52 protein-coding genes and 1 CRISPR repeat array (2 of these 53 running past the window's edge) are annotated in these 57,671 nt (G+C 48.7%); of the genes, 23 read left to right on the top strand and 29 right to left on the bottom strand.

From position 1 onward, the window contains the following. The 3 genes from yfkAB to ASF12_RS22500 form a co-directional block, all read right to left on the bottom strand. Positions 1–749, bottom strand: the 5' portion of a protein-coding gene (yfkAB, locus tag ASF12_RS22510; protein WP_081418966.1) for a radical SAM/CxCxxxxC motif protein YfkAB. It extends 415 nt beyond the left edge of the window; only the first 749 of its 1,164 coding nucleotides appear in the window; its start codon is at positions 747–749; the stop codon falls past the left edge of the window. A gap of 132 nt (positions 750–881) precedes the next feature. Continuing rightward, entirely contained in the window at positions 882–2,006 is a 1,125-nt protein-coding gene (locus tag ASF12_RS22505) for an HD-GYP domain-containing protein (protein ID WP_056039766.1), read from the bottom strand. 68 nt (positions 2,007–2,074) lie between these two features. Continuing rightward, entirely contained in the window at positions 2,075–3,529 is a 1,455-nt protein-coding gene (locus ASF12_RS22500) for a bifunctional metallophosphatase/5'-nucleotidase (protein WP_056039764.1), read from the bottom strand. 134 nt (positions 3,530–3,663) lie between these two features. Here ASF12_RS22500 and ASF12_RS22495 point away from each other — a divergent pair, with 134 nt between their 5' ends. After that, complete coding sequence (locus tag ASF12_RS22495; protein ID WP_056039762.1) at positions 3,664–4,422, top strand: molybdenum cofactor biosynthesis protein; 759 nt, start codon at positions 3,664–3,666, stop codon at positions 4,420–4,422. 206 nt (positions 4,423–4,628) lie between these two features. Next, positions 4,629–5,684 (top strand): HD-GYP domain-containing protein, encoded by a 1,056-nt coding sequence (locus ASF12_RS22490; RefSeq protein ID WP_056039761.1) that lies wholly within the window; start codon positions 4,629–4,631, stop codon positions 5,682–5,684. Between the two features lie 92 nt (positions 5,685–5,776). Here ASF12_RS22490 and sufB read toward each other — a convergent pair whose 3' ends face one another. The 6 genes from sufB to ASF12_RS22460 all read right to left on the bottom strand — a co-directional run bounded on the left by sufB (position 5,777) and on the right by ASF12_RS22460 (position 11,721). Further along, positions 5,777–7,174, bottom strand: a complete 1,398-nt coding sequence (gene sufB / locus ASF12_RS22485) for a Fe-S cluster assembly protein SufB (protein ID WP_056039758.1) — start codon at positions 7,172–7,174, stop codon at positions 5,777–5,779. 29 nt (positions 7,175–7,203) lie between these two features. Continuing rightward, positions 7,204–7,629 (bottom strand): Fe-S cluster assembly sulfur transfer protein SufU, encoded by a 426-nt coding sequence (gene sufU / locus ASF12_RS22480; RefSeq protein WP_056039756.1) that lies wholly within the window; start codon positions 7,627–7,629, stop codon positions 7,204–7,206. Then, on the bottom strand, positions 7,616–8,842 hold the full coding sequence (locus ASF12_RS22475; RefSeq protein ID WP_056039755.1) for a cysteine desulfurase: 1,227 nt from the start codon (positions 8,840–8,842) through the stop codon (positions 7,616–7,618). The genes sufU and ASF12_RS22475 overlap by 14 nt, the downstream gene beginning before the upstream one ends. Beyond that, on the bottom strand, positions 8,839–10,146 hold the full coding sequence (sufD, locus tag ASF12_RS22470) for a Fe-S cluster assembly protein SufD (protein WP_056039753.1): 1,308 nt from the start codon (positions 10,144–10,146) through the stop codon (positions 8,839–8,841). Before sufD ends, ASF12_RS22475 begins: the two co-directional genes overlap by 4 nt. A gap of 21 nt (positions 10,147–10,167) precedes the next feature. Continuing rightward, the gene (gene sufC / locus ASF12_RS22465) at positions 10,168–10,947 is read right to left on the bottom strand and encodes a Fe-S cluster assembly ATPase SufC (RefSeq protein WP_056039751.1); all 780 of its coding nucleotides are present in this window, start codon (positions 10,945–10,947) and stop codon (positions 10,168–10,170) included. 186 nt (positions 10,948–11,133) lie between these two features. Continuing rightward, positions 11,134–11,721, bottom strand: a complete 588-nt coding sequence (locus tag ASF12_RS22460) for a DUF1802 family protein (RefSeq protein ID WP_063892627.1) — start codon at positions 11,719–11,721, stop codon at positions 11,134–11,136. 239 nt (positions 11,722–11,960) lie between these two features. Here ASF12_RS22460 and mtnK point away from each other — a divergent pair, with 239 nt between their 5' ends. After that, positions 11,961–13,178 carry an S-methyl-5-thioribose kinase gene (gene mtnK / locus ASF12_RS22455; protein WP_056040122.1) on the top strand — a complete coding sequence of 406 codons (1,218 nt, stop codon included), beginning with the start codon at positions 11,961–11,963 and terminating at the stop codon, positions 13,176–13,178. Between the two features lie 39 nt (positions 13,179–13,217). Next, positions 13,218–14,273 (top strand): S-methyl-5-thioribose-1-phosphate isomerase, encoded by a 1,056-nt coding sequence (mtnA, locus tag ASF12_RS22450; RefSeq protein WP_056039749.1) that lies wholly within the window; start codon positions 13,218–13,220, stop codon positions 14,271–14,273. Positions 14,274–14,333: 60 nt separating this feature from the next. Here mtnA and ASF12_RS22445 read toward each other — a convergent pair whose 3' ends face one another. After that, a complete protein-coding gene (locus tag ASF12_RS22445) occupies positions 14,334–14,639 on the bottom strand; it encodes a YunC family protein (RefSeq protein ID WP_056039747.1) in 306 nt (101 codons plus the stop codon). A gap of 165 nt (positions 14,640–14,804) precedes the next feature. On the opposite strand from ASF12_RS22445, the gene ASF12_RS22440 reads away from it, so the two are divergent. Continuing rightward, positions 14,805–15,359, top strand: a complete 555-nt coding sequence (locus tag ASF12_RS22440) for a hypothetical protein (protein ID WP_056039745.1) — start codon at positions 14,805–14,807, stop codon at positions 15,357–15,359. A 77-nt stretch (positions 15,360–15,436) separates the two neighbouring features. Here ASF12_RS22440 and ASF12_RS22435 read toward each other — a convergent pair whose 3' ends face one another. After that, the gene (locus ASF12_RS22435) at positions 15,437–17,350 is read right to left on the bottom strand and encodes a putative bifunctional diguanylate cyclase/phosphodiesterase (protein ID WP_056039742.1); all 1,914 of its coding nucleotides are present in this window, start codon (positions 17,348–17,350) and stop codon (positions 15,437–15,439) included. A gap of 89 nt (positions 17,351–17,439) precedes the next feature. Beyond that, the gene (locus tag ASF12_RS22430; protein WP_056039740.1) at positions 17,440–17,826 is read right to left on the bottom strand and encodes a DUF423 domain-containing protein; all 387 of its coding nucleotides are present in this window, start codon (positions 17,824–17,826) and stop codon (positions 17,440–17,442) included. Between the two features lie 85 nt (positions 17,827–17,911). Here ASF12_RS22430 and ASF12_RS22425 point away from each other — a divergent pair, with 85 nt between their 5' ends. Continuing rightward, complete coding sequence (locus ASF12_RS22425; RefSeq protein WP_056039738.1) at positions 17,912–18,451, top strand: hypothetical protein; 540 nt, start codon at positions 17,912–17,914, stop codon at positions 18,449–18,451. Positions 18,452–18,505: 54 nt separating this feature from the next. Here ASF12_RS22425 and ASF12_RS22420 read toward each other — a convergent pair whose 3' ends face one another. Together ASF12_RS22420 and ASF12_RS22415 are read right to left on the bottom strand one after the other, a co-directional pair. Then, positions 18,506–21,598: an AAA family ATPase gene (locus tag ASF12_RS22420; protein ID WP_056039737.1), complete on the bottom strand. Its 3,093-nt coding sequence runs from the start codon at positions 21,596–21,598 to the stop codon at positions 18,506–18,508. Then, the gene (locus ASF12_RS22415) at positions 21,595–22,770 is read right to left on the bottom strand and encodes an exonuclease SbcCD subunit D (RefSeq protein WP_056040120.1); all 1,176 of its coding nucleotides are present in this window, start codon (positions 22,768–22,770) and stop codon (positions 21,595–21,597) included. Before ASF12_RS22415 ends, ASF12_RS22420 begins: the two co-directional genes overlap by 4 nt. Before the next feature lie 83 nt (positions 22,771–22,853). Here ASF12_RS22415 and ASF12_RS22410 point away from each other — a divergent pair, with 83 nt between their 5' ends. After that, positions 22,854–24,152 (top strand): amidohydrolase, encoded by a 1,299-nt coding sequence (locus ASF12_RS22410; protein WP_056039735.1) that lies wholly within the window; start codon positions 22,854–22,856, stop codon positions 24,150–24,152. Between the two features lie 369 nt (positions 24,153–24,521). Here the strand turns inward: ASF12_RS22410 and ASF12_RS22405 are convergent, their stop codons facing one another. Continuing rightward, a complete protein-coding gene (locus ASF12_RS22405; protein ID WP_162241925.1) occupies positions 24,522–26,684 on the bottom strand; it encodes a rhamnogalacturonan lyase in 2,163 nt (720 codons plus the stop codon). A gap of 516 nt (positions 26,685–27,200) precedes the next feature. On the opposite strand from ASF12_RS22405, the gene yhbH reads away from it, so the two are divergent. Further along, positions 27,201–28,352: a sporulation protein YhbH gene (yhbH, locus tag ASF12_RS22400; protein ID WP_056039733.1), complete on the top strand. Its 1,152-nt coding sequence runs from the start codon at positions 27,201–27,203 to the stop codon at positions 28,350–28,352. Between the two features lie 123 nt (positions 28,353–28,475). Here the strand turns inward: yhbH and cysC are convergent, their stop codons facing one another. The 3 genes from cysC to ASF12_RS22385 form a co-directional block, all read right to left on the bottom strand. Further along, the gene (gene cysC / locus ASF12_RS22395) at positions 28,476–29,090 is read right to left on the bottom strand and encodes an adenylyl-sulfate kinase (RefSeq protein WP_056039732.1); all 615 of its coding nucleotides are present in this window, start codon (positions 29,088–29,090) and stop codon (positions 28,476–28,478) included. Positions 29,091–29,100: 10 nt separating this feature from the next. Continuing rightward, a complete protein-coding gene (locus tag ASF12_RS22390) occupies positions 29,101–29,940 on the bottom strand; it encodes an alpha/beta hydrolase family protein (RefSeq protein ID WP_056039730.1) in 840 nt (279 codons plus the stop codon). Between the two features lie 99 nt (positions 29,941–30,039). Next, positions 30,040–31,077: a glycoside hydrolase family 53 protein gene (locus tag ASF12_RS22385; protein ID WP_056039728.1), complete on the bottom strand. Its 1,038-nt coding sequence runs from the start codon at positions 31,075–31,077 to the stop codon at positions 30,040–30,042. Between the two features lie 422 nt (positions 31,078–31,499). Between ASF12_RS22385 and glsA the strand changes: the two genes are divergently transcribed. From glsA to ASF12_RS22330, 11 genes are all read left to right on the top strand, one after another. Then, positions 31,500–32,417: a glutaminase A gene (glsA, locus tag ASF12_RS22380; RefSeq protein WP_235533258.1), complete on the top strand. Its 918-nt coding sequence runs from the start codon at positions 31,500–31,502 to the stop codon at positions 32,415–32,417. Between the two features lie 17 nt (positions 32,418–32,434). Beyond that, entirely contained in the window at positions 32,435–32,836 is a 402-nt protein-coding gene (locus ASF12_RS22375; RefSeq protein ID WP_056039724.1) for a DUF4265 domain-containing protein, read from the top strand. 275 nt (positions 32,837–33,111) lie between these two features. Continuing rightward, positions 33,112–33,777 carry an RraA family protein gene (locus ASF12_RS22370; RefSeq protein WP_056039722.1) on the top strand — a complete coding sequence of 222 codons (666 nt, stop codon included), beginning with the start codon at positions 33,112–33,114 and terminating at the stop codon, positions 33,775–33,777. After that, positions 33,778–35,382 carry an ABC transporter substrate-binding protein gene (locus ASF12_RS22365; RefSeq protein ID WP_056039720.1) on the top strand — a complete coding sequence of 535 codons (1,605 nt, stop codon included), beginning with the start codon at positions 33,778–33,780 and terminating at the stop codon, positions 35,380–35,382. 82 nt (positions 35,383–35,464) lie between these two features. After that, positions 35,465–36,274, top strand: coding sequence for a carbon-nitrogen hydrolase family protein (locus ASF12_RS22360; protein WP_056039718.1), 810 nt, complete (start codon positions 35,465–35,467; stop codon positions 36,272–36,274). Between the two features lie 44 nt (positions 36,275–36,318). Next, on the top strand, positions 36,319–37,251 hold the full coding sequence (locus ASF12_RS22355) for an ABC transporter permease (RefSeq protein WP_155973384.1): 933 nt from the start codon (positions 36,319–36,321) through the stop codon (positions 37,249–37,251). Between the two features lie 2 nt (positions 37,252–37,253). Then, complete coding sequence (gene nikC, locus ASF12_RS22350; protein ID WP_081418965.1) at positions 37,254–38,168, top strand: nickel transporter permease; 915 nt, start codon at positions 37,254–37,256, stop codon at positions 38,166–38,168. 16 nt (positions 38,169–38,184) lie between these two features. Then, the gene (locus ASF12_RS22345) at positions 38,185–39,168 is read left to right on the top strand and encodes an ABC transporter ATP-binding protein (RefSeq protein ID WP_056039717.1); all 984 of its coding nucleotides are present in this window, start codon (positions 38,185–38,187) and stop codon (positions 39,166–39,168) included. Then, positions 39,165–40,136 (top strand): ABC transporter ATP-binding protein, encoded by a 972-nt coding sequence (locus ASF12_RS22340; RefSeq protein WP_056039715.1) that lies wholly within the window; start codon positions 39,165–39,167, stop codon positions 40,134–40,136. Before ASF12_RS22345 ends, ASF12_RS22340 begins: the two co-directional genes overlap by 4 nt. A 71-nt stretch (positions 40,137–40,207) precedes the next feature. Beyond that, complete coding sequence (locus tag ASF12_RS22335) at positions 40,208–40,957, top strand: creatininase family protein (RefSeq protein ID WP_056039714.1); 750 nt, start codon at positions 40,208–40,210, stop codon at positions 40,955–40,957. Between the two features lie 22 nt (positions 40,958–40,979). Then, positions 40,980–41,915 (top strand): dipeptidase, encoded by a 936-nt coding sequence (locus tag ASF12_RS22330; protein WP_056039712.1) that lies wholly within the window; start codon positions 40,980–40,982, stop codon positions 41,913–41,915. A 467-nt stretch (positions 41,916–42,382) separates the two neighbouring features. Here the strand turns inward: ASF12_RS22330 and ASF12_RS22325 are convergent, their stop codons facing one another. From ASF12_RS22325 to ASF12_RS22305, 5 genes are all read right to left on the bottom strand, one after another. After that, positions 42,383–43,552: a stalk domain-containing protein gene (locus tag ASF12_RS22325; protein WP_056039710.1), complete on the bottom strand. Its 1,170-nt coding sequence runs from the start codon at positions 43,550–43,552 to the stop codon at positions 42,383–42,385. Between the two features lie 38 nt (positions 43,553–43,590). Then, positions 43,591–44,256, bottom strand: a complete 666-nt coding sequence (locus tag ASF12_RS22320) for a hypothetical protein (protein WP_235533251.1) — start codon at positions 44,254–44,256, stop codon at positions 43,591–43,593. Positions 44,257–44,540: 284 nt separating this feature from the next. Beyond that, positions 44,541–45,806, bottom strand: a complete 1,266-nt coding sequence (locus ASF12_RS35275; protein ID WP_056039708.1) for an MFS transporter — start codon at positions 45,804–45,806, stop codon at positions 44,541–44,543. Between the two features lie 57 nt (positions 45,807–45,863). Next, positions 45,864–46,421 carry a DUF1273 domain-containing protein gene (locus ASF12_RS22310; protein ID WP_056039706.1) on the bottom strand — a complete coding sequence of 186 codons (558 nt, stop codon included), beginning with the start codon at positions 46,419–46,421 and terminating at the stop codon, positions 45,864–45,866. Beyond that, positions 46,418–47,200: an RNA ligase family protein gene (locus ASF12_RS22305; RefSeq protein WP_056039704.1), complete on the bottom strand. Its 783-nt coding sequence runs from the start codon at positions 47,198–47,200 to the stop codon at positions 46,418–46,420. The genes ASF12_RS22310 and ASF12_RS22305 overlap by 4 nt, the downstream gene beginning before the upstream one ends. 116 nt (positions 47,201–47,316) lie before the next feature. On the opposite strand from ASF12_RS22305, the gene ASF12_RS22300 reads away from it, so the two are divergent. Then, positions 47,317–47,529 carry a hypothetical protein gene (locus ASF12_RS22300; protein ID WP_155973382.1) on the top strand — a complete coding sequence of 71 codons (213 nt, stop codon included), beginning with the start codon at positions 47,317–47,319 and terminating at the stop codon, positions 47,527–47,529. A gap of 76 nt (positions 47,530–47,605) precedes the next feature. Here the strand turns inward: ASF12_RS22300 and ASF12_RS34685 are convergent, their stop codons facing one another. The 4 genes from ASF12_RS34685 to ASF12_RS22285 all read right to left on the bottom strand — a co-directional run bounded on the left by ASF12_RS34685 (position 47,606) and on the right by ASF12_RS22285 (position 50,117). After that, the gene (locus ASF12_RS34685) at positions 47,606–47,755 is read right to left on the bottom strand and encodes a hypothetical protein (RefSeq protein ID WP_155973380.1); all 150 of its coding nucleotides are present in this window, start codon (positions 47,753–47,755) and stop codon (positions 47,606–47,608) included. Further along, the gene (locus ASF12_RS22295) at positions 47,756–47,944 is read right to left on the bottom strand and encodes a CsbD family protein (protein ID WP_056039699.1); all 189 of its coding nucleotides are present in this window, start codon (positions 47,942–47,944) and stop codon (positions 47,756–47,758) included. 88 nt (positions 47,945–48,032) lie between these two features. Next, positions 48,033–48,617 carry a GerMN domain-containing protein gene (locus ASF12_RS22290; RefSeq protein WP_056039697.1) on the bottom strand — a complete coding sequence of 195 codons (585 nt, stop codon included), beginning with the start codon at positions 48,615–48,617 and terminating at the stop codon, positions 48,033–48,035. Between the two features lie 42 nt (positions 48,618–48,659). Continuing rightward, positions 48,660–50,117 (bottom strand): N-acetylmuramoyl-L-alanine amidase family protein, encoded by a 1,458-nt coding sequence (locus ASF12_RS22285; protein ID WP_235533250.1) that lies wholly within the window; start codon positions 50,115–50,117, stop codon positions 48,660–48,662. Positions 50,118–50,395: 278 nt separating this feature from the next. On the opposite strand from ASF12_RS22285, the gene ASF12_RS22280 reads away from it, so the two are divergent. The 3 genes from ASF12_RS22280 to ASF12_RS22275 all read left to right on the top strand — a co-directional run bounded on the left by ASF12_RS22280 (position 50,396) and on the right by ASF12_RS22275 (position 55,352). Beyond that, on the top strand, positions 50,396–52,921 hold the full coding sequence (locus ASF12_RS22280; protein ID WP_056039692.1) for an RCC1 domain-containing protein: 2,526 nt from the start codon (positions 50,396–50,398) through the stop codon (positions 52,919–52,921). A gap of 228 nt (positions 52,922–53,149) precedes the next feature. Then, a complete protein-coding gene (locus ASF12_RS34680) occupies positions 53,150–53,431 on the top strand; it encodes a hypothetical protein (RefSeq protein WP_155973378.1) in 282 nt (93 codons plus the stop codon). Positions 53,432–53,639: 208 nt separating this feature from the next. Continuing rightward, the gene (locus ASF12_RS22275; RefSeq protein WP_056039688.1) at positions 53,640–55,352 is read left to right on the top strand and encodes a sulfatase-like hydrolase/transferase; all 1,713 of its coding nucleotides are present in this window, start codon (positions 53,640–53,642) and stop codon (positions 55,350–55,352) included. Positions 55,353–55,512: 160 nt separating this feature from the next. Continuing rightward, a CRISPR array of direct repeats spans positions 55,513–56,146; the repeat unit is 33 nt; unit sequence GTTTCAATCCACGCACTCCATACGGAGTGCGAC. A 227-nt stretch (positions 56,147–56,373) separates the two neighbouring features. Here the strand turns inward: ASF12_RS22275 and ASF12_RS22270 are convergent. After that, positions 56,374–56,949 (bottom strand): RNA 2'-phosphotransferase, encoded by a 576-nt coding sequence (locus ASF12_RS22270; protein ID WP_056039686.1) that lies wholly within the window; start codon positions 56,947–56,949, stop codon positions 56,374–56,376. A gap of 3 nt (positions 56,950–56,952) precedes the next feature. Further along, positions 56,953–57,671: the 3' portion of an RtcB family protein gene (locus tag ASF12_RS22265; protein ID WP_056039685.1), read on the bottom strand. Its footprint extends 700 nt past the window's final position; 719 of the gene's 1,419 nt are visible here — the last part of the coding sequence; the start codon falls outside the window, past its right edge; it ends in the stop codon at positions 56,953–56,955.

Here is a 57,671-nt window from a genome sequence, read left to right as displayed (position 1 = left end):
TGCAAACGAGTGATGACCGGCAAATCTTTAGCAAATGAACTTGGATACATAGGATGCACTTCATGACGCTCGCAGCCCATTTCTACAATGAGTCGGTGAATTTCATCGATTTTATCATGTGTGCGGAAATTAATCATGGACTCCGCAGATACTAATACGCCTGCTTTGCTTAAAAGACGTGCATTCTCAATCATTCGTTCATACAGCTTAACCGAAGCTTCGTAGGAAACATGATGACCAGCTTTAGCAAAGCCTACTTGGTGAAAATCATCCGCATTCGTATAGTTAAATGAAATGTGCATGACATCCAAATAAGGAATAATCGCCTCGTAGCGACTGAATGGTAAAGTTACATTAGAGTTGATTTGGGAACGAACACCACGATCTCTGGCATATTGAAGCAGCGGCAGCATATATTCCTTGACCGTTTTAGCCGAATAGGAGGGCTCTCCGCCAGTAATGCTTATCGTCTGCAAATGTTCAACTTCATCCAATCGTTTGAGCATATCCTTTAAAGGCAATTTGGCTGGCTCCGACATAACTAGCGTATCGCCAACCGCGCAATGCTCGCAGCGCATATTGCATAAGTTTGAAATCGTCATTTCCACGCTCGTCAATTGGTGCTTGCCGAACTTCTGGATTGAACGAATAGGATCCCATGGGTCGTTAACTGGGGTTAGCTGCGGCAAAGCCTTGAGGCTGCCACTCATAGCTAATGGATTTGTTACTATAGCATTCAATGTATTCATTTTATCAACACCTGATTTCTGCATCTTTCGATTGTATAATTTCTAGTACCATTGTAATGTTCGAATCCGAAAGAAGCAATAAATAGACATGAAAAAGAATAAAGAGCCCCAAGTAGCAGGCTCCTCATGCTATTACCCATTTTTAGCTGATAGTACAGGCAAATCATTTTGTTCATCATTTACGCTTATAATCATAATGCTTAGCTGCTTCGACATGTCGATTTCATAGGGCACAGCGAGATCTTCCCCAACCTCGTTGCTTAATATACGAATAATCGGTCGATGTGGATAGGCATGATTAAAATCCACTACTACACCTGATTCGCCTGTATTGATTTTCACTGTAATACCAATAGGATAAATGGCTACCTTATCTCGAAATAATTGTACCATATGCTGTTCGTATAAGGTTCCAGTTCCTGCATACAGAAGCTCAATAGCATGATGCGGTAGCATCGGGGCGCGGTAAATCCGATTAGTCGTCATAGCGTCATATGAATCAACTAACCCGATCCACTTTGCATACTCATGGATTTCATTGCCTTTGATTCCTCTTGGATATCCGCTGCCATCCAGCCGTTCATGATGCTGATAGGCACAATGAGCCACAATTAGCGGCAGATTGGGCTCATCCTTTAATAGCTCAAAGCCAAAACGAGCGTGATTTTTCATCATGATGAATTCATCTGGAGTTAAAGCTCCTGGCTTTTGAAGGACATCAATTGGAATTTGTGTTTTTCCAATATCATGAAGCAGCGCCCCCATCCCGAGAGTCATTAGTTCTTCATGTGAATAATTGTAGGCTATGCCAAGAATGGTCGTGTAGACGCACACATTTAAAGAATGCTGATATAAATAATGATCTACCGTTCCCATATTCATCAGCATAATCATCGCATCCTTATGGGCGGACAAATCATCAATAATCAAATTCATCATTTGTTTGAAGGTTTGGCCAATATACGGATACGTAACGCCTTTTTTACGCTTTGGTCGATCCATCATATCACGAAAATTTGTACGGATTTCCTTTAAGGCAACTAGCAGCGTTTCCTCGCGAATGATCTCTGGCATCATAATATCATCGGTTTTCGGATCAAGAATATATATATACTGTATTCCACATTGTTTGAGCCGGGTAATAAGCCGACTGGTCAGCTCAACATTTTCCCCTAACAGCACTAAACCATCATGTGAGAAAATCTTTTTGGCCAATCGCATGCCGGGCTGAGTCTTTGTTATAGGCATCAAACGCATTTTCTCGATCCTTCCTTGACTGAGTGGTTTCTTCTTAATTAATACATCGGATAAAATTAATAAAAATGTTATATCGTTGATGCTATATTATTCCACCTAAGCAGCTTGCAATCCACAATATTTGCCTGTTCTTTCAATGCTTCAGCCAATACGTCTCGAATAAATTCCGGCAAAAAATAATCTATATTGACTCCTTGTCCTAATGACAAATAGCCGATATGGAACGTGAACATGTCAATGGAAGCTACATTATACCATTTATCTTCCATTAGAGTTTTTCCATTGACCAATATCTTAACGATTCGGTCCAGCGGCGGCCGCTCGGAATCAAAAATAATTTGGAGACCGTCTACTGCAAGTGTTCCTAATACTTCGCCGCGAAACCCATAACCTTTAATTCGCTTATCCATATACTCCGGCAGAAGGGATTGCTCAAGAGCCTCCTTGATATGCCTGCCAGTAAGCTGCATTTTGCAAGGGTTTATTGGAGACGGGCATAACGCATGCAACTGTCCAGCTGTCACTTCTCCCTGCTGCAAGCCGCCTAGCAATTGTCCGGTATTTACAATCGCGATTTCTGCTGCAGTATGTCTCTTTAGACCTGCTGCAAGCAAATTGGCGAGCGGCGATTCTCGCGCAATAGCCGTCGAAAGAGGCTCATCAATACATGCGACTGTACGATTGAGTCGTGCGTGCCCTTCTTCTTTATATTTTGCAATAATAGCTTCAGCTTCCGGTTGTTCCTCAAAAGCAGCAGTCGGTACACAAGCCGCCTTTACTTGCGGTTTGGCAGCAGCAGTCCCCAGTGTAATTTCGATACGCCCAATATGCTCGCCAAATTTCCCAGCTGCACAAATCGAAGTATGTTTTACTTGCAGTGCTTCCTCAAGCAAATGATGGGTATGAGCACCTAGTACCAGGTCAACACCTGTCAATTCTTGCGCTATCCGCTCATCATTCGCCAGCCCTAGATGGGACAACACGATGATCAAATCCACTTCTTCACGCAATTGCTCTACTTGTTTTTGAATTGCCTCGAAAGGGTCCGTCGCATTCCAACCGAGCAAAACATAAAAATCCGTAAAATTTGCCGTAACACCAATTAAACCAATTTTTATATGGCCTTTATTTACAATAATATGAGGCAGTAGCCACGGCGGTTGCTTGTTCGTTGCCGCATCCAACATATTCGCCCCTAAAACGGCAAATTTGGCATGTTGGCCATATAATTCGGCCAGTCTTTCCTTGGAATACGTTAGCCCTTCATTATTTCCAATAGTTACCGCATCATAACCTGCTTCATTAAGCAGTGCAACATTCACCATGCCGTCACTGCCTTCTGTTTCACTTCTCATTCTGTCCATATGGTCGCCGATATCGAGGACTAACAAGTTGTCCTTACCGTGAACGCGACGTTGATCAGCTATATAGGAAGCAATTCGTGCAGCATTTTCCAAGCGACTATGAATATCATTGGTGTGTAAAATAACAATATTTTGCTCTAATCGTGGTTTGGAATCCATGCCTGCCTCCTCTAAATTTAAAAGTTATAAACGTCCGCCTAACTGTCTTAGGCTGTCTCTTTAGCATAACATTTTTCTATAGATTATGGTATGCTGTTATAGTACATCTATATCATTACGTGAGGTTAAATAACATGATTAAGCAATGGAAAATTGATTTATTTGCAGGTTTGTCAGAGCGCTTTGGTGTGCGTTCTCTTATTATAGAGACTGCTGAGCAAAATATGACGGTGGCAGAACTGAAGAAGCACTTGATTGCTTCGTATCCCGAGCAAGTGGATATTTTAAGCATCTCTTTTCTTGCCTGCAACCACGCTTACGCTCAAGCAGACAGCATCGTAAACGCCACTGATGAGCTTGCGCTTCTCCCCCCCGTTTCGGGAGGACAAGCTGAACACTCTAATGAAGATGAACAAAAATCTCCTCTAGAACAATTGTACATGCTAACTAATGAGAAAATTACGACAGAGGAGGTTTTAGCCAAAGTTATTGTTCCGGGGCATGGTGCTTCCATTGCTTTTGTCGGAACGACGCGAGAGTGGACGCAAGGGCAGCGTACCATTCGCTTGGAATATGAAGCTTATGAACCGATGGCTGTTAAAATGATGAAGCAAATCGGTGATGAACTTGAACAGCAATGGCCAGGAACATTGTGTGCCATTACACATCGGCTTGGCATTGTCGACATCGCAGAGACTAGTGTAGTCATTGCTATTTCTTCGCCGCATCGCGCTAGCTGTTATGACGCCAGCCGGTACGCGATCGAACGATTGAAGCAAATTGTTCCGATCTGGAAAAAAGAAATTTGGGAGGATGGTTCAGAATGGAAAGGCCATCAGCGTGGCCCTTGGAATCCTGATACACCGTTAGCAAACTCTCCAGATGAAGCCTAAAATAAAACGCTTATCAAATATTTCCATTCAAAAGCGTGAAAAATAGGTCTTAAGACTACTTAAAACATTATCAAGATAAAAAAAGAGCGTTTTTTGTCGAAATTGGTGGGTATTTAGACTCAAATTAAAGTTCCTCATATTGCCATACCCTCAAATCATTGCTACTATACTACTTAAGTGATCAACTATTCAATAGAGGTGCAGCGATGAAGGTTCACGTAACTGATTTAAAAACGGGAGACCGTTTATTAAAAGATACCTTTAATGGATACGGTCTGCATGTGCTTTCTAAAGGCACCTTGCTGGAAAATAAAGAAATATCAAAGCTGCTTCAACATCAAATCGATTATGTTGAAGTCGAATCTGTCCCTATTGTTAATTTACCGGATCGCACATTGGAGCAAACCGTTAGTCCCAAGTGGCTTCCTTCTGTACAACCGGATTATGATAATGCGATTCAAGGCTTTCATAATCTTTTTGCCAAAGCAAGCGAGGACCAGACCATTGATGAGCAAGAAGTCGAGGATGCCTTCCAGCCACTGATTAAGCATCTTAACATGGAGCGAGACGTCGTATCTATGCTGCTGCTGCTTAACACGAAAGACGACTACACGTACCAACACTCCGTACAAGTGGGCATGCTGGCCTATTATCTGGCTACCTGGCTCGGCTACTCCGTAAAAAAATCGGTGCAAATAGGTAAAGCCGGATTCCTTCATGATATCGGAAAAAGTCAAATTCCTGAATCCATTCTTAACAAGCCCGGCAAGCTTACAAAGGAAGAGTTCGATGAAATCAAAAACCATACGACATATGGCTATGACATTATAAAAAAATCCTTTGATGAACGCTACATAGCCTTAAGTGCGTTGGAGCATCATGAGCGTAATGACGGCAGCGGTTATCCGAAAGGTCTTAATGGCGACCAAATTGAGCCTGTTTCTAAGCTTATTTCAGTTGTCGATATTTACAGCGCTATGATTTCCGAACGGGTTTATCAGAAAAAACGCGATTTATTTTATGTATTGAAGGAACTTTACAAGCTGAGCTTCAGAGAGCTGGATCCACATATTGCACATACATTCATAAAGCATATGATCCCCAACTTCATTGGAAAAAAAGCTTATTTGGAAACTGGTGAGACAGGTATTATTGTCATGACTCATCCAACCGAATTTTTCAGGCCGTTGCTGCAAATTAATCATGAATTTATAGATTTGACTGTTGAACGCCATCTCAAAATCAAAGAAATTTTCGTATAACAAAATGCCTGTTCCCTTAGCTGATTGAAAGCAACCAGTGAGGGAACAGGCATTTTTGCCGTTTATCCGTCTAAATCGTCAAGCTTGTATGCTTAACCGATAGAACCTTCCATCTCAAACTTGATAAGACGGTTCATTTCTACCGCATATTCCATCGGCAGCTCTTTCGTGAATGGCTCGATAAAGCCCATAACGATCATTTGTGTTGCTTCCGCTTCCGACAAGCCACGGCTCATCAGATAGAACAATTGATCCTCGGAAACTTTGGATACTGTAGCTTCATGCTCCAAAGTGATGTTATCGTTCATGATCTCATTGTATGGAATTGTATCCGAAGTGGATTCATTATCCAAAATCAATGTATCACATTTAATGTTAGATTTCGCGCCATCCGAATTACGACCGAATGAAGCAAGACCGCGGTACGTTACTTTACCGCCATGCTTACTGATCGACTTGGAAACAATCGTCGACGTCGTATCTGGAGCAAGGTGAATCATTTTCGCGCCTGCATCCTGGTGTTGGTTTTTACCGGCTACTGCGATTGATAATACCATACCTTTCGCACCGCGGCCACGAAGCACAACAGCCGGATATTTCATCGTCAATTTGGAGCCGATGTTGCCATCTACCCATTCCATTGTCGCGTTTTCATCAGCAACTGCACGTTTTGTAACGAGGTTGAAAATGTTTGGAGCCCAGTTTTGAATCGTCGTATAACGAACGCGGGCATTTTTCTTAACCAAGATTTCAACGACCGCACTGTGCAGCGAGTTTGTGCTGTAAACTGGAGCTGTACAGCCTTCAACGTAGTGAACGAAGCTATCTTCGTCAGCAACGATAAGCGTACGCTCAAATTGTCCCATGTTTTCGGAGTTAATCCGGAAATAGGCTTGCAGCGGAATTTCGCATTTTACGCCTTTTGGTACGTAAATAAAGCTGCCACCAGACCAAACCGCACTATTCAAAGCGGCGAATTTATTATCATTCGGTGGGATGATTGTGCTGAAATACTCACGCACGATTTCAGGATGTTCACGAAGCGCCGTATCCATATCAGTGAACAATACGCCTTGCTTTTCCAGATCCTCTTGCATGCTGTGATAAACAACCTCGGATTCATATTGTGCAGATACACCAGCAAGAAACTTTTGTTCCGCTTCAGGAATACCGAGCTTGTCGAACGTTTCTTTAATTTCAGCAGGAACCTCTTCCCACGTCTTGCCTTGCTTCTCAGAAGGTTTTACATAATACTGAATATCATTGAAATCCAGATCATCCATATTGCCGCCCCAATTAGGCATTGGCATTTTGTTGAACTGCTCCAGTGATTTCAGACGAAAATCGAGCATCCATTCCGGCTCGCCCTTCATTTCCGAAATAGTGCGAACGATTTCAGGCGTCAAGCCTTTTCCTGATTGGAAAATCGACTTATGCTCATCGCGGAAACCATACTTATACTCTTCCATTTCCGGCATTGTTTTAGCCATCGTATTCACTCTCCTCTTTCATAATGATGTTACTCGTGCTGTTGTTCGATACCTTTACGCAAAGCGTTCCACGAAAGGGTGGCACATTTGATGCGGGCTGGAAACTTGTTGACACCAGATAGCGCCTCAATGTCCTCATAATCTTCAAATTCGACTGGTTCGCCTTTCATTAGCGCAGAAAATTTATCCGCTAGCTCCAGCGCCTGATCGAATGTTTTGCCTTTAACGACTTCCGTCATCATGGAGGCGGAGCTCAAGCTGATGGAGCAGCCTTCTCCACTAAACTTCGCGTCCGTGACTAGACCGTTCTCCACTTGAAGCTGGAGCGCAATGCTGTCGCCGCAGGTCGGATTGTTCAGTTTAATCGTGACGGCATCGGCTTCCAATGTTCCATGGTTGCGTGGATTTTTATAGTGATCCATGATGACTCTACGGTATAAATCATCCAATTGCATGACCGAAGAACTCCTTTGTTTTGAGCAGTCCAGCAATAAGCTGATCAACGTCCTGCTCGGTATTATATAAATAAAAGCTTGCTCTTGCTGTCGAAGAAACGTTCAAAAAACGCATAAGCGGCTGGCAGCAATGATGTCCGGCCCGAACAGCAATGCCCTCTGAATCAAGAACTGTCGCCACATCATGTGGATGCACATCGCCCAGATTGAACGTAACGAGGCCCGCACGATCTGCCTTAGGGCCATAAATTGTGACCCCTTCAAGCTCTGACAAGCGGTCATAAGCATATGCCGCCAGTTGACGCTGGTGCTTGTCAATCTCATCCATGCCAACCTCTTGCAGAAAATCGATTGCTGCGCCCAGCCCTACGGCGTTCGCAATAATCGGCGTCCCGCCTTCGAAGCGGTACGGAATGTCCTTCCATGTTGACTCATATAAGTCAACATAGTCGATCATTTCTCCGCCGAACTCAATCGGCTCCATCTTCGAGAGCAGCGCCTTCTTGCCATACAAGGCGCCAATTCCCGTCGGGCCGCACATTTTATGGCCCGAGAATGCATAAAAGTCACAATCCAAATCACGAACGTCAACACGCATATGCGGCGTGCTTTGCGCGCCATCGACGACCATTACGGCGCCATTGCGATGTGCAATAGCCGCAACTTCCTTAATGGGGTTGACGATGCCCAGCACATTCGATACATAAGTCATCGCAACGACCTTCGTATTCGCTGTAATCGTCAGCTCAGCATCGGCTAGCGTGAATGAACCATCTGGCTGAAGCGGAATATATTTCAGCGTCGCGCCAGTTGCTTTCGCAACCTGCTGCCACGGGATGAGATTGCTGTGATGCTCCATTTGCGTAATAACGATTTCATCGCCAGGTTTACATGTATTTCTTGCATAGCTTGAAGCAACCAAATTCAGCGCGGTTGTCGTACCCCGCGTAAAAATAATTTCTTCCGGCAGTGCCGCATTCAGAAAAGAAGCCACTTTCTCCCTTGCGCCCTCATAAGCGTCAGTCGCCCGCGAACCAAGCGTATGAACACCTCTATGCACATTGGAGTGGTCCTTCTCGTAATAGCGATTAATCGCATCAATGACGGAGCGCGGCTTCTGGGAAGATGCCGCGCTGTCCAGATAAACGAGCGGATGCCCGTTTATCTCTTGATGCAGAATCGGGAACTGCTCCCGAATTGCTGCTATATTCATCCTTCGAGCTTCCGCACGAGCAATTTCTCAAGCTGTTCGCGTACCGCATCAATCGGAATTTCAGAAACAACAGGAGCAAGGAAGCCGTAGATTACAAGGCGTTCCGCATTCTGCTTGCTAATACCGCGGGACATTAGATAGTAAACCTGCTCAGGGTTAACTTGCCCAACACTCGCTGCATGGCCTGCAGTAACATCATCTTCATCAATTAGCAAAATCGGATTCGCGTCACCGCGTGCTTTCGGGCTCAGCATCAACACTTTTTCGGTTTGAACACCATTAGCTTTCGTAGCGCCCTTCTCGATTTTAGTGATACCGTTAATAATCGCCGAAGCAGAATCCTTCATAACTGCACGCGTAACCATGTTGCTGTCTGAGCGAAGGCCGAAATGTACAGCCTGCGTCGTCAAGCTCATTTGCTGAGCGTTTTTGCCAATGCTGATTACTTTAGCATCCGATTGCGAACCGTTGCCTTTCAGCACGGACTTCGTGTCCGACAGCGTAGAGCCATCGCTCAAATCGCCAAGTACCCACTCCATTACACCATCGTTATCAATGATAGCACGGCGAACTGTGAGGTCCACTCCGCTGCCACCAAGATGATGGATGGAGCCGAAACGAACGTGAGCGCCTGCTTTTACATAAACTTCGACTACCGAGTGGTAAACGAAAGGCTCCGTAACAGCGCCTGGTTCAGTAACGACATAATCGACATACGTAACGCGGCTGTTGCTTTCCGCTACGATCACGATATGCGGTGCAAAGGAGGCCTCTGCTTTTGTATTAAATAGAATAGCCTGCAGTGGAATTTCCACCTCTACATTGCGAGGAACGTATACGAATACGCCACCATTCCATAATGCAGCATGCAAAGCTGTTAATTTGTCTTCATCCTTGGCAACAGCTTGGAACAGGTACGGCTTAACAAGATCGCCATGCTCCTTGCAAGCTGTCTCCAAATCGGTAAAAATAACGCCCTTTGCTGCCAGTTCAGCAGATAGCTGCGTCCATACCGGGCTCGAATTTTGCTGAATAACGAGGTTTTCAGTACCTTCAGCAACCAATTCACGTACAACTTCTGGCAAATCGGTTAATGCATTTGCTGGAGCTGCCTGATCGTAGCTGCCTACAGCTGTCAGGTTCCAGCGTTCAATTTTGACTTTCTCCGGCTTTGGCCATTCTAATGTACCAGCAAGCTCAGCCGCTTCGCCGCGCAAATCTACCAGCCAATTAGGCTCGTTTTTGCTACGGGACAAAGCTTCTGCAGATTGGCGGTCCGTCGGAGTCGATAGTTGTGTACTCATCCGTTATCCCCCTTTCTCCGCTTAGGCCTGGCCAACCGTTTCGTCCACGATGCCCAGTTCTTCTTTAACCCAGTCATAACCTTCATTTTCCAAACGCTCAGCAAGTTCCGGACCACCGGATTTCACAATGCGACCTTGCATCATAACGTGTACAAAATCAGGTGTAATATAGTTCAGCAAACGCTGATAGTGAGTAATGATAAGGAAACCGCGATCTTCGGAGCGCATTTCGTTAACGCCTTTGGATACGATTTTCAGGGCATCGATGTCAAGACCCGAGTCAATCTCGTCAAGTACGACGATTTTCGGATCAAGCAGCGTCATTTGCAAAATCTCGTTACGCTTCTTCTCGCCGCCGGAGAAGCCTTCGTTCAGATAACGATGTGCGAACTCAGGGTTCATTTCCAAAGCTTTCATTTTGCCTTCCATTTGGCGAATAAATTTAATGAGGGAAATCTCGCTGCCTTCCTCACGACGAGCGTTAATCGCACTGCGCAAGAAATCGGAGTTCGTTACGCCAGGAATTTCGCTCGGATATTGCATAGCAAGGAACAGGCCAGCGCGTGCTCTCTCATCTACATCCATTTCAAGCAGGTCTTCTCCATCCAAAAATGCGCTGCCTTCTGTCACTTCATATTTCGGGTGGCCCATTAGAGCGGAAGCAAGCGTACTTTTACCAGTACCGTTTGGTCCCATAATCGCGTGGATTTCTCCACCTTTGATTTCAAGGTTAATGCCTTTCAAAATCTCTTTTCCTTCGATAGCCGCTTTCAGGCCATCAATGACAAAATGCGTTGCCATAATATGCTGATCCCTCCATGGTTGGTCTATTTACCTAATCACCTATAATCAAAAATGCTTCTATTATAATGTGATTCAATATTATTCTCAATGTCTTCTCAATAATCATTTTATTATAAGTTTTGTTATAAAGCAACGCCGAGACCACTCAATGTGCAAGAAACCGCCATAAATCGGGCTTAATCTCTATTCCTGATTCAGCGCAGCTTGAATTTGGGCAACTTGCGACGCGAATTCTTCATCAGAAAGAACAGGAACCATTGCTGCCTCTGATAGATCACTTTCAAGCTTTACCCAAGATTTGCAGCCGGTATAGGCAGGGAACATCTCAAGCTCAGCAGGCGCTGCAAGACGGTACACGCGGAGCAGAAGCAAATGCAGCGGCTTCGTCCGCTTCCATTTTAGCCTTTCTTCGGAAAATTTATCCGTCCAAATGTGAAATTCCCGCAGCCGGTCAAGCGTTTCCTGATCGTTGATCTCGATATCATGAACGGCCTCCGCATAGGCGCCAAGCGTAATGCTGTCCATATCAGGCGACCAGCCTTCCATTATCCTTTCGATTCGGCCTTGATACGGCGCCTTAAGCAGATGCTCCTTCTGATGCTCATATGCGGGCATTAAGTAGAAGCCTTTGCTTACCAATTGAAAATCACGTGTTTCCTCTTCGATTCCGCCTTTGCGCAAAACCATAATAAGCTCGCCATCACGCAATGCGTTAACGGTTACGGCCCACTCCTTCAGAGCGACCGGCTCCCGCATCATGCTGTTATTCATGCCAAATTCCTCCACTCCAGCAGATCCGCCTAGCCCCTCGTTGCCTTTCGAGCTTAGAGACTGCAACGAAATAAAGTACCGTAAATTTCCGCGCAGCTCCTAAGCGGACAAAAACCTTGCCTACTTTACGTAACATTATATCATTTGTTATCATTTGTAGGTATTCCAAGTCGAAATAATATTCGATATACTAAGCTTAAATGCTTATATTTTTAAAAATACAGTCGGAGGTGGACAAACTGTCTGCTTATCATCCTTTAACCGAGCAAGAAGCTATTGAATTTTCCCGCTCCATACCTGACTTTTTCCCTGCGGGAGCTGAGCTTTCGTCCCGTGAGATCGGCGATGGCAATTTGAATTTGGTCTTCCACATTACCGATCCAGCTAGCGGTAAAGGGCTCATTGTCAAACAAGCGCTCCCTTACGCTAAAGTTGTCGGAGAATCATGGCCGCTTACGCTTGACCGGGCACGCATTGAAAGCGAAGCGCTGATTTTGCAAAATGAGCTGGCTCCGGGACTTGTGCCAACCGTATATCAATATGATGCGGAGCTTGCCCTCACGGTAATGGAAGATCTAAGCGATCATGTGATTATGCGCCAAGGCCTCGTGGACGGCAACAAATATCCGAAATTCGCTGAGGACATTTCCACCTTCATGGCGAATACACTCTTTTTCACTTCCGATCTGGGCATGAACCAGCAGGACAAGAAAGAACGCGTCAAAGAGTTTATTAACCCGGATTTGTGCAAAATAACCGAGGATTTGATTTTTGATGATCCGTATACAGATTCGCCAAACAATAACTTTGAAGCAGCGATTGCCGATGCTGCAGAAGCTCTTCGCAATGATGATGCCCTTCATCTTGAAGTCGCTATTTTGCGCAACAAGTTTTTAACGAATGCCCAGGCGCTTCTCCACGGCGATCTTCATACCGGCAGCGTATTTGTTACCGCACAATCGACGAAAGTGATCGACCCTGAATTTGCTTATTATGGCCCTATGGGCTTTGATGTAGGGGCAGTTATTGCCAATCTGCTGCTCAATTATGCTGGACAAGCCCACTGGATTAAAGACGAGGCAGAGCTGACCTATTTCCGCAGCTACCTGCTTGGCAGCGTACGCGAAATTTGGACCAAATTTGAAAACAAATTTGGCGCTTTGTGGGATGAACACAACGTGGATCGCCTGGCCTCAAGCGCTCCAGGCTACAAGCAATATTATTTGAACAAGCTGCTTCAAGACTCGATCGGCTTTGCTGGCTGCAAAATGGTACGGCGCATTGTAGGCCTTGCCCACGTTGCTGACATTGATCGTATTGAGGATGCTGCGGAGCGCGAGAAAGCACAGCGCTTGGCACTCGAAATCGGCACCTCGCTCATTCACCTGAACCGTCAGGCGATTTCAATAGAGCAAGCGATTGATATTGTTTTATCTGCAACGGCAAAACACGGTTAAAATAAATCCCAATGTTTCAAAAAGAAAGGAATTTGCATAATGACTAGCCAGAATGCCCCCTTGCAATCCGTGATTTGGGCGGAAGACCGCCTGGATTTGCTGGATCAACGGCTTTTACCTGAGGAAATCGTATATTTGCCGCTTGTTACTTCGGAGGATGTATGGGAAGCAATTCGCCATTTGAAAGTAAGAGGAGCTCCAGCAATCGGCATTTCCGCTGCATACGGCGTCGTGCTCGGCAGCCGAAATGAAACGACGCTTAAGCGCTGGCTTGAGGAAGTGCTGAATCAAGCTGAATATTTGGCAACCTCCAGGCCAACCGCTGTCAATTTGTTCTGGGCTCTGGATCGAATGAAAGCTCGTGCGGAGCAGCTTGCTGCAGCCGATTTATCGCTTGATGAAGTGAAGCAGGCTTTGCTTAATGAAGCGCTGGCGATTCACAGTGAAGATGAAGAAACTAACCGTTTAATCGGCGAGCATGCGCTAACGCTGTTTGAGGATGGCATGGGCGTGCTCACGCACTGCAACGCCGGCGGACTTGCAACTGCTAAATACGGTACCGCGCTAGCACCGTTTTATCTTGCGCTTGAGCGCGGCATGTCGCTCCGTGTATTCGCCGATGAGACGCGTCCTGTACTGCAAGGAGCCAGGCTAACCGCTTTTGAACTGCAGCAGGCTGGCGTCGATGTCACATTGATTTGCGATAATATGGCGGGCATGGTTATGTCCAAAGGCTGGATTCAGGCAGTCATTGTTGGGACTGACCGCGTAGCCGCTAATGGAGATGTCGCCAACAAAATCGGCACTTACAGCGTTGCTGTTCTAGCCAAGGCTCACGGCATTCCCGTATATGTAGCCTGCCCCTTGTCCACGATCGACCTCAATACGCCGACAGGCGCAGAAATTCCAATTGAGGAGCGCAGTGCCGAGGAAATTACCGAAGGGTTTGGCAAACGCACTGCGCCGCAAGGTGTGAAAGTGTACAACCCGGCCTTTGATATTACACCGAATGAATATGTAACAGCGATTATTACGGAAAAGGGCATCGTTCAAGCACCTTATGATGTCAATCTCAAAAAGCTTTTTAACGAATAAACCATAAATCAAGAGCCTCTATCCCATCTTTCCAGAAGATAAGGATAGAGGCTCTTCGTATTATGCCATTAAGGAAAGGGCATCTGTCCCCTTCATCCCGACATGAATCCCCATCGCTTCCGCAGTTGTTGTAACCGATTCCAGAGGTGCAACAAGCAGTTCCTCTAATGTGCGTACGCCAACGGCTCTCCCGGCGATAATCCCCCGATTTTGCAACCGTTCGTTCAGCAGGCCAACATCAAGCGCACCACACATGATATACCCTTTATCCGTCGACCAGGCAAGCAATGTCGTTTTAGGAAGCTTGACCTCAATTCCAAGCACGGTCAGCCCATTTTGCAGTGTGGCAGGAACCATCCGCATCATTTTACGCTCACCTCCTTTGCCATCAATTAGCTGCCAAAGCATTATATGCAAAAAAGTTTTTGTCGAATTGGACGATTAGCAAATTTTAGCACTATATATCTATTGTGATTAATGGTATAGTAATTATGCAAAAATTAACATTAGGTCGGAGGAACTATAGAACAGATGCAGAACACACAAAAACAGTCATACGTACTCCAAGTAGAATTGCTAGTAGAGAACGTTAGCAACGCTGCTGCCTTGGAGCAGGTCATTCATGCCTTAAATGCTGGCGGATTTGTGGATTATCGGATTTTATCAGGTGTTCAGCTGGGACAAGTTATCGATCAACGCAAAGCTGATGCTGCTGTTCAAGTTCCTATGGAGATCGATTTTAAAGGGCCAACACAAAATGAAAAACAAAGCAATAAATCTGCAGCAAATGGCAAGTCTGTACCGTCTGCCAAAGACAAAGACGTTCCATCTGCCAAAGCAGCTAAGCCTAAGGTTGTTGAACCTTCACTCTCCGATCCCTATGACGGATTTGCAGACATTCGCGGTTTTATGAAAAGCAATAAACTCATTCGTCTTATTGTAAATAAGGGGCTTGGCATTACGCTCAGCATTCCATGCCGTATTCTAAATGTGGATGATACAACGAATATGATTACGGTCTATCACGTAGATGAGAAGCAAGTCTACACATTCAAGCTTAATGAAATTGAAGACTATATCTCCTGATTATGAGGCAGCACAAATTGAAAAGGTCCGTTTGAATGAGCCGGAAGTGTTCCCAGCCATTCAAACAGACCTTTTTTCTACATGTAATAGCCGCCCAGCATTTGCTCAATATTGTCGCTTGGGACTGGCGCACTCCAGAAATACCCCTGCATTTCATCGCAGTTGTGCTTGCGCAAAAATTCAATTTGCTCCTGTGTCTCCACACCCTCTGCAATAACCTGGATGTTAAGATTATGTGCCATGGCAATAATAGCTGCTACAATTTCCGCATCGCTTGGGTCCTGTTGGATATCGCGAACGAAGGAACGGTCGATTTTGAGCCGATCGATCGGGAAGTTTTTCAAATAATGAAAGGAGCTGTAGCCTGTACCAAAATCGTCAATGCTTATGCCAACGCCAAGTGCCGTCAAATCCAGCAGGCAGCGCGATACATGGTTTACATCCATCGTCATGGACTCCGTAATTTCCAAATCCAAATATTGCGAATCTAGTCCGGTACGAGTCAGCACGTCTGCAACCTTGCTAGCCAAATCATGCTGGACGAACTGCCTAATAGAGAGGTTAACCGATACAGGCATAGGCGGCAAGCCTGACTCCTGCCAGCATTTATTTTGGCGGCAAGCCTCTTCCAGCACCCAATCGCCAATTTGCACAATCATGCCGCTCTCCTCAGCCAAAGGAATAAAATCGCCCGGAGGGATCATTCCCCGGATCGGATGCTTCCAGCGCACCAGCGCCTCGACGCCGATCATCCCGCCAGAAATCATATCATATTGCGGCTGATAATATAAAATGAACTCCTTGCGCTGAATAGCTCGATACATTTCATGCTGCATCGACAAATGCTCAAACGAATAATTGCTCCAGCTTTCGGAATAAAGCAGCGCATCGTTTCGACCATTCTGCTTCACCTTCATTAACGCCATATCCGCTTTATTAAGCAGCGCGTAATCATCGTCCTCGCCCAGACGGCTCGTGACCGCACCTATGCTCGCTGTAATTTGGATCGGAAAGCCTTTAAGCTCGTAAGGCTCCTCAATCGCTTGCAGCACCATGCGGGCGCGGCTCAGCAGCTGCTCCTCCGACTCCAAATCCTTAAACAGCAGAGCGAACTCATCGCCTTCCATTCTGGCAGCAAAATCCTGCTCCGACATGACGCTTGTAAAACGCTCCGCCACCTGCATGAGCAGCATATCGCCAAATTCGCGGCCGAAGGAGGCGTTGACAAGCTTAAACCGATCCAAATCCATATAACACAGCCCTACAAGCTGGTTATGATCATGAGCATAAGCAAGGCTCTCATTCAATCTCATTTGAAAAAGCGTCCGATTCGGCAATCCCGTTCTATCATCGTAATAGGCCATATAACGAATCCGTTCGACATTTCGCTTGCGATCGCTCAAATCATGGCTGACCACCATCGTTCCGATGACCTTCTCATCCTGCACCATAGGGGCGCATACGAGATGCAGCTCAAGCGGATAGCCTGACCGGTGTATAATATGAATGTTACCCTGCTTTGGACAACCGGTAAGCGAATGCTCCAGCATCGTATGTAAGGCATCCCGGCTGCCTGCATCTACGAAAGAGGCCAGCCAATTTCCCATTAACTCCGCGCGTTCATAGCCAAAAGTGCGCTCTGCGCCTTCATTTAATTCCATAATGACGCCCTGTGGATCAATGATAGCGAGCGGGACCGCTTCCGAGCGAAGCAGCGCCTCGACCATTGGTTTATGATAGCTGAGCGTATTCGCCGCCTTGGACTGCCTGACCATTAGGACGAAGCTTCCTAGCAGGATTACCATAGTCAAACAAGAAGCCAGCCAAATGAAAAGCGAAGGTATTGCTGTAACTATCATCGCTGCCACCCATACTCCTATGATAATGAGCAGCAAACCGCCTTGCAGCCACGGAATCCACAACTTGGACAACCATTGTGTAAGCGCGTTACGTGGCGGTCTATCAGGCCGACCAAACGTTCGTTTCGTCACGCACTAACTTCCTTCCTACATTCGAATCCAATAAGGTTAGCCTTATTATAATCGAAACCACCGTTCCGGCATAGAAATATTATGCAAAATCAAACGGCTTTTTTTCGCGACTTAAGGGTCGCGACGATGATGCAAACCCAGCCCGCTAGAAAAGCTACGCCGCCGATTGGTGTAATGGCTCCCAGCACGCGAATATCGCTTAAAGCGAGGACGTAAAGGCTGCCGCTGAAAATAATCATGCCCGCAAGCAGCAGTCTTGCTCCGGACAGCAGCAATTTGCTCTCGCCCAAACGATCCGCAAGCAGAGCAACCAGCATAAGGCCAAGCGAATGATACATATGATAGCGTACGCCCGTTTCGAAAATAGCGAGCAAATCAGCTGGCAGCATTTCCTTTAAACTATGAGCGCCAAAAGCTCCTAATGCGACTGCAAGAGCGGCACCAATAGCGCCGATTGTGAAATATTTTTGGAACATCCGTTTTCATTCCTTTCAAAATTGAGTATAATTTACTGTAATTGTGTTTTAAGATGAGTTACCTATACTGGAGGAGAATATTTTAATGGAAGAAAATAAAAACAATTCCACACCGATATCCTTTGCGAAATCGGATACGGACCATACCCAGACACCGGATTATAATCCATACGGGTCTGCACCATCGACGGGATTTTCCGATCCCTCACCTTTTCAGCCCAGCCAGCCGCTTAAGCATTCCGGCCTTGGCATTGCTTCATTCATTATGGCCATTGCATCCATTATTATAGGCGTCATTAGCATCATAATGTTTTTTGCAGCCATTGGCAGTCTCATTTCTACCGGAAATGAATACTTAATTGAAGACCCTGCCTACCTTGAAGACATGATTACTGGAAGTGCTGGCTCCTTCATGGCAACAATTGTAGCGGTTGTTCTCAGCGTTGGCATTACGTTTGTCGGCCTGATTCTTGGTATTATTGGTGCCTGCTCCAAGCAGCGCCGCAAAGTTTTTGCCGTTATCGGCATTATACTGAACGGACTTGGCGTAATGGGCACTGCTCTCTTTTTTATTTTTGCCATTGCTGTAGCATCTGCTGGAGCAAGCGCATTATCCGGCTACTAGCATTCAGACAGATAGGCAGGAAGCAACGTACGCGTTGTTTCCTGCCTTTTTCTATTAACGGACCGTTACGGCCGTGCGGCTGTAGCCTTCCTTCGTCTTATGAACTTCAAGGCAGGCGGGAAAAGCCTGCTTGAGCTCCTGTACATGCGAAATGACGCCAATCATGCGGCCGGCGCGCTGCAAATCGACCAAAGCCTCAATCGCCTTGTTCAGCGCCTCCTCGTCCAATGAGCCAAATCCTTCGTCAATAAACATCATTTCTATCGAAATTCCGCCTTGATGTGCCTGAATAACATCAGTCATTCCTAAAGCAAGGCAGAGAGACGCATTAAACTTTTCCCCGCCGGACATCGTTTTCACATCGCGATTTTGCCCTGTATAAGCATCGTACACGTCCAGTCCAAGGCCGCTTTGCTTCCCTCTGACCTCCAAACGGTCGCTGCGCTGCAGCATAAACTGCCCGCCCGAGAGCCGCTGCAGACGTACATTTGCTGCCTGCAAAATTTGCTCCAAAAACTCAATCAATATATAACGTTCAAAGGAAATTTTAAGTGCATTGTCGCCTTTGAGCATCTGATAAATATCGAGCACCTGCTCCAGCTCCGCCTCAAGCTGCTTCACGCGCTCGCTCGTTGCAGTGAGCTGACGAATCAGACGAGCAGCCTCCTCGCCATGCCTTGCAGCGGTTTGCAGGGCTGCAACAATCGACTCCAGCTGCTGCTTAAGCTCCGCGCCCACCGCTTGCATCTGCTGAATATCCGCAGGCTGCTTTCCTGCCAGCTCCAGCTGCATATCTGTTACACGGCTCGACAGTGCCTGAACGGCAGACTTATACGCGTCCAGCTGTTCCTTAAGCGCTTGCCGCTCCTGCGGCGTTTTTGCGGCGGCGTGATAGGCCTCCAATGAATCAAATGCAGCTGTCCTTAGCTCGCTCAGCAGCCGTTCCTGCGCTTCTACCCTATTTCGCTGCGCTTCTTCCAATTGTTCGCGGGCCTGCACCGCATGAACGGAAGCTTCCGTCTCCTTAAGCTGCGCCTGCTGTAATTGCTTGACAGCAGCCTGCCAGGCATCTGCATGCTGGCGAACTTTCACCTGCTGGTCGGCCAGCGCCCGCTGCAATTGTTCGGGCTCGCGAAGCGACTCTGGAATGCGCTCCAGCTCTCGGGCGAGCAGCGACTCCTTCGCTCCCAGCTCAATTTGCACCTGCTGATACGCCGCTTGCCGCTGTTCTTTATCCCGGATGAGCCGCTCCAGCTCCGCTTCCCGCTTCTCCGCCTGCTCTTTAAGCAGGCGCATTTCTTCATTTTGCTGCAGCAGCCGCTCGGTCTCGTCCTTCAACTGCTTCCACTTCGTGCGCAGGTCAGCCTGCTGCTCAGCGAGATGCTCGGCAGAGGCGCCGTATTCCGCAAGCTCGGCGGCGCTGCTTTCCCAGCCGGAACGGGCTGCCGCTACTTGCAGCCTTGACGCATGCAGCTCGCGCTCGCAGGCAGCAAGCTGCTCCTTTGCCTGCGCGAGCTGCTCGCGTGAAGGCACGTCGGCGGCCGTTTGTATTTTGCCGGGATGCTCGACGCTGCCGCATACCGGGCAAGGCTTGCCGTCATGCAAATGGGCGGCGAGCAGGCCTGCTTGGCCTTCAATCCATTGCTGCTCCAGCCCGTCATGCCGGGCACGGACGGTCGAAAGCGCCTGTTCCTGGCTCGCTTCCAGCCGATTGAACTCCGCGAGCTCCTGCTCCAGCTTGATTAGCTTGGAGACATATTTGCCCTGCTGCTCGACGCGCCTGAGCTGCTCCTGCTTCGCTTGCAGCTGCTCGCCATCGCTCTCCATGAGCTTCAGCCGCGAAGCGCTAAGCTGCTTCGCTTCCTTCTCCGCCGCAATAGCCGCTTCTTCGCGCTCGAGCTGCGCCTGGCCCTGCTTCGCCCGTGCCCGCAGCTCCGTCACCGCCTGTCGCTGCTCGCCGATCTGCTGCACCGCTGGCGCCAGCTCCTCCAGCCGGCTCAGCTCACGCTCCACCTCCCGCCGCTCGGGCTCACGCTGCTCCTCGCTCGCATGCCGCTGCTCAGCCGCAGCCAGCGCTTGCTTCGCCGCCTCCGCTTCGCGCTGCTTCGCCTCGCTGGCCTGCTGCTTCGCCTCCGCGTCCTTGCCAGCGCGGCTCGCTTGCTCCTCATAAGGCGTGAGCAGCGCTGCCCGCTCAGCCAATTGCAGCTCGCGCCCCTTCGCTTCCTGTGCGGCGCGGCCCAGCTCCAACTGCTCGAGCTTGCTTCGCTCCGCCGCAAGCTCTTCGAACCTTGCGTTCAGCGCGAGCGCAGCGCGCAGCCTCTCTTCCTGCGCATGCAGCTGCTCGCCCATCTGCTGCCGCTGCACATCGCCTTGCTGCACCAGCTCGCCGTAATAAGCAGCCTCCTGCTCCAAACTAGCAAGCAATTGCGCCGCGTTATACACCTCTTGGCTCAGCGTCGCAGCCAGCAAGCTCCCCTCGCGCTGAGGAAGCGCATCGCCCGATTGCTTCATATACATGTCATTGCGCAGCCGCGCTTCCTTGAGCGTTTCATTCAGCTCGCGGTTTTGCTGCTGAAACTTAAGCTCCAGCTTTTCATACAGCTCCGTGCGAAAAATCCGCCGCAAAATCTCTTCTTTATTATCGGTATCTGAAGTAAGCAGCTTGCGAAACTCTCCCTGCGGCAGCATTACGATTTGATTAAATTGCTCTTTCGTAAGGCCAATGATCGATTCCAGCTTGGCATCAACGTCGCGAACTTGGAATCGGTCGACAAGCGGCACAGCTTGTCCATCAACAAGCTCATACAGCTCTGCCTTGCCGCCCGTCTCGCTTTTGTTTGAGCCTTTTCGATGCGGAAGCTGGCGAAATACTTGGTATTCCCGCTGTGCAACGGCAAAATGAAACTCAACCGACGTATGCGTTTCATCTCCGGCAAAATGGCTCCGCAGCATGCGTGCCTCCGAGCGGTCCTCCCCGCTCGCCGCGCCATAAAGCGCAAAGCAAATCGCATCAAAAATCGAGGTTTTCCCCGCTCCCGTACTGCCGGAAATAACGAACAGCCGATGCTCGTCCAGCTGGGCAAAATCAATCGTTTCCGCATCCCGGTACGGGCCGAATGCGTTCATAATTAGCTTGAGCGGTCTCATGCGCCTCCTCCTTCCTCATGCAGCAGCCGCCCGAACACATCGGCGAAGCGCTGACGTTTACTCTCACTGAGCGGGCTGCCCTTGACCTCCTGATAGAAGGAAGCAAATAAAGCTACCGGATCAGCCTCCCTGCGGCCAGCCGCCTCGATTGCACCTTCAGCGAAAGCCTCTGCTTCTGCCAGCAGCACCGCTTCAGGCCTGCGCTCGACATGCAGCGCATTCGGATAAATCGCTCGTACCTTCTCCATCGGAAACAGCACTGGATTTTCATTCAGCAGCGTAACAAATACATAATCCTCGCTCATAGCATGCTGCTCAATTTGTTCAATCGTTCCGGAAACGCGGCGCAAATCGCGCAGCGGCTGGAATAACCGTTTTTCCACAGCTACCGCGCCTTTGTCATCCATCTCCACTACATAATAGCCTTTGGCGTGATGCTCCTCGGAAACGGAATATTTAAGCGGCGAACCCGCATATCTGATTTTATCGTCGCTGACATTATGCGCCTGATGCAGGTGGCCGAGCGCCGTATAATGAAATGGCGCAAAATAACCGGCACGCACATGCTCCGCTCCGCCAATCGCCAGCGGACGCTCCGAATCGCTCGTATTCGGCTCCGCCTCACCGGTTGCCGTAACAAAGGCATGACCGACAAAAACATGGCGCGCAGCAGGATCAAGCTGATCTCGCAGCCGGTCCGTCAAAGCTTTCATCGCATCATCATGCGTACGAATACTCTCATCGTCCAGCACGTAACGCACATATGCAGGATCGGCATAAGGCACGAGGTGAAAATGCACCTCGCCATGCTCATCGCGGAGAATGACAGGCTTCTGCTCCCGCTTCATTCTTCCCGCAATATGCAGCCCCCGGCTCGCCATCATCGCTGTGCCAAAATCAATCCGATCCGGACTGTCATGATTGCCAGACACAGCAAGTACCGGCGTTTCAAGCTTAATAACGATATGCTGCAGCACCTCATCAAGCAGCTCTACTGCATCAATGGGCGGAATGGCCCGGTCATACAAATCACCAGCAATAATAACGGCATCCGGGCGTTCGCGTTCAATATCGGCAATCAATTGCTCCAGCACATAACGCTGGTCTTCTGTCATATATACACCTTGAACCAGCTTGCCTAAATGCCAGTCTGCGGTATGGAACCATTTCATAATGGCGAAACATCCTTTCTTGCCCTTGACCTTCACGCAGCGTCAATGATTATTCTCCTAAGTATACCAAGGAGGGGACAAGGATGAGAACACTAATTCAAAACGTTCATATTTTAACAATGAAAAAAGGAGAAAAGCTTTTTCAAGGCGAGCTGCTGATCGAAAATGACCGCATTGCGGCCATTGGCACGAATTTGCCTGAGGCTAAGGCTCAAGCAAGCAAAATCATCGACGGCAAAGGCATGCTGGCAATGCCTGGCCTCATTAATGCTCACCAGCATACGCCGATGAGCTTGCTGAAAGGTTTTTCCGATGATTGCAAGCTGATGGAGTGGCTGGAGCATAAAATGCTTCCTGCCGAGGCGCGGATGACACCTGAGGATATTTATTGGGGAGCCAAGCTGGCCATGGCGGAAATGATCAAATCCGGCACCACGGCATTTGCCGATATGTATGTGCATATGAACGAAATTGCCGCTGCCGTGCAGGAAACAGGGATGCGCGCCTCCTTAACACGGGGACTTGTATTTATGCAAAATGACGGCGGCAAACGGCTAACCGAAGCACTCGATCTCATTGACCGCTGGCATGGCCAGGCCGACGGGCGAATTACGACGATGTTCGGCCCCCACGCCCCCTATACTTGCCCGCCAGAACCGCTGGCAGAAATCATTAAGCTCGCCGCCAAAAAAGATTTGCCTATCCATATTCATTTGGCGGAGACGGTAGAGGAAGTCGCCAAGATTAAAGCCAAATACAGCTGCTCGCCAACTGCTTATTTGCACAATCTCGGGCTATTCACCGAGGCCCACGCTTTGCTTGCTCATGGCGTCCATCTTACGCATGACGATATTCAGCTGCTTAGAGGCATGAAAGGCGGCGTTGCCCACAATCCGGTCAGCAATTTGAAGCTGGGCTGCGGCATTGCTCCGGTGGCAGCGCTTATCGAGGCTGGCGTTACGGTTGGGCTGGGCACGGACGGATCAGGCAGCGCTTCGACCGTTGACATGTTTGAGGGGATTAAGGCGGCGGCCTGGATGCAAAAAATAGCGGCAGGCGACCCGTCCGTTTTCCCGGCCCATCAGGTGCTGGATATGGCGACGGCTGAAAGCGCCAAGCTGCTGCGCCTTGATCAGGAGATAGGAACGCTTGAGGCTGGCAAAAAAGCCGACCTTATTTTAGTCAATATGAATAAGCCCCATTTGCAGCCGGTCCATAATCGGGAATCTCTGCTCGCCTACGCCGTGAATGGCAGCGATGTCGATACGACCATCGTCAATGGCAAGCTCTTGATGCAAGGGCGCGAGCTGCTGACCATAGACGAGGAGGAACTGCTTAAGCAGGCGGCGATTCGGGCTCGGAGAATCGTGGACGGTATTTAGAGCAGCAAGCATGCGGCAGCGCGGCTGCATTTTTCGCAGTCCGGCGCGCATGCCTGCTGCCGCAGAATGACAGCTCTATTTTTCAACTATGGCTTGTATTTGTTATTCGTAACTGTGTTCAATATGGCTAATCTGCCACTCGGGTTGTGCGGTTCCTGCTCCTTATGTCCGTTATCCCCTTTGCTCAGAAAAGCCGCTTAAACGGCCGCATCCGGCATCAGGCCTGATCAAACCGTCCAAACAGCTCCCTTTAGCTTCCCTCGAACAAAAGGGTTACTTATTACTTTTCTTTACGCTGCTATTCTATAAAATGTTTTGGACAGACTCCGATCCCCCTGTTTCTGAGCTAGGGGGATAATACCCCAAGCGCTATAAAATAGGAGCAGCTTGTCCAAGCAGAGCGCGCATTGCTGCACCTGAAGCAGCTTGAGCGGCTGCACTTGGATCAGCCGGGCCCGTTGGCACACTATTGTCTGGCTGCTGCTCAGGAGCGGGCGTCGTTTCCGGCTCTGTCTGAGGGTCTGTTTCCGGCCCCGTTTGCGGAGCTGGCTCCTGCTCAGGGGCAGCCGCTGCTTCTTCCATAGCAGCCTGCTCTGCAAGCAAAGTATTGGCAGTGCTTACTTCTGTAAACGATGCCTGTGGCAGCGTCGTGTACATGCTTGGCGCAGGTGGCGTGCTCATGCCATCTCCGAGGAAATAGCTCGTATGCGGCGGCTGGTTGTAAGCTACATTTTGCCAGGCCACACCAAGGCGATATACTGCATCATGCATCAGCGTGTAGAGACGATATGCCGTGACATCTGTCGTCGTATACAAGCGCAGCTTGGTGCTGTCCTCTGTGCGCCACAATACTTCCTCACGCCAGTCGCCAATCAGATCGGCCTGCAAGCTTGGCGTACCTTTTGTCGAATTGTTTGAGTAAGTTCCTGTTGCCGTCAGCAGGCGGCTTACTGCACCGGTATTGTAATTCCATTTTTCAATTTTGCCGACGCCAACCCCAGCGCTTCCTGACCATACATGATCAAGCAGCTCGCGCAGCAGGTCGCCGTCCCACCAAATGCCGAAATTTTGCGAGGATGGAGGCGTGCTGGAAATGAGCTGCCCCGTAATCGTCCTCAGCCCTACACCACTGCCAGCCCAAACCTCAGCTCCCGGGTAACGGGGATCGATGTCGGCCGCCATGCCGCGTCCCGTATCAGCCCCCGTATACACACCCCATAAAATTTGACCAGTAGCAGCATCATGCACTTGGGCGCCATAAGGCTTGCTCGTATCCTCATTTACCTTGAACACCTCAAAGCCAGCGCGATTCGGATTCAAATCGCTGACATGCATCGCATCGCCATGCCCCATATTTGTGTTATAGAGCTTCTGGCCATTATCATCAACCGTCATCGCGCCGAAAACAATTTCATCCTTGCCGTCATTGTCTACATCCGCCACACTAAGGCTGTGATTGCCTTGCCCCGCGTAAGCAGAATTGCCGGAACTGTTCGTATCAAACGTCCATCGGCTCGTTAGCGAGCCGTTCCGGAAGTCAAACGCAGCAATGACCGTTCTCGTATAATAGCCGCGCGACATAACAATGCTTGGCCTAACGCCGTCCAAATAAGCAACGCCAGCTAGGAAGCGGTCGACACGGTTGCCATAGCTATCTCCCCAGCTTGATACAGTGCCCCTTGCCGGCACATAGTTGGTTGTCGCAAGCGCTGCTCCGGTCTGCCCTGAAAAAACAGTCAAATATTCCGGGCCAGACAGCACATAACCTGAAGAATTGCGGTAATCGGCAGTCGAGCTGCCTATCACTTGTCCTGTTCCGTCCACGGTGCCGTCCGCAGTTTTGATGACCACCTCGCCTTTGCCGTCGCCGTCAAAATCATAGACGAGAAATTGCGAATAATGGGCGCCTGCACGAATATTTTTTCCCATATTAATGCGCCACAGCTTCTGGCCGTTCATTTTGTAAGCATCAAAAATTACATTGCCGGTATACCCCGATAGGGAGTTATCCTTAGAGTTCGACGGGTCCCATTTGAGGACGATTTCGTATTCGCCATCTCCGTCAAGGTCGGCTACGCTCGCATCATTTGCGCTATAGGTATAGCTTTCACCGCTCGGTGTTGTTCCGCCAGCAGGCTTGTCCAGCGGAATATCTTTATAATTGCTCGCCCATACGGTTGCCGTATTGGAGGCCGGGCGTTCAACGCCATTAACAACGGCGCGGACATAATAGGTAGAGGAGCTGCTTCCACTAGCATCAAGTAGATTCGTACTTGTCGTAATGACACTGCTGTTGACCTTCGTCCCGTTGCGATAAACGTTAAAGCCCGTATTAGCTGCCTCGCCGCCGAGTAGCCGCCAGCTGACAAATACGCCTCCGCTTACTTTTACCGCAACGACTCCTCTCGTTAAAGCCTCCATCTGCCTTGGGGCAGCAGCACTGACCTTCGGATCAACAACAATAGCCGGAATGACCAGCAAAGCAGCAACAGCGAGCATAATCGTTTTGCGAAATACGTTTTTAAAGTTCATCTCTTCTTATTCAGCTCCTTTTCGCAAATGATATTTTATCAACACCCACAAATGAAAGCGCTACCAAATTATTCGAAAAATAAGTCTGCTTCATGCCTTGAATTCCCAGAATCACGAACCATTAACCATTCGGGCAGGCATCCACCTCCTTGATAAATCATACGTTTTTATGAATCAAAACCATAATTTGGAACCGCTTTCATTGTCGATGATAGACTGTGTTCCGACATTTTACTACTTAAAAAACAGAGTTTTTTGTTTAAAAAACCGAGATTCATTCGATTAATTAGCTAGAATCAGATCGCTTTTGACTCACATATCCGCCCCAGACTTGAATATATTGAATAACAAGGTGAAACGGCTATCGCCGTCCTTTGGCGGCAAGGCGCGTTTCACTCCGAGAAATATAAGCCTAATGATAAGTATGAAACTTATAAATTCTTATATTTCAACGAAAAATTAGATCCCCTGGCCCTGATCCAGCTATTATTGATGAAAGATGGGAGTGTAACGCTCATGGCAGAACCGTTATTTATCGTGTCACAAGAGGATTGGTCCTTGCATCGCAAAGGTTACGAAGATCAAGCCCGGCACCAGGAAAAAGTAAGAGAAGCTGTTCGGCAAAATCTCCCCGATATTGTAACCGATGAAAGCATTGTATTATCCGATGGCAAGCAGACGGTGAAAATACCGATTAAAAGCATTGATGAATCCCATTTCGTCTACAACTACAACAAGAAGCAGCATGTTGGACAAGGCGATGGCGATTCACAGGTAGGGGATGTGCTCGGCGTTGATCCTGGGGCGGCCAAAGGTTCTGGCAAAGGACAGGGTGCAGGCGATCAGCCGGGCGAAGACTATGTGGAGGCGGAAATTAGCATTGACCAGCTGGAGGATATGCTCTTCGAGGAGCTGGAGCTTCCTAATCTGGAGCAAAAACAGAAGGATGTTATGGAAACAACCGAGGTCGTCTTTCACGACATCCGTAAAAAAGGAATCATGTCCAACATCGACAAAAAACGGACGCTCATTCAAAATTTAAAGCGCAATGCCAATGAAGGACGTTCAGGAATTGGCGGCATCTCGCCGGATGATTTGCGTTTTAAAACGTGGAATGAAGTTGTGAAGCCCCAATCCAATGCCGTCGTATTGGCGCTCATGGATACTTCAGGCTCTATGGGGTCTTTCGAAAAATATTGCGCCAGAAGCTTCTTCTTCTGGATGACTCGTTTTCTGCGCCGGAAATACCAGCATGTCGAGATGGTATTCGTAGCACATCATACGGAAGCGAAGGAAGTGACTGAGGAGGAATTTTTCACTCGGGGCGAAAGCGGCGGCACCATCTGCTCCTCTGCCTATCAGAAGGCGCTTGATATTATCGACAGCCGTTATCCATCTGCCAACTGGAACATTTATCCTTTCCATTTTTCCGATGGCGATAATTTGACCTCCGATAACGAGAAATGCGTGAAGCTAATCGACAAGCTGCTGGAGCGGGCCAATCTGTTCGGCTACGGCGAGGTTAATCAATATAATCGCAGCAGCACCTTAATGTCGGCATATAAAAACATAAACAATAAAAAATTTATGTATTCGATTATAAAAGATAAAGGCGAAGTGTATAAGGCGCTGAAAACCTTTTTCTCCAAGCCCGCAAGCGGCGCTTAGCAGCAGACATTAGTAAAAAGCTTCCTCTTCGAGCGTTCCCGAAGAAGAAGCTTTTTTCACATCATTTTATATCATGTGTTGGTGTTGCATTAGTATAAGCTGTCGCTTGCCATTTGCCGGTTACTAAACCTGCTTGGCTATAATACCGCGCTGCTGCAAGCAGCGGATAACGGCCTCAGCCGCTGTCTCCGCATCTCCTTCGCCTGAAAACAGCTCCAGCTCTGGAGCTAGCGGCTTCTCATATGGAGCAGATATGCCCGTGAACAGCGGAATTTCTCCTCGCCGCGCCTTGCTGTACAGCCCCTTCGGATCACGCTGCTCGCATATCGCAAGCGGACAATTCACATATACCTCCACATAGGGAAGCGGAGCTGCTATCGCTCGCGCCAGTGCGCGGTCCGCCTCAAGCGGCGAGACGAGCGCCGCAATGGCAATGCTTCCACTGCCGGCAAACAGCCCCGCCACCTCTGCGGTGCGCCGCACATTTTCGCGGCGATCCTCTGAGCTAAAGCCAAGATCGCGGTTTAGTCCATGCCGCAAATTATCGCCATCCAGCACCGTCGTTCGCACACCGCCAGCTTGAAGCTGCCTGTGAAGCGAGGCAGCAATAGACGACTTTCCCGAGGCAGGCAGCCCTGTTAGCCATACGATACAGCCGGAATAGTCCCATTGGCCAGACTGCTGCAATCCGCCAAGCTCATACGAATGCCACTTTACATTCGGGGATTTTTGATCCATCCGGCACCCCCTATTTTAGTCGCTCATTTAGAAAAAGTACCGTCAGCCGAAGCGCTTCCTCCAAATCCGCAGTCGTGCCGATAAATGGATGCTTCGCGCCAAAGGTATGGTCCGCTCCTGCCAGTGTAACGAACGTATGCTGCGGTGCAGCCTCGCGCATTTGTTCGTAGCCTGATACAAGACGCTCTGAATCTTGATCCCCCTGTATGAGCAGTGCCGGAACCGCGAGGGAGCCCAGCACCTTCTTAATATTAAAAGCTTCTGCATTGTGCTCCAGATCTTCAAAAAATACTGGCGATATCGGCATTTGCTGCTTCGTACGCATATTTGGCACATAACCGACGCCATGGCTCAGTACCTCCTGCCGAAATGCCTCCGTAAAGAGATTCACGTCAGCTATGCCGTTCCATGTTACAACTGCCTTCAGCTGCGGGTATCTCGCAGCAGTCAAAATCATATTTCCGCCGCCACGGCTATGTCCAAGCAGGGCAATCCGGCTCGTATCCAGCTCCTCGGCAAAGGGAAGCTTCTCTTCCAGCAGATGGGCGATGATTGTATTAAGATCCAGCTGCTCACGGGAATACGTGTTCACCGCGAATTTATCCAGCTCGTCAAAGTCCGTCTCCGCTACGCCATTGCAGCTGAAATTAAAGGAAATGACAGCAAAGCCATGCCTTGCAAGCTGCTCGCAGGCATAGGGCATAAATCCCCAATCTTTAAACCCTTTGAAGCCATGGGCCACGATAACAACCGGCTTCTTCCCCGGTTCGCCTGACACTCGAACGTCCCCTCGCAGCGTCAGGTTTGATTCCAAATCAATGGTAAAAGGTTTGCTATTTACGGCTTCCACCTACAAACTCCCCCGTTTCTCCAAATAGATTCGTCCTGCTTTCTATTATAAGGGAAGGAACAGGGGAATGAATAGCAGGGCTGCTTCGGCGCAAGCTTGCTAGTTCAAGAAACCTTCCAATGCAATCGTCGGCTGGCCGTTTGCCTGCCAAGCTCCTTTATTGTAGCCGCCATTGTAGCCTGGAGGCGCCTCCGGCTCCCAATAGAAGACACCTAGCCCCTTGCCGCCAGAAATGTTGCGAACCTTCGTTTTAATCGCGGCAACAAAGCTCTTAGTAGCGGCTGGCTGGTTATATTCAAGGCCAATTTCGGAAATGATTACCGGCTTGCCGTAACGGGCAATCATATCATTGGCATTGCTAATCGTCTGGTCAACCTTGGCAGACCAATCCGTAGCCGATGGATACAGCGACATGCCGATAATATCAAAGGTAGCGCCATTGCTGATCAGCCCCCCGATATTCCAAACGAATAAAGCATTATCATTGCCGCCTGCCAAATGAACAATCGTCTTCGTACCGGAAGAGATTGATTTTACTGCATTGTTGCCGGTATTAACCAGCCATGCATAGTTCTGCATGCTGACAGTGGCTTTGCCGTCATTCCACAGCATACCATTGTTCGTCTCATTGCCGATCTGTACCCAATCCGGCGTCACGCCCTTCGCCTGCATCGCCGTCATTACCGCCCGCGTATGGTTCCATACCGCGTCCATCAACTGCTGGAACGTGTAACTATTCCACGCAGCAGGCTTTGTCTGTTGGCCTGGATCGGCCCACGAATCGCTGTAATGCAGCGTCAGCATAATGCTCATGCCTGCATTTTTTGCCCGCTGCGCCAGAGCTGCGGCCCGGTTCATATCCAGGTAACCGTTTGCATAATTGCTCGAAGGATTTACGAATACGCGAATCCGCACTGAATTAATCTGATAGTCATCCTTTAAAATTTGAATGATATCCTTGGTCGTGCCGTTTTTGTCCTTCCAGGTGTAGCCTTGCGCCTCAAGACCGGGAACCCAGCTTATGTCCGTCCCTTTCGCAAAGGCAGGAGCCGCCTCGGCCTGATTAAGCGGCAGCTGTACGGTAATAAGGGCGACAATCATCATAGCAAAAACGAGCAGCCTTAGTCTTTTTTTCATTTTCAACATTCCCTCTTCCTTTAATAGTTTGCCAGACTTAGCGTCGATTGGGCGCACAACCAATGATGTATCCGCTTACATAAATGGGTTTCAACAAACGTCCCCTAGCAGCGACAGGCTTTCAAGCTTATGGTGAAGAAGCATCAGCAGCGTGTGCAAATGGGGGGACTGCCGATTCCTTCACCACATCTTTTCCATCGGTTACTACGGGATACGCTTATGATTATAAATTCCCTTCACACAGAAAAACAGGATACAATGTGAATATATTGGATGATTTTACAACATTTCCTCTTCTCCTCCCTTCAGATCACTGTGCGTTAGCCTGATGCGTTTCACTACCAAAATGTATTATAATAGAGCCATTCATGCCAAACTGGCGAGCAGGAGGAAACGAATTGACGAATAGCGAGCTTAAACATATGCAAACCCTGCTGCCCGAATGGGTAGAAACGTCCCGCCAGCAGGCTCTTCATGGCAAAGTGGCCTCCTACATACCTGAGCTTGCAAAATCCCCCAAGGACGCCTTGGGCATTCATATTGTGGGTGCAGAAGGTCAAATAGCATCTGCTGGAGATTGCGGCATATCCTTTACTATGCAAAGCATTTCCAAAGTCTTCACGCTCATTCTGGCGTTAATGGATAATGGCGAGGAAGCGGTTTTCGCCAAGGTTGGCATGGAGCCGACCGGGGACAGCTTCAACTCCATGCTCAAGCTGGAGCTTGTGCAGCCCGGCATTCCCTTCAATCCGCTGATCAATGCTGGAGCGATTGCGATTTCTTCGCTGATTGCCGGAAGCAGCCGGGAGGAGAAATCGGCCCGAGTGCTCGATTTTTTCCGCAATCTCTCAGGCAATGTTACGCTGGATTATGATAACGAGGTATATTTGTCAGAAGCCAAAACGGCAAATTTGAATCGGTCGATGGCTTATTTTCTAAAGGATAAGCAGGTGCTGCAGGGGGAAGTCGAGGAAGTGCTCGACGTGTATTTCCGGCACTGCTCAATCAGCGTCACCTGTGCGGATTTGGCTCGCATGGCGCTTGTGATGGCGCATAACGGAACCGACCCCGTTACCGGAACCCGGCTGATCCCACGGCGTTATGTGCAGATCGCCAAAACCTTTATGATTACTTGCGGCATGTACAACGCCTCGGGCGAATTCGCAATACAAGTTGGTTTGCCGGCCAAAAGCGGCGTATCTGGCGGCATTTTGGCGATCGTTCCCGGTCGTTATGGCATCGGCGTCGTCGGTCCATCCCTGCATCGCAAGGGCAACAGCATTGCAGGTGTCCATTTGCTGGAAACGTTGTCGCGAACGTTTGACCTAAGCTTATTTTAACGAAGAAGGTGCCCATTATGAATCCATCTGTTGAGCTTGGCATTTCCTTTCATTCCTCCGGGCAGGAGATTGAAATGCTCAAGGTAACGCCGATTGACGATCAGCGCTACCGCATTGAAGAAAATCCATTATTTACGGAAATGGTATCATTCGGTGATATTGTCAAGCTGGAGCAGCAAGGCAACATTTATTTTTATAAAGAGACCGTCCGCAAATCCCGCTTAAGAAGATATTCCTGGCTGCTCAGTCAGGACGTTGCTTCATCCGAGGAGCTTGCCGATTTCAAAAATCGCGTCGCCGACAGCGGCGGCAACTGGGAAACGATTTTTGGAGGCATGCTCATAATCAATGTGCCGAGCCATATTGATTTTGATCCCGATGTGGAAATAAATAATATTACGGTGAGCAAGGACCGATAAGATCCTTTTCAATACCATTACCCTATGGCATCCAATATCGATTTGGATGCTTTTTTTGTTTTTCTGGCTCTATTGTGAAAGGAAAAGGCGCAGCCTGTCCATTCCATCCTCCTATGGCAACCCTATAGTTTTTTCCAATTAGCTATTGAAATTATCTATATGCGTTTACATTGACGGTAGAGAACGAGTAATGCTATTGTTTTCAACAAGTTAAAACATACTAATCACATCAGATTTATCAAGTTAATGTTTCGAGTGAGGGGAGAACACATCTAATGTTTCGCATCGAACCAAGAGTACAAGGAGTAACGGCTGAGTTGCTTGAGCTTTATGAACACATCAGCCCTTCAACGATTGGCCATTTGACGGATTTCGGGTTTCTCACCGGCCTGCAGCCGCTGTTTCGCCCGATTCGCCTCTTAGGCAACGCAGTCACCGTACGGATTCCTCATATTGACGCTTCCGCCATACGGCATGCTTTCGAGCTCGCGCAGCCAGGCGATATTATCGTGGTCGATATGTCCGGTGATGAACAGCGTGCCTGCTGGGGAGAATTTGTGACGTATGCTGCACTGGACAAAAAGATTGCTGGAGCCATTATATCCGGCTGCGTCACCGACGTACGGCCGATCACACAGCTTCGTTTTCCGGTCTATTCCAAGGGTATTAGCGCGCTGACTACCCGCTCGCTCCAGCTCGAAGGCGAAGTCAATACACCTGTCAGCGTCAGCGGCGTCAGCATTCAGCCAGGCGACCTCATCGTCGGCGATGATGATGGCGTATTCGTCATCAATCCGCTTCATGCCAAGGAGCTTGGGCTCATCGCCCAAGAAAAGCAGCTCAAGGAACAACAGCGCCGGAAGGAACTCGGCTACGATAAACGGCTCGCTGGATGTACAGACCAGCTAGCGGCAACCGACAATCAAGGGGGAAACAACTAGATGAGAAGGAATCTTTTCAAAAACAAGCTGGGCCTTGCCCTTATAGCCTTATCCCTGTTCGCTGCTGGCTGCGGCAATGGCGGCGGAGCAAACAGCACCGCAAATACGAATACCGCAGCGCCGAATACAGTGTCAAGCAGCACAGGCGCAGCTTCCGATACAGCGGCAGCGAAAAGCCTGACGATCGCCTTGACGGGCGATGCCATTGGATTTGATCCACAAAATGCGACTGACTCTATCTCCAGCTTTATTAATTATCAAATCTATGATCGTCTTGTCACCTTCAACGATAAGCTTGAAATCGTTCCTCAGCTTGCAGAAAGCTGGAAAGCCTCGGCAGACGGCAAAACATGGACCTTCCAGCTGCGTCAAAACGTGACTTTCCAAGATGGCGCCCCTTTTAATAGCGAAGCGGTGAAAACTAATTTTGAACGCCTGATCAACCCGGATAAAAAGCTGTCCCAATATGCGACCTTGGGCCAATTCATTGAATCCGTCAGCACGAACGGCGATTCCGAAGTCATTTTTCAGCTCAAAGAGCCGCAGGGCGCTTTCCTTAACAATATTGCCGTCACTTCCGGGAGCATCATTAGTCCTAAATCGATTCAGGAAGATGAAGCAGGCATTGCTAAAAAGCCAGTCGGCACAGGCCCCTTTAAGCTCAAAAGCTGGAGCTCCGGCAACGAGATTGTACTGGAGGCAAACGATCAATATTGGGGCGGCAAGCCGGGCGTAAGCGGCATTACGTTCAAAACGGTAACCGAAAATGCGGCTCGCGTTATTATGCTTGAATCCGGCGAAGCGGATCTCATTGACAAAGTGCCGGGGACAGACGTTGAACGCTTGTCAAATGACAGTAAGTTTACCGTCAATACTCGCTCTACCAATCGCGTTGGCTATATCGGCATCAATACGAAGCATGCTCCTCTGGACAATGTGTTGGTGCGCAACGCGCTCAATCTGGCGATCAATCGTGAAACGCTGGTCAACAAGCTTTATGAAGGCAGAGTTGAGGTTGCCACTTCGTTTATTTCAAAAAATTCATTTGGCTACACCGATGTGGGCGCATACGCCTATGATGTGGAAGCGGCGAAAAAGCTGCTGCAGGACGCTGGCGTGAAGGAAGGAACGACGCTGCGAATTGTGCTTGCGGCAAATGCCGTGCAGGATCGCCCGGCCGCCGAATTTGTGCAAAACAGCTTGCAGCAGTTGGGCTTCAAAGCAGAGCTGCAGGTGCTGGAGCTTGCTTCTTATCTCGATGTGCTGAAAAATCCGGACAGCTATGATTTATTCGTCCGGGGCGCGTCTTCCGTTACAGGTGACGGCGATGCTCTGCTGCGCGACAGCTTCCTTTCGACGAGCAAATCCAATTATGCCTTCTATGCCAATCCCAAAGTAGACGAGCTCATTCTTGCGGGAGGCCAAGCGCTTGACAAGGCGGAACGCCAGAAAAATTACAGCGAAGCTTTACAGCTCATAAAAGCGGACGCGCCTTGGATTCCTTTGTATGAGGATACCGTCCAAATTGCATATTCCAGCAAAATTGAAGGCATCACCTTTCTGCCTTCCTTGCTCTGGGACCTGCGCGGCGTGAAATTCAAGTAAGCATGATGGTGCTGCGCGAGCGGCACCATTCGCATGGAAAGCCCGCTTTTTCAAAAAATTGGATACAGGAGTGAAAGCAGCTATGACCTTTCAAATCGTAATGGCACAGTTCGGTTCTTCAAGCAGCAAGCAGGAAAATTTGGACAAGGCGGAAAAGGCGCTGCAGGACGCGACCTCGCTGCACCAGGCCGATCTGGTCGTTTTCCCGGAAGCCTTTATAAGCTTCTATCAAATCGGCACGCCAAGAGAACGCAAGCTGGAGGATGCAGAGCCGCTGGAAGGGCATTTCGTTGCGACGATGCAGTCGCTGGCCAAGCGTTATGGCGTATGGGTCATTTTCGGTACGCGGGAGACTACGGAGGATTCCGCGGATGACCGCGTATACAACTCCACGGTCATTATTGACTCGGACGGCCAAATCGTCGGCCATTATCGCAAAACGCATTTATATGATGCATTCGGCGCGCAGGAATCACGCGATATCAAACCCGGCACGGCGCTCTTCGAGCCGATTGATACGCCATTCGGCAAGCTGGGACTTTTCGTCTGCTATGAGCTGCGCTTCCCGGAAATCGCCCGCTACCAGGCGCTGCATGGGGCCGACGTGATTATTGTGCCATCCGGCTGGGTACGCGGTCCGGTGAAGGAACGCCACTGGGAAAATCTCGTTACGACGCGGGCGCTGGAAAATACCGCTTATGTCGTTGCCGTTAATCAGGTCAACGAGTTTTACATCGGCCAGAGCCTGATCGTTGATCCGATGGGCGTTGTCGTAGCACGCGGTGCAGAAACGGAGACGCTGATTCCCTACCGGATTGATCTGGCGCGCGTGCGCGAAGTCCGCACCAAGCTCCCGTCGCATATTCATCGGCAGGCGCATTTGTACGGCTAATCGCTTGGCCGCTTCATTTTAGTGGTCAGGAAGGAGTTTTCCCCTTGTTTAACTATGTACTAAAACGATTGCTGCAAATGATCCCGACGCTAATCGGCGTTTCCCTGCTCTCTTTTATCGTTTTGCAGCTCGTGCCTGGCGATCCCGCTGAATTAGTTGCTGGTCTAGACGCCAGTCCCGAGGAAGTGCAAATCATCCGGGAGCGGCTCGGAACCGACCGTCCGCTCTACGAGCAATATATCGATTATAATTGGCAGCTGCTGCAAGGCGATTTCGGCACTTCGCTGCGATCGGACAATCCGGTGCTGCAGGAAATTATGGAGCGGTTCCCGAGCACGGTGAAGCTGACGATTTTGGCTACGCTGGTTACCGTTGTCATCGGGCTATTTTCCGGTATTATCGCTGCAACCAAACCCGGCAGTGCCCGCGATCATGCGGCCATGGCTTTCTCTTTGTTCGGCATATCGATGCCCGTTTTTTGGCTGGGCATAATTCTCATTCTTATTTTTGCCTATTATATTCCCATATTGCCTTCCGGAGGCAGCAGCGAGCTGAAGCATTTTGTGCTTCCGGCACTCGTTCTCGGCATTTCCTCTGCCGCTGTGCTCGCACGGCTTACACGCTCCAGCATTCTTGAGGTCATTAATCAAGACTATATTCGTACTGCAAAAGCCAAAGGGGTCCGTCAGTGGCTCATCATTTACAAACATGCGCTTAAAAATGCCTTCGTTCCGATTATTACCGTCATCGGTATGGAAATCGGCAATCTGCTCGGCGGCGCAGTGCTTACGGAGACCGTCTTCTCCATGAATGGTCTGGGCCGCTACATCATTCAATCGATTCAGTTTAGAGATTATTCGGCTGTGCAGGGCAGCATTTTATTCGTTGCGCTTATTTTCGTCATCGTCAATCTGCTCGTTGATTTGTGTTATGCCGCTGTCGATCCGCGAATCCGTTATGACCGGAAGGAGGCCTAACGATGAGTGAACCCAAAGCTGCATCCCTGCTTGCCCAAAGCATTCCATCGGCTTATGACGATGGGCCTGCCAAACGAGAGGCCCTTTACAAGCAAGTGCTCAAGCGGCTCATAAGCAACAAGCGCTCTCTGCTGGGCCTATGGATCGTTGGCCTCTTTATTTTTATTGCCATACTTGCACCTTGGATCTCCCCTTATGATCCACTCGAGCAAAACATGGATATGCTGCTGCAAGCGCCATCCCTTAGCCACCCATTCGGAACGGACGAATATGGGCGGGATATTTTGTCACGGATATTTTATGGGTCGCGCATCTCGCTCATGGTAGGTATTGTCGGCGTCGTCATTTCTGTCGTTTTTGGCGTAGCCTTCGGCACAATAGCGGGTTATTTTGGCGGCAAAATCGAATCGGTCATTATGCGGATCACCGATATTTTCATGGCCTTTCCCGGCTTTCTGCTGGCTCTTGCCATTGTAAGCGTGCTTGGTCCCGGGATGGTGAATCTCATGATTGCCATCGGCATTTTTTCCGTGCCGTCGTTCATCTGGATTACCCGCAGCGCTGTACTGTCGGTTAAAAACAAAGAATATATTGAAGCCTCGCGCTCCATGGGCGCCAAGCACAGACGCATTATTTTGAAGCATATTATTCCGAACAGCATTGCTCCCATTATTGTGCTTTCGGCGCTGCGCGTAGCTACCGCCATTTTATCGGCATCAGGGTTAAGCTTCCTTGGAATGGGCGCACAACCGCCATCTCCGGAATGGGGGGCCATGCTGAGCGCAGGCCGGGAATTTCTTCGCACCGCGCCCCATCTGTCCATCGTGCCGGGCATCGCTATTATGCTCGTTGTCCTTGGGTTCAATCTGCTCGGCGATGGGCTGCGCGATGCCCTTGATCCAAAAATGAAGGTTTAGCTAAGGAGGGCCCGCATTGAAACGCAAGCTACTGGAAATAAAGGCGCTCAAAACGTATTTTCATACTGGCGATGGCGTCATTCCCGCTGTAGACGGCATTGATATTACGATTTATGAAGGCGAGACGGTCGGTATTGTCGGAGAATCCGGCTCAGGCAAAAGCGTGACATCGCTGACCGCCATGCGTTTAACGCCAGGCAAAGTCGTCGAAGGCTCCGTCACCTTCGATGGCCGGGATATTCTTGCGCTTTCCGAGAAGGAAATGCGCAGCGTGCGCGGCAATGACATGGCGATGATTTTTCAAGAGCCGATGACCGCGCTTAATCCCGTGTTTACGATCGGCGAACAGCTGCTTGAAGCCATTCGCATTCATATGAAGCTCAGCCGCTCTGAGACGAAAGCAAGGGCAATTGAAATGCTGCATCTGGTTGGCATTCCTAGCCCCGAGCAAATGCTGCGGGAGTACCCCCACCGCTTGTCCGGCGGCATGCGGCAACGGGTTATGATCGCCATCGCGATGGCCTGCAATCCCAAGCTGCTCATTGCCGATGAACCGACGACCGCACTAGACGTTACGATACAGGCCCAAATTCTGGAGCTAATGCAGCAGCTAAAAACGAGCCATGGCACCTCCATCTTGCTTATTACGCATGATCTTGGCGTCGTTGCGGAAATGTGCGACCGCGTAGCCGTTATGTATGGGGGACAAATTGTCGAGGAATGCGACGTGCTTACCCTTTTCACAAGTCCCAAGCATCCCTATACACAAGGCTTAATGAAGTCGATGCCCACGCTTGAAACGGATGAGCGCAGACTATATTCCATCCCGGGCAGCGTTCCGCCGCCCGGAAGCTTGCGGGAAGGATGCCGTTTCAGCCCCCGCTGTGAATTTGCGCAAGCGATTTGCCATGAGCAGCATCCGCAGCTCGAAGCAGTAGGGGCTGGGCATTCAGCCAGATGCTGGCTCCATGCATCCGAAGCAAAGGAGGCGTTCCAATGAATGAACCGCTGCTTGAGGTAAGCCATTTAACCAAATATTTTCCGATCAAAAAAGGGCTGTTCAATCGGACGGTAGGACATGTGAAGGCGGTCGATGGCCTGCGATTTACGATTTTCAAAGGCGAAACGCTGGGCCTTGTGGGTGAAAGCGGCTGCGGCAAATCTACAACAGGCCGTACGCTGCTGCAATTGCTTCGTCCAACGGCAGGCGAAATTAAGTATGAGGGCCGCAATTTGGTCGGCCTTCCGGTGGAGGAGCTGCGCAAGCTGCGGAAGGATATGCAGATGGTGTTCCAGGACCCATACGCCTCGCTTGATCCCCGTATGACGGTGGGCGAGCTCATTGCCGAGCCGCTCGACATTCATCAAGCAGCAACCGGCAAGGAAAGGACTAGACGGATCGATGAGCTGCTGGAAACCGTCGGCTTAAACAGCCGTTATGCGGATCGCTATGGCCATGAGTTCAGCGGCGGGCAGCGGCAGCGGATCGGCATTGCCCGCGCACTTGCGCTGAACCCCAAGCTGATCGTCGCAGATGAGCCCGTCTCCGCTCTCGACGTTTCCATTCAATCGCAAATTATTAATTTGCTTCAGGATTTGCAGGAGCAGTTCAAGCTTACCTATTTATTTATCGCCCATGATTTAAGCGTAGTCAAGCATATAAGCGATCGGATCGGCGTAATGTATTTGGGCGGAATTGTAGAGCTGGCAGGCAAACGCGAATTGTTTGCAGAGCCGCTGCATCCCTATACGCAGGCGTTATTGTCCGCCGTACCCACCCCTGATCCGCTTGCCAAAAAGAGCCGCATTGTGCTGCCGGGCGATGTGCCGAGCCCGGCGAGCCCGCCTCCCGGCTGTGCTTTTCATACGCGCTGCCATGCCTGCATGGCCGTTTGCCGTACCGACAAGCCTGAGCTGCGGGATGTCGGCGGAAGGCAGGTCGCCTGCCATTTGTACAACCAAGCTTAGACAGGCCCATCTTTGATGGAGCGAGATTCATCAGTTATATTTTAAAATTCATACAATTGGGAGAGCGCATTATGACGAAAAGCCGCAAATTAAGAGACATCAGCTGGACCGTCTTCGAGGAATACAAAAAACAAACGGAGCTGGTCATTGTTCCTGTAGGCGCAATCGAGGTATATGGCCCTCATCTGCCTCTTGGCTCGGATGGGCTGCTGGCAGCCAAATTGGCAGAGCTCGTTGCCGAGTGTGTTGGCGCACTGATCGGACCAAACGTAGAGGCTGGAGATTCCACCGTACTAAATGATTTTCCCGGAACCATTACGATTCGCCCCGAAAGCTTAAAAGCTTATCTCGGCGACATTGTAACCAGCTTGTTAAAATGGGGCTTCAAACGTATACTCTTCATTAACGGCCACGCTGGAAATGTATCGGTTATTAATCAAATCGTGCATCAGATCAAGGAACAGCATAGCGATGTATTGGCCGCCCAAATCGATTGCTGGCGGTTCATCAAGGCGCAGGATGACGGCATTTCCGAATCTGGAAAATTTTCAAACGGCCATGCTGGTGAAATCGGCACCTCCGTCCTGCTTCATCTTTACCCTCAGCTTGTAAACCAGTCCATTATCATCGATGAACAGCCCGCGTTTGAAGATCCTTTTCCCGAAATCATCAAATACAACCGTCTGTCTTCCATTTCCAAATCAGGCGTCGTTGGACATCCATCTTTTGCGACAGCCGGGAAAGGCGAAGCCTTAGTGCAGCGCTCTGTTGACCGTATTCTCGCTTTCCTAAGCGAAGCTTGGGACATTAAACCGCTGTAAATGCCGGTGAAAGGAGTTTTAAATGAACATTATCGATTTGCATTGCGATGCTTTAATGAAGCTGGGGGAGAAGAAAGGCAGCCTTTCCTTCAACGATGCACCTGAGCTGGATACGAACAAGCAGCGCCTGCTTACTGGGGGCGTCAAGGTACAAGGCTTCGCCATTTTCGTCATGCCGAACTTGACTGATCAAGAGAAGCTTCAATCGGCGCTCGACCAGGTGCATTATTTTTACGAGGAAGTATTAGGGAAAAATCCGGACATGAAGCACATCAAGGAATGGAAGGATATCGGCAAGCTGGCCGAGCACGAGATTGGCGCTTTTCTGACGCTGGAAGGCGTTGATCCGGTCGGCAATGACTTGCATAAGCTGAATATGTTTCACCGCCTTGGCGTGTTGTCGGTCGGCCTGACCTGGAATTTCGCCAATCTTGCTGCTGATGGAGTGCTGGAGCCTCGCGGGGCGGGACTTTCCTCCCTCGGCCGCAAAATGGTACAGTTCCACAATGAGCACCGGATTTTGACCGATGTGAGCCACTTAAATGAGCAGAGCTTCTGGGACGTCGTGGAAACAGCCGACTATTTGATCGCCAGCCACTCGAACGCCAAGGCCGTATTCGATCATCCGCGAGGGTTGTCTGATGAGCAAGCGCAAGCGCTGTTCGCCAAAAATGCAACCGTTCATGTCGTCTATTATCCTGAGTTTATTAAGCCCGAATCGGACGGAATTACGACAATCTCCGATCTGATTAAGCATATTGACCATTACTGTGCCATTGGCGGCGTTCATCATGTTGGCCTTGGCTCCGATTTTGACGGCATCAACGCTTACGTGCATAATCTCGAAAACGCCGCAAAAAGCCAAAACCTGATTAATGAGCTGCTTAAGCATTACTCTGAGGAGCAGGTGCGGGGCTTTGCCCATAATAATTTTCTGCGCCGGGTTTCCTCCCTTTAATGCAAAAGACACTTTTCGAAAATATTATAGTTCTCTGATTAAAAGAGCGTAGCAAGCCCCCACCTTTCACTGGTGGGGGCTTGCTCGGTGTTTAGTATAGTATATTTGCCACTTTCTCTGCGTCTTGAATACCTCGTTCCGAAAGAGGTCTCCCCAACTCATCAGGGTTATAGACTGAATGAGCATGACGAACAAAATATATGTTTGTATCCATTTCTACACGCTAACCTGCCTTTCTACAAGCCCGTTTAGAACTTCGTGCGGAATGACCTGTTGCCCCGTTCACTTTATGAATCCTCAAAACCAAACATAGATGCGCCTAGCATCATTATTTTAGAAATCAGTAAAAAAAGACGCCGCAGCGCTGCTTTCCTCCCTTGCGGGCAGGCGATACAAACGCTGCGGCGTTTTCTTTTTCTTTTTCTTTTTCTTTATCCGGCTTAACCTTCTGCTTGTTTGTTCAATTATTATTTACGTTTCCAGACAGAGCCGTCGGAGTATGCAACCCGATCAATTTGAATATTTTTGAGCTTGGTTGTGTCGCTGTAGGAGTAGAGATCCCATGTGAATATGTGACTATAACCGCTCAATACTTTAACATTGGCACCTTTTCCGTAGAAACGGTTTGTGTACGGATAACCACCCTTTACCGGGTCGCCGTAAGCGTCATAGGTGCTAAAAGAAAGCTCGAATGAAACTATCGTTTTAGCTGTCAAATTCCATAGCTCTATATTCGCTTCCGGATATCCTAATGAATCATAAGTAATGCTAGAATCAACAACTTTAAAAGGAACATTATTATTTTTCTTAAGCTCCTCTTTCAGCTTCTTCTTGTAGTCCTCTTCCTTCTGTTTGTAGAGAGCTCTCATCTGCTTTTCAATCGTGCCGCCATTGCCATAAAGCTGTTTAGCCAGCTTGTAGCTTTTGCTTACCGTTTCTTCTTCTCCCACCACTATGCTATAAACGGTTCTGCCGAAAAAGGTATAGTTCGTGCCATTCGAATCAAAATTTTCGCCTGGCTTTACGGTCGCATTGTTAAAAGCGGCTTTGCCGCGCGCATTCAACGATGCTGTAAAATCATAGGCCTGCACAGCGCCACCGGCATAATAATATTCCACATAATTAACAACGATTTTTTCCGTGCCTAGATTTTTCACAGCGGAATTCGTAATTTGCAGCGGCAGGCCTGTATAATATTTGCTTTTGCTTGGGTCTACCGTTTTAATGCTGATTTGGTTGCCTTTCGTTTCCATAGAAGCGCCTAGACCATCTGTCAACAGGCGAAGCGGAACCATGGTGCGGCCATTTCGTTCTACAGCGGGCGTTCCCAAAAATATAGAAATGCCATTAACCGTAGCAACGGGCTCATTCAAAATAATCGAAATCGTCATTTCGCCGCTTGAAGCGATGATCCGCTTGTTGCCCTTGTCCCAGCTGAAGGCGAGGCCAAGTGCTTCAATCGTTTCTTTTGCCGATACAAGCGTTGTGCCGTTCTCGCTTATTGGTGCCTGCGCGTAAGCGATTTTCTTGCCGTTTACAAAAACGCTCTGGCTCTCCGCCTTAGCGGCCGAAAGCCCCGTTGGGATTGCCAGCAGCATGACCATAGCCAGCAAAACTGTAATTACTTTCTGTTTCATATTTCATTCTCCCTCTATTTATATATTTCGCGAAGCGGCTATTCGCTGCGCAACGAGTAGACGTATTCCTTGCCTTCAATCGTAACGATAATATCAATCGGCTTTTTGTCTTTGGCCGCTTCCTTAGGCAGCTCAGCGATAAAGTGAAGAACTCCCGTTTTTAATGGTTCAATATTCGTTATGTTTGTATAGGTAAAGTTGCCTCCACCCGACTCTTCAATTGCAGAAAAGCTTTCGTACTCGTATTTGCTATCATATTTCACTTGTACATTGGCAAATTCATCTGCGCCTTTGGACGAGCTGAGCAAGCTTTTGAACTTAAGAACGATGTCCAAATAAATATTTTCGGCATCCTTTATCTCGTAGTAATTGTAGAAGCTGTCAGGCTTCGGCGGAACGACTTTGGACGTAAACTCTGTCTTCGTGAGCGTAACCTCTGCAAAGTCGGCAATAACGAGCGCTTTTTTCAATTCTAGTACACTGCCTGCGTCAGCGGATGGCTCCGGTGCCGGCTCCGAAGACGCCTCGCTTACCGCAGCAGTATTAGCGGCCTCGGCAAGCTCTGCCTTCAGCTTCTCATTTTCAGCACTCAACTGGCTTACTTGCTCCTTTAATTGACTTACCTCTGTGGAAAAATCCTCCGTTTGGCCGGCGCAGCCAGCCATGACGAGCATAGCGGCAACTGCAAAAATAGCTTTTTTCATAATGGTAAATACCCCCTATCATCTTTAGCTATTAAATTTTCTACATAAAGTGCTAAAATCCTCTAAAATCATTTCATTTTACTGAAAATTCATCATTTATTTTTTCGATCTCTGTCATATTTTATCGAACTTCAATCATTAACTGCTCCAATTATGATTTCAAACCGCCATAACAAATTTACCAAAATAACGGACAGGGGCTTTTGCAAACAAATAAAAAACGTTGCTTCCGCAAGGGGAAACAACGTTTAAGCAACATATCATCACTCATTATGCTTATCAATTTACAAGATCAAATCACCGAACAGGCCAAACAACAATAAGTAAGCACAAACCGAAAGAACGATATACGACCACAGCTTCTCCTTCGTCACCTGGCTGGCCACCGATGCGCCGACCAAGGAAATGCCAAGAGTAGACAGCAGTGCCGCCGCCATTACCAAAAGGCCCAGCTTAAAGCTAATGAGCGAAACGACGCCCGCTATTAAAAATCCAGCTCCAGAAACGAGCTGCATCGCTCCAATCGATGTAATGAAAGCTCTGAGTGTTAGACGCTGCGTCGCTCTCCACAAGCTGATTCCCCATAAAGAACCGAGGAAGGCAATCGTCGATATTAGCGACAGCAGCAAGATTTTGCCGAATAGCGCTGCGCTCATGCCGCTTCCCTCACGCAATAGATCGGATACCCCATAGCCGAAAAATAGCTGGATGGCACTGCCTGTAAGCAGCCCGAACAAGAGGAAACCTATTATCGCACTGACAATCCCGATTATACCGTAGCTCAAATCTTTGGCCGGGTTTAAATTCAGCCCCTCCAGCGGATTTTTCAGCAGCTTCAGCAATAGTTGCATATCGATCTGCTTAACCGAGCCGGATACATTTTGCAGCAGCTTGTTTGCAACCCCTGCTGCTCCGCTTTTGGCTCCTGCTCCTGCTCCTGCTCCTGCTCCTGCTCCTGCTCCTGCACTTGCGCCAGCACCAGCGCCCGCAGCGCCTGCCATTCCGGCAGCTTGATTTCTCACTGATGCAGCCGTTCCAGCTGCCTCATTTCTTGCTGTCGCCGCCGTAACAGCTGGCTCAGCATCATCTGCATCGTATTCGCTATTGTCATCGCCGTATGCGTCATATTCCCCATACTCGCCGTAACGTTCCCGTTGTCCCGGCTCTTCCTCCAAATCCTCGCGCTTCTGCAAAGCCGCTTGCTCCCGCGTCGCCTCAAGCAAGCGCGCATCTTCCTCTTGGCGCGCCAGTTCCTCCTGCCGTGCTGCTTCCGCACGCCGCAAAATCTCTTCCTGCCTCGCCGCCTCTGACTGGCGGGCAACCTCCACCTGCCTTGCCGCTTCCGCTAGGCGGGCTGCCTCGGCCCGCTGCGCCGCTTCTTCCCGCGCAGCCTGGGCTGCTGCTTGCGCTGCCGCCAGTGACTGCTGCGACTCCCGCGGCTGGCGGAACACATGCACCGCCTGGCTAGCTGGCTCGCTCTTTTCTAAATCAAACGGCCGCACCTTTTCCGAATGCTGCTCTTGCTGCTTTTTATCATCCTGATCATCCATCTCTGCATCCTCCTCTTGCTGTCAAAAACCGCCCTAACGAGTGGCAGCCTTATTATGCTAGTCCATATCCCGATAATTCGCCTCATCCGCAATGCTCTGAATATCATCCGAGCTGATGCTGATGTAGCGATAACCATCGGCCTGCTGCCGGCGGAGCGCACGCTCCTTGAAGTAGCGCGGACTTCCTTCCCCCGCATCCTCATCGTACACGAGCAAAATACCCTCGGTTTTGCGAAACAGCAGCTCATCCCTCGCCTGCAGCTGCCAAATGCCGTCATAAGGCTTGTCGCTGACCGACGCATAATAATCGACGCCCTTCAGCACCTGCTCATAATATTCCTTCTTGTCATCCTTCCACTTCTCTTCCGGATTGCTATACGCCGTAATAATAGAAAGCCTGAGCTGCGGGTATTGCGGCTTAAGCGCGATGACGGCTTCACATGCCCATAGATCAACGCCATATTGGCCCGGCGTAATGACCCATTGCAAGCCATCATCAATGAGCGGCAGCAGCTTATTCGTAATCGCCTGCTTAATATAGGCAATGCCTTCATGCTTTTGATTAAAAATGTTCAGCTCATGCGCGCGGTAGCCCGACACTAGCAAATTGTTCATGCCTTCGGCGCATTTCTAAAGGTTCGTTCGTAATCCTCGAACCGGATTTTACGAATCATTTTGCGATCAGCCGTTCGTGCAATAATTCCTTCTGACTTTCCGGATGCATCCATTCCTACACGCGTGGCCGCAAAATCGCTGAGAAAACGGCTCGTCTCCTCCAGCCCGACCGGAAACGCAGCTCCACCCAGCTCAGCCAGCAGCGGCGCAGCGTCGAGGCTCCAGCGCTCGATAAATGCTGCTTTCTCCGCCTCTTTATAAAAAGGCTGGCCGCCATGATCGCGCCACTTGGCAATTTGGTCAATCGGCAGTTCCAGCAAATGCTTAAGCTCCTCATGCGTCAGCGAAAACAGATCGAATACCCGGTAGCCTTGGCTGCCGCTGGACGTATAATTTTTGGCCGCCTTTGTTTTACCGCCATAGCTCTCCTGATAAATAACGGTAAGTCCAAGCTTACCATCCGCCAAGCTGGCCTGCATCCGCTCCGCAATCGGGGTTAGCAAGGCCGCCATATTGCCATAGGGATTGCCAATTCGGTCCCCCTTGGCAAACAGCAGCTCCTCTCGTGAGCCAATAAAATAGTCCGTCCCGGCTTCATTATGAAGCAAAATTATGCGCGCATTTTCCCCGTCTACTTTTTCATAAACATAAACGGGCTTATCCGAATCGAAGGCCTCACCTTCGGTTAATGTGTCGTTTAAACGGCCGCGTTCCCCAAGCTGGTGATAGGTGAGGATACTCGGATATTTCGTTAAGGAATTCAGTTTTGTAAAATCCATTATTCATCTCCTGCATCTTAATAAGTCTGTTCTCCCATCATAATACCATCGTTTCCCGCTCTTGGTTAGTCCGAAGGCAAGTTTGGGTAAGTAAAGAATAAGCGAGAGGAGGGTATATGATGTCTATTCATAACGAAAAGCCGATCGATTTACCAGAGCCGAATCCAGACAAATCGCCGGAACTCATACCGCCGAACCCACCTGAGATTTTGCCCGAGCAGCCCGCGCCCGAAATGAATCCCAGCACTCCAACGCCCGAGTTCGAGCCTGTGCCTGCACCGAATGTCGAAACGGAATTCCCAACCGAAATGCCGCCTGACCACTTTTAAAATAGCGCAAAGCAAAGGAGCGTTTGCCGACCTGCACAGCAGCGGCGAATGCTCCTTTACTTTGGTTAGCCATGCATTACTGTACCTTGCAATTATCTTGCAATGCTTTGCGGGTACGCTCGCCTCCTGCCTGATCGTTATGCGCCGCAAGAAGCCAGCCTCCACGGATTGTGAAGGCTGGCTTCTTGATGAACGATGCGGCTATAGCCAAGCTTGCAGCAGTCATCTACCTGCTGATTTTATTTTTGAGCTCGCCGATTTTTTCTTGGGCGATACCTTTGGCTTTATCCAGCTTGCCTTCTCCTTGCAGCGATTCATTGTTCGTCGCTTTGCCGATCTGGTCTTTAATCTCGCCTTTTACTTGATTGACTTTGCCTTTTATTTTATCGCCTAAACCGTTATTTGAAGCTGTCATATGATCATCTCCTCTTTGGTTATATGTCTCTTTACCTCTTAAAAGAGATTATGAAACATTGCGATGCAACAATCGGCTATCATCAAGCTTATTTCCCTCTCGTAATGGGATGCTCCAAATCGGCATGTCCCATTAAGCTTTCCAGTTGCTTTCCATCAACGAGCAAATCAATTGTTTTCACCTCTACGAATTGAAATAGCGTCCATGTTAAAGCATCCAAAGCGAATATTTCACTGCCAGATCCGAGACGCGCCGTGTCAGGCATATGAATGTCAAGCGTGAGCGCTCCGTTTTTAAAATGGACGGATTTCAGCTCGATCTCCTTCGACCAGAGTGGTATCAGCTCGGCATTGTCGCTTTGCTGCAAAGCTTTAAAGGCTTCTGTATATTTTTCTACAGGTGTGGAAAAAGAAATCTGCACACCCGCTTTATCAAGCTTTTCCCCCTGCGGGTCTGAGAAAAAAACTTCAATTGTCCGCTTCTTCACTTCCGCAGCAGATACCGGAGCCTCAGCCGTTTGCTGCGGCTCCACGACTGTGGCTGCTGTGACCGTCTTGGATTGGGTAGCATCTAGAGTAACCTCTTGCGCCGGATGGGCTGATGACTTGTCCGCGCAGCCGGCTGTCGTCATAACGATTAATAGGAGCGCCGCAATAGCAATCTTTGTGTTCATTCAAACTCCACCTCCCTCAGGAATTGAAAGAAACAAGCTGTACTATTTAATACCCAAATATTCTTTAATTCCCTCAACGATGCCTTTTGCCATACGCATTTCCACCGTTTCATTCGTAATAACCGCCAAATCCGACGCATTGCTCATAAAGCCTGTCTCGAGCAGAACCGCCGGCATCGTTGTCTCTCGTATGACGTGATAGTTGCCATATTTCACTCCGCGATCTCTCAGACCAGTCGCTTCCACCAAATAGCGATGAATCGTCTTAGCTAATGGTATGCTCGAATCCCGCGCATAATACGTCTCTGTGCCTGAAGCTGTGGTTGTCGTGTAGCCGTTGGCATGCAGGGAGACGAACAAATCGGCATTCAGTGCATTTGCCAGCTTCGCACGATTCGAAAGACTAAGTGTAGTATCATCCTTTCGCGTCATCACCACATTAATGGCAGACACCTGCTTCAGCAGCTGCTCGACCTTCAAGGAAAGCTTCAGATTGATTATTTTTTCCTGCAGCCCTGTCAGCGCCACCTTGCCTGGCTCAACACCGCCGTGGCCGGGATCAATGACGACGATTTTTTTGCCGTCTGAACTGATTGGCGGCACAATCGGCGGACCGCCTACGTCGCCGTCCACATTAAGGTCTACGACATAAAGGCCAGAATCATCGCTGACAAGCTGATAGGAGGTCGCCTGTCTCAAATCCAAAACGATGCGAATAGCCGACGGCTCGCGGGTAAACAAAGAATAACGCACCTTCGTAACATCTGAGCTGTCCGTAATGACAAGCTCGCCCATCTGGCTGCCATTCAAAGCTTGTCCATCGCCAAACGACGGTGCAAAAGCCGAATTTGGCAAATCGATGACGAGGCGATCCGGCGCCTTCATCGCGAAAATTTTCGGCCCTACTTTGCCGCTTGTCGTGACGATAAGGCGGTTGTCATTAAAGCTGATAGCGCTTACTGTTGACACGCCACTCGGGATAGCTCCATCAATAATGGTGCCTCCCGTGCCGGAAGAGGGCGGAATAACCGGGTCCGTTTCCCCCTCATCGATGACCACTTCTGGAATCGGGCTCGTTAAAGTGACCGTCTTCGTCGTATTGTTCCAGCCAACCTTGAGATTCATCTGCTCGCCTACGAAGCGCAGCGGAACGAGCGTTGTTCCTTTTTTAATCACAGGAGGAGCATCTATTTCTATGGCAGCCGTATTGATCTTTGCCGCTTTCTGGCCTACCGTCATTTCAATGAGCGTGCCTTCCTTGCTAATCGTGACCGTCTGTGCCTGCTTATCCCAGAGCACGTCGTAGCCCAAGCTTTCCGATACGATCCGAATTGGGATCATGACTTTTTTGTCAATGATTTCGGCTTTCGTATTTTCAGGCTGCACAAGCTCTGTTCCGTCCAAAATCACCTTCGTATCCACCGCTGCTGCAAAGCTATCGTTTGGGAACGCCACTAAAAACATAAATAATACCATTAAGAACCCTATCTTCTTCATCATACTCTCCTGACATTGTGTCTTTTTTTGAATCATTGCAACCTCTCTTCTCTTTACAATTTCAATTTTTTCCATAAAAAATTAGACGAACTAATATGGAAAAAGTTGCAGGAATCTAGCATTTATGATGAGATTTCTTTTATGATTAAAATAAGGGAATATATTGACCAAATAATAAGAACGAGTTATGTTTGTCACTGTGTTCGTCCTTTATGTTAGATTATGGATCAGCTAAAGTGAATTGAACATCTCGATTTTATACATAATCAGGGGGAAAACAGATGAAAAAATGGTTTAGCAGTTTATCACTGAGTCTATTTGTTATTTGCTTTATTTGTTCAAATACTATATTCGCTCAAGGCTTGGTGGATCATTCAAGATTGAGTACAACCCCAGTCCCCTTCTCTTTGGAAGGATCGTACGAATACTATGTAAAATTTGACTCCAATCGGGTTGTAACGGTCGAAGGGATCATCATCAATAGCGCAAATTTAACCGTGGACTTAGAATTTATTGATCCAAGCAGCGGATATACCTTAATCAAAACGTTGCAAACCCCACTCAATGCTAAAGGCTACTTTAAAGTTGTAACTGAACCACTCGATATCAGTGTAAGGCCCATTGTTGAAATCCAAAGTCCTACAGGTGCCCGCTATGGAACAGTGGATACAGAACCTGGCACTCTGCTAAAAAAATATGAAAGCAGCTTGGAATATGATCAAACAAAATCCAGCATTGACAGCACAAAAACGAGAGAAGAAATACAGGATTTAAAAAACCGTCTGGCTCTCGGAGATAGAGTTACTTACTCTGTTGATTCTAATGGACAGTTATGGGCATGGGGCAGCATTCCGCAGGCACTATGCGATTCATCTAAAGTCTGCAATTCGACTGCTCCGAAAAAAATAACGAAGTTTAAAAATGTCAAACAAATAGCTGCCAACTATTCAACTGCAGCAGTATTGACAACAAAAGGCGAAGTCTATTTATGGCGTCATAATATTTCTTCTCCTATTTTAATGAAAGAGCTCCAGGGAGCTGTTCAAGTACAAGTAGGTGGACAAGGGCATGGGATGGTTTTAAAAAAAGATGGAACGGTAACCGAATGGGTTTTACCTTTCAATGAACCCTACCATGATGTTTATGAAACGGATATAACGAAAGCACAAATTAAAACCAATCAGGTAAAGGGCCTGAAAAGCGTCACAAAAATTTTGATCGGCCTATCCTTCTATGGCGATTCCTATCTCGCATTAAAAAATGATGGGTCTGTCTGGGCATGGAAGGATGTAAGTGTAGCACTAAGTTATAAACAAAAAGGAAAATCAACAGATACAGGCATCTTACAGCATGTATTAGCAAGCACAGATAACCCACAAGAGCTAAAGGGCTTTCCCAAAGTAATGGATATTGGCTCACAGGATGCTGGGCCGCTGCTGCTTACGGAAGCCTATGATTTATGGGGTTATACAGATACGAAGGATAAGAAGGTTAGCCTACCTGAAAAAGTCGCCAGCGGTGTCATTAGCACTTTTCAAAATATGAGATATGTGATGAAGGAAGATGGACGGTATTATCAGTATGAAGCTGCCGGCAAACAAATATCGAATGACCCTTTCACCCCCTTTAATGACTACAAAATAATTGCTAGCGGTACGACATGGATTAATAATAGTTTGCATTATGCTGGAGTTAAAATAGATGGAACCTTAATGAGCTGGGGTGGAAATAATGGCGGTCAACTGGGAATTGGAAAAACGGCTGCCCTCAGTTTTGCTGTAAATCACATTCAAAGCATAAAAGACCCAATCGCTTTATCTGCAAATAGCGGTCATGTGCTTGCGCTAAATAAACAAGGTGATATCTATGGCTGGGGAAGCAATAAAGAGCATGAAGTTAAAAGCGGCAGTACGGAGGATGTTCTTGCCCCTTTTAAAATTACGACTATTAAATCTGCGATACAAGTAGCTGCTGGGAATGAATTTTCTCTCGCATTAACCAAAGAGGGCAAGCTTTACGGCTGGGGTAAACTAACGCGTTTAGGGGCAGCAGCCGATTCGGATAAGCCACTTCCTTTAGACCTGATCCAAGAGCCTATCAAAGAAATCGCTGCATATAATAAGAGTGTCGTTATTTGGACATCGAGTGGAAAAGTATACCACCTCGGGGAGTGGGGCTCCAGCAACGTCACGAAAAATAAAAATCTAGTGTGGCAGGTTAATATTAGCGATGTTATATCTGTAGGTGTTAGCAACGATCGGGGATTTGCAGCCAAAAAAGATGGCTCTGTGTGGTACTGGTCAGGTCCAAAAAAAGAAGGCACTATTACCGCTTCAAAAATCTCCGGCTTTTCAGGTATTACTAAAGTGTTTGCAGGCGGAGATTCATTTAATGGAGATACGTTAATCGGAATCGATAAAAACAAAGGGCTATGGCGCTGGAATAGCTCGCAAAGCTTTGTTAGCAATATTAGGCAGAAGCCTTATCGAGCGACCAAAACCTATGTTGGACCTGTAAAAGAAAAATTAGATTATAGTACAGTTTCAACTACTGGACGATTAAGCCTTTATATAACGACACAAAAAGAATTATTATACGAAGGAAAGTCAATGGGTCGTTTGCTAGAGCAGGACGGGGGGAATAAAAACGTTACAGCGATTGCAGCTTATGGAGAGAATTATTACTGGGTGTCTAAAGGCCGGTTATTGACCTATGGTTCAAGCAATAATGCTGGAGAGCTGGGTATTGGCACAAAAGGCTGGTATGAAGAGCCGCAAAAAGTAGTGGCTGCAACCAAGTTATTTTAAATGTACAGTGAGCAGGGCATGATGATTTATCGAATACATGAATACGAAAAGTGAGATTCATAGTAGCTCTTCAAAGTGAAGTTCATCGAGTCTACCGAATAGGTAGGCTCTTTTATTTCAGAGCTTACATCACACAAGATGTTGCCATGACAGTCGTATCGCACAGCATTGCTTATGACTTTGACACCTTATCCCATTTTGAAAATGGAACCGAGATAAATTGGGGGGGTGGTCACTGCCCCCATCGATCCCGCTAATCCAGAGTATTCTTCTTCCTACTCCATATATGATATTTTTGGCGTTTCAACAAACGCACAGCATCACGACGAAGCGGCATTATTAATGGATTTTATTGCTCATGTTTCATCAAACAGCCGATTAATTGCAAAAAATAAAACGAATTATGGCTTACCCGCAGTAACCGACTATATGAACCCTATAGGCGATCATGACCTGTATCCTTTCTATGAACTCAAGCCCATTCCTAATCAGAAATTTCGGATGATTTAACGATTGAGGAAGCTTTAAATGAGTTAGATGTAACAGGTCAGATGGCCATCGATGATGCCTTGCTCAAATTGAACATAGAAAAGTAGCTTAAAGTATTTATTCGAAAAGCATTACGTCACGGCTCAGACTCCATGCGCTGGGCCTCTTCTTTTCCAAGCCATTGCCGCATAATCTAGGGTTAAAATTATACCCTGGGGGGGGTGCTGTCGTGAACAGCCAACCGCTCTCAAGAAAAAAGCCTAATTTTCTTGTCATTCTCGTCGATGAGGAGCGCTATCCTCCCATCTATGAGAACGCGGAAATTAAGCAATGGAGCAAGGAAAATCTCGTTGACCAGCAATTTCTGAGAAAAGCGCACAGCATGGAATTTCACAGGCATTATATCGGAAGTGCTGCTTGCTGTCCGAGCCGAGCTACGTTAATGACCGGGCAATATCCTTCGCTCCACGGGGTCAGCCAAACAACAGGGATTGCCAAGGATCCGTTTGACTCGGATATGTTTTGGCTGGGCAGCAATACGGTGCCTACGCTTGGGAACTATTTTCGCGAGGCAGGTTACCAAACCTATTATAAGGGAAAATGGCATTTTTCCTACCAAGATATCATTATTCCTGGCACGCATCAAAGCGTCCTCAGCTATTCCCCCGATAACGGTATTCCAGATCGAGCACGGGAGGAGCTGTATTTGCATGCCAATCGAATGGACGATTTCGGATTTTCCGGCTGGATTGGCCCAGAGCCTCACGGTAGAGACCCGCGAAACTCCGGCTCGTCTGCTGCTAAAGGGCTGAGCGGCCGAGATATCGTCTATGCCTCCGAAGTGGTTTCACTGATTCAGGCTATTGCCCATGAGAAAGAGCGAAATGATGCGGCAAAGCCATGGCTCGTTGTGTCTTCATTTGTGAACCCGCATGATATTGTTTTATACGGGGCTCTCGCTGCACAGCTGCCTGCCTTCAATTTCGACATAGGGCCAATGCCTCCGGTCGCGCCAGCGCCGACCCAAAATGAACCTTTAGATACGAAACCGCGCTGCCAAAAAAGCTACCAGCAAATTCACCCGCGCGCGCTGCAGCCCATTATTAATGAGCCTCATTACCGCAAGCTTTATTACCATATGCAAAAACAAGCCGATATGCAAATGCAGAAAGTGCTTGAAGCGCTTGTCCAATCCTCTGCCTATGAAGAAATGCTCCATGTCCCTTTAGTCATTCACAGCAAGCAGCTGTTTCCGAAGCCAGAGTCAAAGCCTTTCAATACCCTTACAAGCCATGTTGATCTGCTCCCGACTATGCTTGGGCTGGCCCAGGCTAACGTAGGAGACATCCAAAGCCGCTTGCAAAAAAAATTCAGCGAGGCCCATCCCTTTGTCGGCCGTGACCTGTCCAGCTTTATTTTAGGGCAAAACACATCCGAGCCCGTAGAATCACCGATTTATTTTATGATCGACGACGACGTTACGCGGGGCCAGCACCAAGTTAACCCAATCGGAATACCATTTCCTTCCGTTGTTCAGCCCAATCATATTGAAACGGTAATTGCCCCTCTCTATAACGATAACAACAAACAATTATGGAAGTATTCCCGCTATTATGATAACGAGCAGTTTTGGAGCGAGCCGGGAGCTAGAGACGTAACTTTTCAGCCGACCGCTCAGCATATCGGTAGTGCAGCCTCCGTGTCACTCTCTGCCTCTAATATCTGCTATGTTGCAGCTATCAAAACCGTTCCTGTTGCTGAGGAATACGAGCTGTATAATTTGACCGCTGACCCGCTTGAAACACGCAATCTCGCCCATCCTGCCTTCGCGACCGAGCAGACGAAACGCGTCCAACAACAGATGGCACAGCTGCTTGACGAACAACGGCATCAAAAAAGGATAAAGCCTTACCTTACTGGCTTATCGCCAGACGAATTATAAATTCGGCAGCCTGAAATTCCTTTCCCTGCCGAACATAAAAAGAGTATGGAGGCTATTAAAACCTTCATACTCTTTTTGATTTGTTTGAAAAACGCAGTCTGACGAGATGCAACAGATGTTTCAGTCATTTGTTGTTGCCTTATTGTGCGACCATAAAAATGTTTTTCTCGTAGCACTCCATACGGAGTGCGACTTCAACCAGTTTGGATCTGTTTTACTATGTGACGATGTTTCAATCCACGCACTCCATACGGAGTGCGACATCAGATCAAACCTGTCCTGGACAGTATTGACGGTTTCAATCCACGCACTCCATACGGAGTGCGACTCAATGTACTCGCCGTATGCATCCCTCGTAATGCGTTTCAATCCACGCACTCCATACGGAGTGCGACTAACACGGATATTATCAGGGTGTCGCTTGCAGGGTTTCAATCCACGCACTCCATACGGAGTGCGACGGTAGTAGCTTCTAGGCTTATTGTCGCCAATCGGTTTCAATCCACGCACTCCATACGGAGTGCGACATGGCGATTCCGTTTTGAAGCCATGGGATGATACGTTTCAATCCACGCACTCCATACGGAGTGCGACGGCATGGATTGGGTAACGGGCATTGCCGCTGCAAAGTTTCAATCCACGCACTCCATACGGAGTGCGACCAGTATCGCCAATCTCTGCTGCATCCCGCGCATGTTTCAATCCACGCACTCCATACGGAGTGCGACAGTCAATCGTGAGCAAACTATATATACTCCTGAGTTTCAATCCACGCACTCCATACGGAGTGCGACAGCGAAATTACATACAATTGATCCAATCATGGCATCAATTCACGATCTTTTCAAGAACAATAATGCTAAGCGTATATGATTAAAACCTTGACATTTTAGAGAGTTATTCAAATTCGACACGTATCGACATTTTCTGAGGTGCGAATCCCCTAGGGATTTCATGGGAGCTTCACATTCGCACCAAAAAATGGCTGCGATTACCTCAGCGAAAATTGTAATTCTTTTACCTAATTTTTCACCGTATCAATCGGCAAATCATATTTCCGGCAGCATGCCGCCGGAATTTCCTCAGCCAGCCACACCTCATTGCCAGCATAATAAAAAACAACCCCGAGCTCCGCGGCAAGCTGCGTATCCACTGCCAAAATCACAAGTTTGCCCCTTCGGCTGCCCGCAAGGGCTGCAAAATCCAGCCCCTCCGACAGATGGCAATACTGGCGGCCCATCGCTTGAATGCCTTCGCGCAAAATAGCCGCCACCACCGCTTCATTCGTGCCATGATACAAAACTTCCGGCGGCACCGCAGCCGGATAGCTCACCTTTTGCACGCTATGCCCATAACGGGCGCGGATGCGCCCGTCTGCAAGCTCAAAGCGCTGCTTCGAGGAGCGCTCCACAACATAGCGGATATGCGCTTCCGTCATGCTGCTCCAATCCGGCTGCCGATTAATGGCGGCCAGCAGCTCGCTAAGCAAGCAGGAGCCATCCGCTTCATCGAGCAGGATGCCGAACTTTTCGGGCGCATGCCGCAATATTTTGGTCATCATCTTGCTGAGGCTTTTTTCCCTTTTATCCGTTAACATCGCTTAAGCCCCCTTAATTGTCGCCAGCGGCTTGCATTTGGCCACAACCTCGGCAAGTCCGGCTCCAACGACACTCTCAATAATTTGATCAACATCCTTGTACGCCTGCGGCGACTCGTCGACCATCGACTCTAGCGAACGCTGGTTAAGAACAATTTCGTCCTCCATCCCTACCCGCATTGATGCGGCAAACTCTTCAACTGTAATGAGCCGTTTGCTCGCACTCCGCGAGCGGATACGACCAGCGCCATGGCAGATGGAGTGGTAATTGTCGCGTCCACCCGCCTTGCCAACCATAATGTAGGAGGAGGAGCCCATCGAGCCGGGAATGAGCGCCGGATGCCCTGTTTCCTTGTATGGCTCAGGGTTATCCGGATGCTGTGCAGGGAGCGCTCTTGTCGCCCCTTTGCGATGGACGAAATACGAATGCCCGTCATGCTCTTCCTCCCATGCATAATTGTGCATGAGATCATAGAGCGTCGACATTTCAAATTTGCTGCCAAAAACATCCTTCCCCGCCTCGCGAATCGCATAAGCGATGAGATGGCGGTTGACGACCGCATAATTCAGAGCGGAATACATCAGCTCTACATAATCTTTGCCCAGTTGATGTGCAAGCGGCGCAAACACCAGCTTGGGATCAGCGGTGCCCAGCCCTTCGGCTTTCATCATTTTAGTCATATTGCTGCTGCAATATTGGCTTACCGAGCCACCCCATGCGC

It is taken from the genome of Paenibacillus sp. Leaf72 (genome assembly GCF_001422685.1).
GTDB lineage: Bacteria > Bacillota > Bacilli > Paenibacillales > Paenibacillaceae > Pristimantibacillus.
This window is presented reverse-complemented; position numbering and strand designations above follow the sequence as displayed.

Bases quoted from the DNA above. Each gene is read 5' to 3' on its own strand.
- ASF12_RS22460 (WP_063892627.1), bottom strand. From the start codon at position 11,721: ATGAATAACAGCATGATGCGGGAGCCGGTCGCTCTGAAGGAGTGGGCC.
- ASF12_RS22305 (WP_056039704.1), bottom strand. From the start codon at position 47,200: ATGGATTTTACAAAACTGAATTCCTTAACGAAATATCCGAGTATCCTC.
- ASF12_RS22490 (WP_056039761.1), top strand. From the start codon at position 4,629: ATGAAGGTTCACGTAACTGATTTAAAAACGGGAGACCGTTTATTAAAA.
- ASF12_RS22385 (WP_056039728.1), bottom strand. From the start codon at position 31,077: ATGAAAAAAAGACTAAGGCTGCTCGTTTTTGCTATGATGATTGTCGCC.
- ASF12_RS22430 (WP_056039740.1), bottom strand. From the start codon at position 17,826: ATGTTCCAAAAATATTTCACAATCGGCGCTATTGGTGCCGCTCTTGCA.
- ASF12_RS22505 (WP_056039766.1), bottom strand. From the start codon at position 2,006: ATGCGTTTGATGCCTATAACAAAGACTCAGCCCGGCATGCGATTGGCC.
- ASF12_RS22320 (WP_235533251.1), bottom strand. From the start codon at position 44,256: ATGAAAAAAGCTATTTTTGCAGTTGCCGCTATGCTCGTCATGGCTGGC.
- ASF12_RS22340 (WP_056039715.1), top strand. From the start codon at position 39,165: ATGAATGAACCGCTGCTTGAGGTAAGCCATTTAACCAAATATTTTCCG.
- sufU (WP_056039756.1), bottom strand. From the start codon at position 7,629: ATGCAATTGGATGATTTATACCGTAGAGTCATCATGGATCACTATAAA.
- ASF12_RS22365 (WP_056039720.1), top strand. From the start codon at position 33,778: ATGAGAAGGAATCTTTTCAAAAACAAGCTGGGCCTTGCCCTTATAGCC.
- ASF12_RS22360 (WP_056039718.1), top strand. From the start codon at position 35,465: ATGACCTTTCAAATCGTAATGGCACAGTTCGGTTCTTCAAGCAGCAAG.
- ASF12_RS34685 (WP_155973380.1), bottom strand. From the start codon at position 47,755: ATGACTGCTGCAAGCTTGGCTATAGCCGCATCGTTCATCAAGAAGCCA.
- ASF12_RS22310 (WP_056039706.1), bottom strand. From the start codon at position 46,421: ATGAACAATTTGCTAGTGTCGGGCTACCGCGCGCATGAGCTGAACATT.
- ASF12_RS22440 (WP_056039745.1), top strand. From the start codon at position 14,805: ATGCAGAACACACAAAAACAGTCATACGTACTCCAAGTAGAATTGCTA.
- ASF12_RS22500 (WP_056039764.1), bottom strand. From the start codon at position 3,529: ATGGATTCCAAACCACGATTAGAGCAAAATATTGTTATTTTACACACC.
- ASF12_RS22410 (WP_056039735.1), top strand. From the start codon at position 22,854: ATGAGAACACTAATTCAAAACGTTCATATTTTAACAATGAAAAAAGGA.
- sufB (WP_056039758.1), bottom strand. From the start codon at position 7,174: ATGGCTAAAACAATGCCGGAAATGGAAGAGTATAAGTATGGTTTCCGC.
- ASF12_RS22295 (WP_056039699.1), bottom strand. From the start codon at position 47,944: ATGACAGCTTCAAATAACGGTTTAGGCGATAAAATAAAAGGCAAAGTC.
- ASF12_RS22370 (WP_056039722.1), top strand. From the start codon at position 33,112: ATGTTTCGCATCGAACCAAGAGTACAAGGAGTAACGGCTGAGTTGCTT.
- ASF12_RS22420 (WP_056039737.1), bottom strand. From the start codon at position 21,598: ATGAGACCGCTCAAGCTAATTATGAACGCATTCGGCCCGTACCGGGAT.
- ASF12_RS22285 (WP_235533250.1), bottom strand. From the start codon at position 50,117: ATGATGAAGAAGATAGGGTTCTTAATGGTATTATTTATGTTTTTAGTG.
- ASF12_RS22270 (WP_056039686.1), bottom strand. From the start codon at position 56,949: ATGTTAACGGATAAAAGGGAAAAAAGCCTCAGCAAGATGATGACCAAA.
- mtnA (WP_056039749.1), top strand. From the start codon at position 13,218: ATGACTAGCCAGAATGCCCCCTTGCAATCCGTGATTTGGGCGGAAGAC.
- ASF12_RS22335 (WP_056039714.1), top strand. From the start codon at position 40,208: ATGACGAAAAGCCGCAAATTAAGAGACATCAGCTGGACCGTCTTCGAG.
- ASF12_RS22375 (WP_056039724.1), top strand. From the start codon at position 32,435: ATGAATCCATCTGTTGAGCTTGGCATTTCCTTTCATTCCTCCGGGCAG.
- cysC (WP_056039732.1), bottom strand. From the start codon at position 29,090: ATGGATCAAAAATCCCCGAATGTAAAGTGGCATTCGTATGAGCTTGGC.
- ASF12_RS22475 (WP_056039755.1), bottom strand. From the start codon at position 8,842: ATGAATATAGCAGCAATTCGGGAGCAGTTCCCGATTCTGCATCAAGAG.
- ASF12_RS22415 (WP_056040120.1), bottom strand. From the start codon at position 22,770: ATGAAATGGTTCCATACCGCAGACTGGCATTTAGGCAAGCTGGTTCAA.
- ASF12_RS22330 (WP_056039712.1), top strand. From the start codon at position 40,980: ATGAACATTATCGATTTGCATTGCGATGCTTTAATGAAGCTGGGGGAG.
- yhbH (WP_056039733.1), top strand. From the start codon at position 27,201: ATGGCAGAACCGTTATTTATCGTGTCACAAGAGGATTGGTCCTTGCAT.
- ASF12_RS22495 (WP_056039762.1), top strand. From the start codon at position 3,664: ATGATTAAGCAATGGAAAATTGATTTATTTGCAGGTTTGTCAGAGCGC.
- ASF12_RS35275 (WP_056039708.1), bottom strand. From the start codon at position 45,806: ATGGATGATCAGGATGATAAAAAGCAGCAAGAGCAGCATTCGGAAAAG.
- ASF12_RS22425 (WP_056039738.1), top strand. From the start codon at position 17,912: ATGGAAGAAAATAAAAACAATTCCACACCGATATCCTTTGCGAAATCG.
- ASF12_RS22405 (WP_162241925.1), bottom strand. From the start codon at position 26,684: ATGAACTTTAAAAACGTATTTCGCAAAACGATTATGCTCGCTGTTGCT.
- ASF12_RS22325 (WP_056039710.1), bottom strand. From the start codon at position 43,552: ATGAAACAGAAAGTAATTACAGTTTTGCTGGCTATGGTCATGCTGCTG.
- ASF12_RS22280 (WP_056039692.1), top strand. From the start codon at position 50,396: ATGAAAAAATGGTTTAGCAGTTTATCACTGAGTCTATTTGTTATTTGC.
- ASF12_RS22445 (WP_056039747.1), bottom strand. From the start codon at position 14,639: ATGATGCGGATGGTTCCTGCCACACTGCAAAATGGGCTGACCGTGCTT.
- sufC (WP_056039751.1), bottom strand. From the start codon at position 10,947: ATGGCAACGCATTTTGTCATTGATGGCCTGAAAGCGGCTATCGAAGGA.
- nikC (WP_081418965.1), top strand. From the start codon at position 37,254: ATGAGTGAACCCAAAGCTGCATCCCTGCTTGCCCAAAGCATTCCATCG.
- ASF12_RS22300 (WP_155973382.1), top strand. From the start codon at position 47,317: ATGATGTCTATTCATAACGAAAAGCCGATCGATTTACCAGAGCCGAAT.
- ASF12_RS22290 (WP_056039697.1), bottom strand. From the start codon at position 48,617: ATGAACACAAAGATTGCTATTGCGGCGCTCCTATTAATCGTTATGACG.
- sufD (WP_056039753.1), bottom strand. From the start codon at position 10,146: ATGAGTACACAACTATCGACTCCGACGGACCGCCAATCTGCAGAAGCT.
- glsA (WP_235533258.1), top strand. From the start codon at position 31,500: ATGCAAACCCTGCTGCCCGAATGGGTAGAAACGTCCCGCCAGCAGGCT.